This is a genomic window from Agrobacterium sp. rho-13.3 (assembly GCF_033957765.2).
In the GTDB taxonomy this organism is placed as follows: Bacteria; Pseudomonadota; Alphaproteobacteria; order Rhizobiales; family Rhizobiaceae; genus Agrobacterium.
In genome coordinates, this window is the sequence record NZ_CP192774.1 from 1,127,325 (window position 1) to 1,184,213 (window position 56,889).

General features: G+C 55.5%; 58 protein-coding genes and 1 tRNA gene (2 of these 59 running past the window's edge). 19 read left to right on the top strand and 40 right to left on the bottom strand.

What is annotated here, in order from left to right; all coding sequences use genetic code 11:
- Window positions 1-16, bottom strand: the 5' end (the start) of a protein-coding gene (locus tag RMR16_RS05615; protein WP_320199967.1) for a YaiI/YqxD family protein. Its footprint begins 431 nt before the window's first position; the window shows 16 of its 447 coding nt (coding positions 1-16); its start codon is at window positions 14-16; its stop codon lies off the left edge, out of view.
- Window positions 17-156: 140 nt separating this feature from the next.
- Here RMR16_RS05615 and RMR16_RS05620 point away from each other — a divergent pair, with 140 nt between their 5' ends.
- Window positions 157-684: a ribonuclease H family protein gene (locus RMR16_RS05620; protein ID WP_320199966.1), complete on the top strand. Its 528-nt coding sequence runs from the start codon at window positions 157-159 to the stop codon at window positions 682-684.
- A gap of 23 nt (window positions 685-707) precedes the next feature.
- Here the strand turns inward: RMR16_RS05620 and RMR16_RS05625 are convergent, their stop codons facing one another.
- From RMR16_RS05625 to RMR16_RS05685, 13 genes are all read right to left on the bottom strand, one after another.
- Window positions 708-1,790: an LLM class flavin-dependent oxidoreductase gene (locus RMR16_RS05625; RefSeq protein WP_320199965.1), complete on the bottom strand. Its 1,083-nt coding sequence runs from the start codon at window positions 1,788-1,790 to the stop codon at window positions 708-710.
- Entirely contained in the window at window positions 1,787-3,517 is a 1,731-nt protein-coding gene (locus tag RMR16_RS05630) for an ABC transporter ATP-binding protein (RefSeq protein ID WP_320199964.1), read from the bottom strand. The genes RMR16_RS05625 and RMR16_RS05630 overlap by 4 nt, the downstream gene beginning before the upstream one ends.
- On the bottom strand, window positions 3,496-4,344 hold the full coding sequence (locus tag RMR16_RS05635; RefSeq protein WP_320199963.1) for an ABC transporter permease: 849 nt from the start codon (window positions 4,342-4,344) through the stop codon (window positions 3,496-3,498). Before RMR16_RS05635 ends, RMR16_RS05630 begins: the two co-directional genes overlap by 22 nt.
- Window positions 4,341-5,351: an ABC transporter permease gene (locus tag RMR16_RS05640; protein ID WP_320199962.1), complete on the bottom strand. Its 1,011-nt coding sequence runs from the start codon at window positions 5,349-5,351 to the stop codon at window positions 4,341-4,343. The genes RMR16_RS05635 and RMR16_RS05640 overlap by 4 nt, the downstream gene beginning before the upstream one ends.
- A gap of 35 nt (window positions 5,352-5,386) precedes the next feature.
- Entirely contained in the window at window positions 5,387-7,039 is a 1,653-nt protein-coding gene (locus RMR16_RS05645) for an ABC transporter substrate-binding protein (RefSeq protein ID WP_320199961.1), read from the bottom strand.
- Between the two features lie 280 nt (window positions 7,040-7,319).
- On the bottom strand, window positions 7,320-7,511 hold the full coding sequence (locus RMR16_RS05650) for a hypothetical protein (protein ID WP_320199960.1): 192 nt from the start codon (window positions 7,509-7,511) through the stop codon (window positions 7,320-7,322).
- A 209-nt stretch (window positions 7,512-7,720) separates the two neighbouring features.
- Complete coding sequence (locus RMR16_RS05655) at window positions 7,721-8,536, bottom strand: MBL fold metallo-hydrolase (protein WP_320199959.1); 816 nt, start codon at window positions 8,534-8,536, stop codon at window positions 7,721-7,723.
- Window positions 8,537-8,539: 3 nt separating this feature from the next.
- Entirely contained in the window at window positions 8,540-9,322 is a 783-nt protein-coding gene (locus RMR16_RS05660) for a TatD family hydrolase (RefSeq protein ID WP_320199958.1), read from the bottom strand.
- A 5-nt stretch (window positions 9,323-9,327) separates the two neighbouring features.
- The gene (metG, locus tag RMR16_RS05665; protein WP_320199957.1) at window positions 9,328-10,881 is read right to left on the bottom strand and encodes a methionine--tRNA ligase; all 1,554 of its coding nucleotides are present in this window, start codon (window positions 10,879-10,881) and stop codon (window positions 9,328-9,330) included.
- Between the two features lie 96 nt (window positions 10,882-10,977).
- Window positions 10,978-12,003, bottom strand: a complete 1,026-nt coding sequence (locus RMR16_RS05670; RefSeq protein WP_320199956.1) for a DNA polymerase III subunit delta' — start codon at window positions 12,001-12,003, stop codon at window positions 10,978-10,980.
- Window positions 12,000-12,686: a dTMP kinase gene (gene tmk, locus RMR16_RS05675; protein ID WP_320199955.1), complete on the bottom strand. Its 687-nt coding sequence runs from the start codon at window positions 12,684-12,686 to the stop codon at window positions 12,000-12,002. The genes RMR16_RS05670 and tmk overlap by 4 nt, the downstream gene beginning before the upstream one ends.
- 72 nt (window positions 12,687-12,758) lie before the next feature.
- Window positions 12,759-13,931 carry a D-alanyl-D-alanine carboxypeptidase family protein gene (locus RMR16_RS05680; RefSeq protein WP_320199954.1) on the bottom strand — a complete coding sequence of 391 codons (1,173 nt, stop codon included), beginning with the start codon at window positions 13,929-13,931 and terminating at the stop codon, window positions 12,759-12,761.
- Window positions 13,932-14,071: 140 nt separating this feature from the next.
- On the bottom strand, window positions 14,072-15,121 hold the full coding sequence (locus tag RMR16_RS05685) for a septal ring lytic transglycosylase RlpA family protein (RefSeq protein WP_320199953.1): 1,050 nt from the start codon (window positions 15,119-15,121) through the stop codon (window positions 14,072-14,074).
- Between the two features lie 264 nt (window positions 15,122-15,385).
- Between RMR16_RS05685 and RMR16_RS05690 the strand changes: the two genes are divergently transcribed.
- A tRNA-Ser gene (locus RMR16_RS05690) sits at window positions 15,386-15,475 on the top strand.
- Window positions 15,476-15,568: 93 nt separating this feature from the next.
- Here the strand turns inward: RMR16_RS05690 and RMR16_RS05695 are convergent.
- Window positions 15,569-15,790, bottom strand: a complete 222-nt coding sequence (locus tag RMR16_RS05695; protein WP_320199952.1) for a hypothetical protein — start codon at window positions 15,788-15,790, stop codon at window positions 15,569-15,571.
- 233 nt (window positions 15,791-16,023) lie between these two features.
- Between RMR16_RS05695 and RMR16_RS05700 the strand changes: the two genes are divergently transcribed.
- A complete protein-coding gene (locus RMR16_RS05700) occupies window positions 16,024-16,206 on the top strand; it encodes a hypothetical protein (RefSeq protein ID WP_320199951.1) in 183 nt (60 codons plus the stop codon).
- Between the two features lies 1 nt (window position 16,207).
- Here RMR16_RS05700 and RMR16_RS05705 read toward each other — a convergent pair whose 3' ends face one another.
- The 5 genes from RMR16_RS05705 to RMR16_RS05725 all read right to left on the bottom strand — a co-directional run bounded on the left by RMR16_RS05705 (window position 16,208) and on the right by RMR16_RS05725 (window position 19,231).
- Window positions 16,208-16,561 carry a DUF1304 domain-containing protein gene (locus tag RMR16_RS05705; RefSeq protein ID WP_320199950.1) on the bottom strand — a complete coding sequence of 118 codons (354 nt, stop codon included), beginning with the start codon at window positions 16,559-16,561 and terminating at the stop codon, window positions 16,208-16,210.
- A 110-nt stretch (window positions 16,562-16,671) separates the two neighbouring features.
- Window positions 16,672-17,652 (bottom strand): zinc-binding dehydrogenase, encoded by a 981-nt coding sequence (locus RMR16_RS05710; protein ID WP_320199949.1) that lies wholly within the window; start codon window positions 17,650-17,652, stop codon window positions 16,672-16,674.
- 125 nt (window positions 17,653-17,777) lie between these two features.
- Window positions 17,778-18,146: a hypothetical protein gene (locus tag RMR16_RS05715; protein WP_320199948.1), complete on the bottom strand. Its 369-nt coding sequence runs from the start codon at window positions 18,144-18,146 to the stop codon at window positions 17,778-17,780.
- A gap of 539 nt (window positions 18,147-18,685) precedes the next feature.
- Window positions 18,686-18,940, bottom strand: a complete 255-nt coding sequence (locus RMR16_RS05720) for a hypothetical protein (protein ID WP_320199947.1) — start codon at window positions 18,938-18,940, stop codon at window positions 18,686-18,688.
- A gap of 24 nt (window positions 18,941-18,964) precedes the next feature.
- A complete protein-coding gene (locus RMR16_RS05725) occupies window positions 18,965-19,231 on the bottom strand; it encodes a hypothetical protein (protein ID WP_320199946.1) in 267 nt (88 codons plus the stop codon).
- Between the two features lie 74 nt (window positions 19,232-19,305).
- On the opposite strand from RMR16_RS05725, the gene RMR16_RS05730 reads away from it, so the two are divergent.
- From RMR16_RS05730 to RMR16_RS05740, 3 genes are all read left to right on the top strand, one after another.
- Window positions 19,306-19,545 carry a hypothetical protein gene (locus RMR16_RS05730; protein WP_432354706.1) on the top strand — a complete coding sequence of 80 codons (240 nt, stop codon included), beginning with the start codon at window positions 19,306-19,308 and terminating at the stop codon, window positions 19,543-19,545.
- Window positions 19,517-20,968, top strand: coding sequence for a D-alanyl-D-alanine carboxypeptidase (locus tag RMR16_RS05735; RefSeq protein WP_320199945.1), 1,452 nt, complete (start codon window positions 19,517-19,519; stop codon window positions 20,966-20,968). Before RMR16_RS05730 ends, RMR16_RS05735 begins: the two co-directional genes overlap by 29 nt.
- A gap of 91 nt (window positions 20,969-21,059) precedes the next feature.
- Window positions 21,060-21,323, top strand: a complete 264-nt coding sequence (locus RMR16_RS05740) for a hypothetical protein (protein ID WP_320200113.1) — start codon at window positions 21,060-21,062, stop codon at window positions 21,321-21,323.
- Between the two features lie 149 nt (window positions 21,324-21,472).
- On the opposite strand, the gene gyrA is transcribed toward RMR16_RS05740, so the two are convergent.
- Complete coding sequence (gyrA, locus tag RMR16_RS05745) at window positions 21,473-24,265, bottom strand: DNA gyrase subunit A (protein ID WP_320199944.1); 2,793 nt, start codon at window positions 24,263-24,265, stop codon at window positions 21,473-21,475.
- 264 nt (window positions 24,266-24,529) lie between these two features.
- Between gyrA and RMR16_RS05750 the strand changes: the two genes are divergently transcribed.
- Both RMR16_RS05750 and RMR16_RS05755 read left to right on the top strand, forming a co-directional pair.
- Entirely contained in the window at window positions 24,530-25,159 is a 630-nt protein-coding gene (locus RMR16_RS05750; protein ID WP_320199943.1) for a MarC family protein, read from the top strand.
- A gap of 21 nt (window positions 25,160-25,180) precedes the next feature.
- Window positions 25,181-26,329 (top strand): HPP family protein, encoded by a 1,149-nt coding sequence (locus tag RMR16_RS05755; RefSeq protein WP_320199942.1) that lies wholly within the window; start codon window positions 25,181-25,183, stop codon window positions 26,327-26,329.
- Between the two features lie 38 nt (window positions 26,330-26,367).
- Here RMR16_RS05755 and RMR16_RS05760 read toward each other — a convergent pair whose 3' ends face one another.
- Together RMR16_RS05760 and RMR16_RS05765 are read right to left on the bottom strand one after the other, a co-directional pair.
- A complete protein-coding gene (locus RMR16_RS05760; protein ID WP_320199941.1) occupies window positions 26,368-26,625 on the bottom strand; it encodes a hypothetical protein in 258 nt (85 codons plus the stop codon).
- 27 nt (window positions 26,626-26,652) lie between these two features.
- Window positions 26,653-27,195, bottom strand: coding sequence for a single-stranded DNA-binding protein (locus RMR16_RS05765; RefSeq protein ID WP_320200112.1), 543 nt, complete (start codon window positions 27,193-27,195; stop codon window positions 26,653-26,655).
- 288 nt (window positions 27,196-27,483) lie between these two features.
- Here RMR16_RS05765 and uvrA point away from each other — a divergent pair, with 288 nt between their 5' ends.
- Window positions 27,484-30,405, top strand: coding sequence for an excinuclease ABC subunit UvrA (gene uvrA / locus RMR16_RS05770; protein ID WP_320199940.1), 2,922 nt, complete (start codon window positions 27,484-27,486; stop codon window positions 30,403-30,405).
- Between the two features lie 42 nt (window positions 30,406-30,447).
- On the top strand, window positions 30,448-31,251 hold the full coding sequence (locus RMR16_RS05775) for a DUF72 domain-containing protein (protein WP_320199939.1): 804 nt from the start codon (window positions 30,448-30,450) through the stop codon (window positions 31,249-31,251).
- Between the two features lie 41 nt (window positions 31,252-31,292).
- Here the strand turns inward: RMR16_RS05775 and dusA are convergent, their stop codons facing one another.
- A complete protein-coding gene (gene dusA / locus RMR16_RS05780) occupies window positions 31,293-32,306 on the bottom strand; it encodes a tRNA dihydrouridine(20/20a) synthase DusA (protein WP_320199938.1) in 1,014 nt (337 codons plus the stop codon).
- Between the two features lie 137 nt (window positions 32,307-32,443).
- Between dusA and RMR16_RS05785 the strand changes: the two genes are divergently transcribed.
- Together RMR16_RS05785 and RMR16_RS05790 are read left to right on the top strand one after the other, a co-directional pair.
- On the top strand, window positions 32,444-33,133 hold the full coding sequence (locus tag RMR16_RS05785; protein WP_320199937.1) for a fumarylacetoacetate hydrolase family protein: 690 nt from the start codon (window positions 32,444-32,446) through the stop codon (window positions 33,131-33,133).
- A gap of 17 nt (window positions 33,134-33,150) precedes the next feature.
- Entirely contained in the window at window positions 33,151-33,678 is a 528-nt protein-coding gene (locus tag RMR16_RS05790) for a gamma carbonic anhydrase family protein (RefSeq protein WP_320199936.1), read from the top strand.
- A gap of 4 nt (window positions 33,679-33,682) precedes the next feature.
- On the opposite strand, the gene RMR16_RS05795 is transcribed toward RMR16_RS05790, so the two are convergent.
- The 3 genes from RMR16_RS05795 to znuC are packed head-to-tail and all read right to left on the bottom strand — an operon-like array spanning window position 33,683 to window position 35,806.
- Entirely contained in the window at window positions 33,683-34,087 is a 405-nt protein-coding gene (locus tag RMR16_RS05795; protein WP_320199935.1) for a Fur family transcriptional regulator, read from the bottom strand.
- Window positions 34,084-34,902, bottom strand: a complete 819-nt coding sequence (znuB, locus tag RMR16_RS05800; protein ID WP_320200111.1) for a zinc ABC transporter permease subunit ZnuB — start codon at window positions 34,900-34,902, stop codon at window positions 34,084-34,086. Before znuB ends, RMR16_RS05795 begins: the two co-directional genes overlap by 4 nt.
- A complete protein-coding gene (gene znuC, locus RMR16_RS05805; RefSeq protein WP_320199934.1) occupies window positions 34,895-35,806 on the bottom strand; it encodes a zinc ABC transporter ATP-binding protein ZnuC in 912 nt (303 codons plus the stop codon). The genes znuB and znuC overlap by 8 nt, the downstream gene beginning before the upstream one ends.
- A 104-nt stretch (window positions 35,807-35,910) precedes the next feature.
- Between znuC and znuA the strand changes: the two genes are divergently transcribed.
- Together znuA and RMR16_RS05815 are read left to right on the top strand one after the other, a co-directional pair.
- Window positions 35,911-36,915, top strand: coding sequence for a zinc ABC transporter substrate-binding protein ZnuA (gene znuA, locus RMR16_RS05810; RefSeq protein WP_320199933.1), 1,005 nt, complete (start codon window positions 35,911-35,913; stop codon window positions 36,913-36,915).
- A gap of 84 nt (window positions 36,916-36,999) precedes the next feature.
- Window positions 37,000-38,205, top strand: a complete 1,206-nt coding sequence (locus RMR16_RS05815) for a GTP-binding protein (RefSeq protein WP_320199932.1) — start codon at window positions 37,000-37,002, stop codon at window positions 38,203-38,205.
- A 119-nt stretch (window positions 38,206-38,324) separates the two neighbouring features.
- Here the strand turns inward: RMR16_RS05815 and RMR16_RS05820 are convergent, their stop codons facing one another.
- The 3 genes from RMR16_RS05820 to RMR16_RS05830 form a co-directional block, all read right to left on the bottom strand.
- On the bottom strand, window positions 38,325-38,657 hold the full coding sequence (locus RMR16_RS05820) for an RcnB family protein (protein ID WP_320199931.1): 333 nt from the start codon (window positions 38,655-38,657) through the stop codon (window positions 38,325-38,327).
- Window positions 38,658-38,834: 177 nt separating this feature from the next.
- Window positions 38,835-39,869: an L-glyceraldehyde 3-phosphate reductase gene (mgrA, locus tag RMR16_RS05825; RefSeq protein ID WP_320199930.1), complete on the bottom strand. Its 1,035-nt coding sequence runs from the start codon at window positions 39,867-39,869 to the stop codon at window positions 38,835-38,837.
- Between the two features lie 94 nt (window positions 39,870-39,963).
- Window positions 39,964-42,420, bottom strand: coding sequence for a beta-mannosidase (locus RMR16_RS05830; protein WP_320199929.1), 2,457 nt, complete (start codon window positions 42,418-42,420; stop codon window positions 39,964-39,966).
- A gap of 505 nt (window positions 42,421-42,925) precedes the next feature.
- Between RMR16_RS05830 and RMR16_RS05835 the strand changes: the two genes are divergently transcribed.
- On the top strand, window positions 42,926-43,984 hold the full coding sequence (locus RMR16_RS05835; protein WP_320199928.1) for a LacI family transcriptional regulator: 1,059 nt from the start codon (window positions 42,926-42,928) through the stop codon (window positions 43,982-43,984).
- A gap of 57 nt (window positions 43,985-44,041) precedes the next feature.
- Here RMR16_RS05835 and gndA read toward each other — a convergent pair whose 3' ends face one another.
- The 5 genes from gndA to ccoG all read right to left on the bottom strand — a co-directional run bounded on the left by gndA (window position 44,042) and on the right by ccoG (window position 50,113).
- A complete protein-coding gene (gndA, locus tag RMR16_RS05840) occupies window positions 44,042-45,472 on the bottom strand; it encodes an NADP-dependent phosphogluconate dehydrogenase (RefSeq protein WP_320199927.1) in 1,431 nt (476 codons plus the stop codon).
- A gap of 135 nt (window positions 45,473-45,607) precedes the next feature.
- Window positions 45,608-45,763 (bottom strand): cbb3-type cytochrome oxidase assembly protein CcoS, encoded by a 156-nt coding sequence (gene ccoS, locus RMR16_RS05845; RefSeq protein WP_320199926.1) that lies wholly within the window; start codon window positions 45,761-45,763, stop codon window positions 45,608-45,610.
- On the bottom strand, window positions 45,760-48,033 hold the full coding sequence (locus tag RMR16_RS05850) for a cation-translocating P-type ATPase (protein WP_320199925.1): 2,274 nt from the start codon (window positions 48,031-48,033) through the stop codon (window positions 45,760-45,762). Before RMR16_RS05850 ends, ccoS begins: the two co-directional genes overlap by 4 nt.
- Complete coding sequence (locus RMR16_RS05855; protein ID WP_320199924.1) at window positions 48,030-48,530, bottom strand: FixH family protein; 501 nt, start codon at window positions 48,528-48,530, stop codon at window positions 48,030-48,032. The genes RMR16_RS05850 and RMR16_RS05855 overlap by 4 nt, the downstream gene beginning before the upstream one ends.
- Window positions 48,527-50,113: a cytochrome c oxidase accessory protein CcoG gene (ccoG, locus tag RMR16_RS05860; protein WP_320199923.1), complete on the bottom strand. Its 1,587-nt coding sequence runs from the start codon at window positions 50,111-50,113 to the stop codon at window positions 48,527-48,529. Before ccoG ends, RMR16_RS05855 begins: the two co-directional genes overlap by 4 nt.
- Before the next feature lie 119 nt (window positions 50,114-50,232).
- On the opposite strand from ccoG, the gene RMR16_RS05865 reads away from it, so the two are divergent.
- Window positions 50,233-50,631, top strand: coding sequence for an SRPBCC family protein (locus tag RMR16_RS05865; RefSeq protein ID WP_320199922.1), 399 nt, complete (start codon window positions 50,233-50,235; stop codon window positions 50,629-50,631).
- Between the two features lie 11 nt (window positions 50,632-50,642).
- Window positions 50,643-50,993, top strand: coding sequence for a VOC family protein (locus tag RMR16_RS05870; RefSeq protein ID WP_320199921.1), 351 nt, complete (start codon window positions 50,643-50,645; stop codon window positions 50,991-50,993).
- Between the two features lie 54 nt (window positions 50,994-51,047).
- On the opposite strand, the gene ccoP is transcribed toward RMR16_RS05870, so the two are convergent.
- From ccoP to cobU, 5 genes are all read right to left on the bottom strand, one after another.
- A complete protein-coding gene (ccoP, locus tag RMR16_RS05875) occupies window positions 51,048-51,911 on the bottom strand; it encodes a cytochrome-c oxidase, cbb3-type subunit III (protein ID WP_320199920.1) in 864 nt (287 codons plus the stop codon).
- A gap of 2 nt (window positions 51,912-51,913) precedes the next feature.
- Window positions 51,914-52,066: a cbb3-type cytochrome c oxidase subunit 3 gene (locus RMR16_RS05880; RefSeq protein WP_320199919.1), complete on the bottom strand. Its 153-nt coding sequence runs from the start codon at window positions 52,064-52,066 to the stop codon at window positions 51,914-51,916.
- A gap of 12 nt (window positions 52,067-52,078) precedes the next feature.
- Window positions 52,079-52,810, bottom strand: a complete 732-nt coding sequence (gene ccoO, locus RMR16_RS05885; RefSeq protein WP_320199918.1) for a cytochrome-c oxidase, cbb3-type subunit II — start codon at window positions 52,808-52,810, stop codon at window positions 52,079-52,081.
- Between the two features lie 12 nt (window positions 52,811-52,822).
- On the bottom strand, window positions 52,823-54,445 hold the full coding sequence (gene ccoN / locus RMR16_RS05890; RefSeq protein ID WP_320199917.1) for a cytochrome-c oxidase, cbb3-type subunit I: 1,623 nt from the start codon (window positions 54,443-54,445) through the stop codon (window positions 52,823-52,825).
- Between the two features lie 165 nt (window positions 54,446-54,610).
- On the bottom strand, window positions 54,611-55,135 hold the full coding sequence (cobU, locus tag RMR16_RS05895) for a bifunctional adenosylcobinamide kinase/adenosylcobinamide-phosphate guanylyltransferase (protein WP_320199916.1): 525 nt from the start codon (window positions 55,133-55,135) through the stop codon (window positions 54,611-54,613).
- A gap of 523 nt (window positions 55,136-55,658) precedes the next feature.
- Between cobU and RMR16_RS05900 the strand changes: the two genes are divergently transcribed.
- Both RMR16_RS05900 and RMR16_RS05905 read left to right on the top strand, forming a co-directional pair.
- The gene (locus tag RMR16_RS05900; RefSeq protein WP_320200110.1) at window positions 55,659-56,345 is read left to right on the top strand and encodes a DUF599 domain-containing protein; all 687 of its coding nucleotides are present in this window, start codon (window positions 55,659-55,661) and stop codon (window positions 56,343-56,345) included.
- Between the two features lie 80 nt (window positions 56,346-56,425).
- Window positions 56,426-56,889 carry the start of a heparan-alpha-glucosaminide N-acetyltransferase gene (locus tag RMR16_RS05905; protein ID WP_320199915.1) on the top strand. It continues 505 nt past the right edge of the window, so only the first 464 of its 969 coding nucleotides appear in the window; its start codon is at window positions 56,426-56,428; its stop codon lies off the right edge, out of view.

Consider the following 56,889-nt stretch of genomic DNA (forward strand, 5'->3'; position numbering starts at 1 on the left):
CATAAATCTGCGGCATCAGCTCTTCTTGAGATGGTAGGACGTTGTTTGCTCAGTGACATACGATAAAACTGAAGCCTTGTCGCTACTCTAACTCTGCCGCACACAAGTGACAGATGCGGCGTGAGTGGCGGAATTTATTGGATAGGGATACGGTCATTGGAAAATATCAGGGCGTGTTATGATCTTGAAAGTCACCCGATCGACCCTGATCAATTCCGCTTTCAGATATTCACGGATGCCTCATTCGATCCGGAGCGTAATCTTTCCGGTTGGGCATTCGTCGTCACGGACGGAACACAAGAGCTGGCCTCGGAGTGGGGGCAAGCCATCACAAAATCCAACAATGCCGCAGAGGCTTTGGCATTTCTGCACGCACTGAGATGGTGTGGGTCGCATGGTCACAATGATGCGACGATCTGGACGGATTCTGCTTATGTCGTGGAAGCCTGTGAAACGTGGATTGCAATCTGGAGAACCAATGGATGGCGAAAGATCGATCCTAATCCCAAAAACAGAAAGCGACGGATAGCCGATCAAGAGCTTTGGCAGACGATTGATCGGGAATTATCCAGTCATCCGCTGATTCAGGTTGTTTGGTGCAAGGGGCATGTTGGAAACATCTACAATGAACAAGCGGACCGACTGGCGACGATGGCAAGAGTGAGGCCGCAACAACGATCGTAAGCGCAGGTGCCATCCTGAATTTTTTACCAGGTGCGCGACCAGCCAAAGCCCGGAGCCACGGTCTCGGACAGATCTGTCAGCAGCCGCACATTTTCGGACAGATCGAAGGCAGGTGGAAGGAAGAGGACGATTTCGTCCGCGGCGGCAAGACCGGGATCGTTGAACACGGCCTCAACCACCTGATCGGGCGTCCCTTGAAAGACCGGTGAAATCTGAGCGCCGACGGGTTGTTTGGCGGGCGCCAAAGCCCCCTTGGGCCGGGATGCGGCGATGCCCAAAGTGCGCCGTTCCAGATCGTAGGCTGCGTATTTTTCCCGCAGCTCTGCGGTGGTGCCGACCAGAATAGAGGCGGCCACGGCGACAGATGGCGGTTCAGTGTTCCATGTCTTGCGCCATGTGCTGCGGTAAGCCTCTATGATGCGGGCCTGATACGCACCGAAACTTTCGCCTTTCTCGTGGTCGTGCTGCACCGTTCCAGCGATCAAACCTATGCCCAGCTCGGCGGCCTGTATTGCGGAGCTGATGCTGGCGGAACCTTGCCGAATTCTGGAGCGCAAGGTTGGGCTGTGCGGCGTGACCCGCAGTTCGGCTCCCGCTGGGGCACCTGGACCGGACCCTTCGACGGTATGGAGGACTTCACCGGAAATCGCTGCCAGAAAACGGGCCTGACGGCGCTTAGCCTCGGTTCGCGCATCTGTATCCACCGCACCGAAAACAGCATCGAAGGCACCATTGGCGCCCGTGGAAATCGCCAGCTCCAACCGTCCGTCTATCAGCAAATCCGTCGTCCCGGCTGCTTCCGCAAGAAGGATCGGATCCTGATAGCGCATCGGAATGACTGCCGAGCCAAGAGTGATGTGCTGCGTATGCTGGCCAGTGGCCGCGAAGAAGGGAAGGGGCGAGGAAAGATAGTGGTCAAAGTGGCGCTGATAGGCCCAGCCGGATTGAAAGCCCAGTCGCTCTGCCGTCTTGTATAGTTCTATACCTTCGCGCAGACCCTGTGCTGGTCCCGTATTGTCATTGAAGGAGACGCGGGTGTTAAAACCCAACCGCTTTTTGGGGCGAAACAATGCGGGCAGGGTGGCGCCGGTAGCAGCAATGGTCATGCGGTCAACTCTTTCCTGAAAATGCGCTGTGGTTGCGGCTGCGGTTCAACTTCCGGAATACCGCCAGCGATGCCGGACGGAATCGAATCCAGCAGCGATCTGGTATAGGGGGCCTTCGGATTGTCGAATATGTCGCTGACGGTCCCATGCTCAACGATGCGGCCGCGCTGCATGACCGAGACGGTGTGGGCGAGTTGGCGCACGAGTGCCAGATCATGCGAAACGAACACATAGGTCAGGCCAAGTTTAGTCTGTAGCGATAGCAACACCTCGATGATATCAGCCTGAACACTGACGTCGAGCGCGGACGTAGGCTCATCCAGCACGATCACGTCTGGCTTGAGGACCAGAGCCCGTGCAATGGCCACACGCTGCCGCTGCCCGCCAGACAAGGCTTCCGGTTTGCGCGATAGCAGATGGTCGCCAAGTCCGACATTGACCAAAGCTTCACGAACGCGTTCAGCCCTTTCCTCGCGGGTGCCGATCTTGAAACGGTCGAGGGGTTCACGAACCAGTTGCTCGACCTTCCATGTCGGGTCTAGCGATGTGAAGGGGTTTTGATAGACGAGTTGCAGGTGTCGCCACGCTGCACGCAGCGATTCCTGCGAGCGACCGTTCAGCGTCTCACCAGCGACAGAAATAGTGCCGGTATCCGGTTCATCCAAACCGAGCAGCAAACGGATCGTCGTTGTCTTGCCTGAACCCGATTCGCCGACCAGAGCGTGTGTGGTGCCCGCCGGAACGCTGAAGGAGACGTCGTTGACGGCGGTTAAAACCTTGCCATCGACAACGAAGGTCTTCGTCACTCCATCGACTTCGATTTTCGGTGCCCTGCCAGAATTGGCATTCAGGAGGCGAAATCCGGGGTCTCGCAATGCGGCATAGCGATCAGGGTTGAGGGCAGGGACATCGGCGTGCAGTTTTCGGGCATATGCCGAGGTGGGCGAGGCAAAGACTGCCGCCGTATGTCCAGCCTCCTGAATAATACCATCCTTGAGGACGATTAGCGTGTCTGCCCGCTCAGCGGCGATCGCAAGATCGTGGGTAATGAGCAGGAGGCTGATGTTCAGATCGCTTTGCAAACGCGACAACAGATCCAGAATACGCTTCTGGATCGTCACATCGAGCGCGGATGTCGGTTCGTCCGCCACAAGCAGTTTTGGCCGCGGGAGAACCGCAAGGCCGATCAACACACGCTGCAACATGCCGCCGGAAAGCTGGTGCGGATAGGAATCATAGACACGCTGCGGATTGTCTAACCCGACCTGAGCGAATGTATCCAGAATAAGCGCTGTACGAATTGCTTTGTTTGGCTCATCCAGCAACGCTGCTGCTTCCTGCGCCTGACTTCCGATTGTGCGAACCGGATTGAGCGAGTTGCCGGGATCTTGCGGAACAAACCCGAGGGCGCGTCCGCGCAATGGCCGGAAACGACGCTCCGAAAGGCCAAGCACGTCCTGATCATCGAATTCGACGTGGCCGGCGGCTCGCCCGGCGCCAGGCAGAAGCCGCAGCAAGGCACGTGCAATGGTCGATTTGCCGGAACCTGACTCTCCGATGAGGGCCAGACTTTTACCGTGCCCAAGTTCGAAACCAACGTCGCTGACGACCTGTTGCGGACCATAGCACACAGACAGGCCTTCTACCCGAAGCAATGGCGATGGAGCCGCCTGATGTTGGGTTGCGATGCGGAGGGACGTTGCGGTCAGTCTGTTTTGCGTAGCCATCGGCTGATCCTGTTGACAGAGAGGACGGTTGCAATCGTGACGAAAGCGGGCGCGTATACGAGCCACGGCCATTTTGGGTAATCCTTGCCGATTGATATCAGCAGGCCCCAATCCGATGCCGGTGGCGGATCGCCGTAGCCGAGGAAGGCAAGGCTGGCGATGACAAGGATGGAATCTCCGAAGTGCAGCACGGCAAGCGGCAGTACAGAGCGCGATGCGTTTGGCAGCACATGCCGCCAAAGAATGTGCCATCGCGTGCCGCCCAGCAGGAAGGAAGCCTCGACGAATGTTGCCAGCCGGGTTTTGATGACCTCTGAACGCATGACCCGGGCGAACACTGCCACGGCCGAAACACCGGTGGCGATGGCGGCATTGGTGGTGTCAAAGCCAATGGCGGTGACGACGATGACGGCCAACAGGAATTTCGGGATGGCAAGCAGCACGTCCACCAGACGGGCAAGGACAATGTCCACCCAGCCACCGAGAAAACCAGCCAGAAGACCAATGACGCCGCCCGCAACGACACCGATAACGACCGCAATCAGCGCGCTCGACACGGAGGAGGCCGTTCCGTAGACGACACGGGTGTAGAGATCGCGGCCCAGATGGTCCGTGCCGAACCAATATTCTGCGCTTGGGGCTAACAGTTTGTGGGCCGGAACACCATTGACCGGGCTATGGCCTGTGAACAGACCCGGCACCAGCGACCACGCCAGCACAAGCGCGACAACTGCGAATGCAAGAGCCACGGTCAAGGGCATACGAAAGGCTGCCAACTGACGAGTTGCTGTGACGCGGGAAGGGGAGGAAAAGGATGCAAGGGTCACGATGCTGCCTCAGGGGAAATATCAGCCGGGCCGTCGTCAGCGGTTGTCGTGCGGGATTTCGCACCACCGATAAGTTTAACGCGCGGGTCGAGCAGTGGGTAAAGAAGGTCTGCAATCAGGTTGACGAGTACGAACACCACTGCCGCCAGCGAAACGACTGCCTGTAGGACAGGCAAATCCTGAGTGCTGACCGAACGCTGCACGAGACTGCCAATCCCTGTGCGACCAAACACCGTTTCGGTAATGAGCGAGCCACCGAGCAGCTCACCGACAGTCAGCGCGATAACGGTAACAACCGGAAGAGCCGATGGCTTGAGCAGGTGCTTGGCGAAAAGGCGGGCTTGCCCCAGACCACGTCCACGCGCGACTGTCGCATATTCCTGCCTCGCTTCGCTATCGAGGTTCGCAATGAGCACCTCCGCAATCTGGGCGGAGATCGGAATACCCAAGGCAACCGCGGCAAAAAAAGTGGCCCAGAAACTGTCTGGTTGGATAACGCGGAAGACGCCGAGTTGAAAACCAAAGACGTTGATCAGCACGAGGCCGATCACGAAATTTGGCACTGACAGAAAGAGTGATGGAAAGTCCCGCAGCAGATTTTGGCCGTAGCGTACCGGCACGAACTGCGTACCGTAAGCCACCACAATGGCCAACAGAAGCGCAACACCGAGGCCTGTCGACGCCAAAATCAGCGTTGATGGAAGCACTTCAGCAATCAGGGTCACCACGGGTCTGCTGGAACGCATTGACAACCCCAGATCACCCGTCACGAAACCGGTGAACGAATCGACAAGTTGGACCAGAACAGGTCGGTCCAGACCCTGCGCTGCGATGATCTCCTTGATCTCGGTTTCGGTGAACCCGTTCTGAGGATTATTCAGAACGTTGCTGATCGGATCACCCGGCAAAATGCTGACGACAACAAAGGTCAGCACGTAAGCCAGAACTATGACGATGACGGCCTGAACAAGGCGCTTGGCGGCGTAGGTCAAGTAGGCATTGCTCATGCCGGCACCTCACATAACTGCATTTGAATTGCGGGTTATTCACTTTTCGTGGCGGTGTAGTAACTTGCGTATGCAACGCCGTTGTACACTTCGCCCTTGAGCTTTGGTGACTGCACGTAGATGCGCTGAACGATCTGGGTGCGCGGGATAAAATAACCCTGGCCAAGAACGTATTTCTGCAATTCATCCAGCAGAGGCGTGCGAGCATCGGTTGAACCAGCGCTGGCGATTTTGTCACGCAACGCGTTGAGTTCTTTATCGCTGTCGCCAAGGGCAAACCAGTTTTCACCATTGTTGGCGTTGGTGAGAATTCCAGCGACTGTGCCAGCATCGATAAAGCTACGAGTTACCTCGTATGTCGGGATGGCCGGACCACCAAACTTTACTTTTTCGCCAAACGTTACAACGTCATAGGCTTTGATATCGACCTTCCAGCCGATTTTACCCAGTTGCTGTGCAATGAGTTCGTCAACCGATTTTGAGGTCGCAAGATAGGGGTTGGAGTGCAGCGTCAATGACAGTGGCTTGCCATCTTTTGCACGAACGCCGTTTGCGCCCTTGATCCAACCGGCCTCATCGAGAAGCTTTTCTGCCTTTTCGGGATTATAGGCGAGCAGGGCGCTATTGTCCGTCGCACCTGGTACGTTGCTTTGAATGAACGACGTCGCAAGTTTCCAATCGGGCGTGTAAACGGTGTCGATGATCTCTTGACGATTGATACCGGCTTGCAAAGCCTGACGCACTTTTACGTCATCATAAGGTGCAAGCTTGGTGTTAACCGCCCAACCGTTCACAAAGCCAAGATAACGGGGTGTCGCAACCGTAAAGCCTTCGTCCTTGAGGGACTTCAGTTCCTGAGGCGAGGCATTGTAGGCCACGTCAGCCTGACCTGACTGAACAGAAGCAACGCGAAGCGAAGGTTCGGAGACAAGCTTGTAGGTAATCGTATCAAGGAATGCCGGACCGGTATGGCCAACTGCCGCAGGACCCCAATTGTAGTCCTTCCGCTTTACCAGCTTGACGAAATCGCCTTCTTTCCAGGAATCGACCACATATGGGCCGCTACCGGACGTTTTGCTGAGGTCAGCCTGCTGTGTGGCTGGCTGTGCAATGGTCTTTGGGGAGATGAGAATAGAGCCGTGGTATCCGAGCGTCGGGATAAAGCCCAGCGTCGGCTTTTTGAAGACGACCTTCACCGTGGTCACGTCAACGGCCTCGGCGTGATCATAGGTTTTCGGGAAGAGGCCAATTGGGTTGATACCCTCGTTCTTGCGACCCGAATACCAGATATCGAGATTGGCAACCACAGCCGCCGCATCCAGTGGCGTACCATCGGAGAAAGTCACGCCGTTTTTGAGATGAAGGGTAAATTCGGTGGCTGTCTCGTTCTGCTCCCAGCGCTCGGCAATCCAGGGGCTGACCTTACCTTCTGCGTCGACATAAAGGAGTTTATCGGCCACATGGCCCCAGATATGACCCTGAAAACTCGAAATCGCGCTGTTGTTCGGGATCCAGCTATCGCCCAGCGAGTCGATAAGGAAGGTGACATCACCGCCTTCGGGCTTGCTGTCTGCACTCAGAGCCGGAACTGGCCCCGTCGTCGCGACCAGGGCTGCAAATGCCATCGCAGATGTGGCGGTTAGCAAACGACGCCGGGAAACGGAGAACGGGAAAAGGCCTTTTATCATGAATGCGGTCCTATGTGTTGTCGAGCAAATCAAGACCCGTAGCGTAAGCGGGGCCACAACAAGGAGAAAGACCAGTTGTTCTTTTTCTAGTAAAACTATGGATTAATTTGTTCGCTTTCCACTCCGTGTGTGGATCAGCTTTTCAGACACCTCGCTATTGACTGGTGAAAGCCTCAACCCCGAGCGAAAGCCATAGCGACGAAAAGCCCGGCGATTGAAATCCATCGGGCAGGGTGGCGCAGTACGTTGTCGATGATGGATGAGGCCCGTTCACGACACCTTAGAAATGCTTGCCTCGCGCATGGCGCGGGATGTTGCAGGCAGTGGCGCCATAGCGTGATAGCTCGACCATCAGATAATGGGCAATGATCGTCGTCTCAGGACTGAGGTACTTTAGGCTGGTAAAACCTGCGATCGGTTCCGAGGGCTGGTCCTTGGCGTCACGCACATGCACGCCTACAGCAGTGCGCAATCACGTGGTGTTTGTCCATTAGATATGGGAGTGTGACATTCCAACTTTGCAGAATCAGGACACTTTAACTTTGCGGCTACAAACAAAGATCGCATAAGATAGATTATGGAACTTTTGTAGATCGTATCGGCGTTGGATACTTCAGATCAAAGGCATGTCAAGATCGAAATAATATCGATAAAACAGAATGATATCGCAGAAAGATAATCCTATGCGGTCACTTCGATGCGCATCTGGTCGTATCCCGGCTCAATATGGGCCGGTGTTTCAGCCATGACGATATTGTAATCCAGTGGCGTGTGCATGTGGGTTAAGATCGCACGTTTGGGTCCGAACTTTTCAATCCAGCCCAGTGATTGCTCCATCGACAGATGGCTGGGATGATAGCGGTATTGCAGCGTGTCGATAATCAGGACGTCGAGTCCGGTGAGTTTGGCTATGGTTTCGGTCGGAAAATCGCTGACGTCTGTGCAGTAAGCCACGTTGCCGATCCGGAAGCCGAGTGAGTGGCTGTCACCATGCTGCTGCATATGCGGCTGGAAATGGATTGTGCCACCAGCGCCGTTGATCGCTATGTCGGCGCTGAGGTCGTCGATCATATGAGGCTCTACGATGGGTGGATAATTGCTGCCCGGCGGCGTTTCGAGGCAATAAGGAAAACCATCGCGAATGCGTTGCATCGTCATCGGGTCGGCATAAATCGGAATGCGTTCTCTGCGTGAAATGAAGAAGCCGCGCAGATCATCGATACCGTGGAGGTGATCGGCATGGGCGTGGGTGTAGAGGACGGCGTCGATGTGCTCGACTTTTGCCGCGATCATCTGCGCGCGAAGGTCTGGTCCGGTGTCGATGACGACCGTTGTTACACCGCCGTCCGGTGCGAACTGCTGCACCATGAAGGCAGCGCGTGTGCGGATGTTCTTTGGGTTGTTGGGATCGCAGGCACCCCAATCGCCATTGATGCGCGGCACGCCGGGCGATGAACCACAACCGAGTATCGTGAACCGACGCCGGTGGCCTGTCACAGCTTACACCTTCGTCATTTTCGAGAAGCAGCGGAACGCATTTTCATTCGTGATCTCTGCCATCCGCTCCAAGGCAATACCGTGAACCTCGGCCAAGACCTCGGCCGTGTTGACGACGTAAGACGGTTCGTTGCGTTTACCGCGCCAGCGTTTGGGCGCGAGATAAGGTGCATCCGTTTCCACCAGCAGACGCTCCAGCGGTACGGTTGCGGCGATATCGCGGATATCCTGCGATTTCGGGAAGGTCAGAATGCCGGAGAACGATACGTAGCCACCAAGTTCAACACCCACTTTTGCCAATTCCGGACCCGCTGAAAAGCAGTGCAAAATGAAGGGGAAAGGCCCCTTCCCGCTTTCTTCACGCAGCAACGCAATCATGTCATCATCGGCGCTGCGGCTGTGAATGACCAGCGGAAGTTTGGTAATCCGCGCTGCTTCGATGTGGCGTCGCAGGCCGGTTTTCTGGTCTTGCGGCTTTTGCGTGTCGTAGAAATAATCCAGACCCGCTTCGCCGATTGCGACGATCTTGTCATGGCTGTTTGCCAGCCGCACCAGCTCGTCTGCCGTGATATCGAGTTCTTCATCCGCGTTGTTGGGATGCGTGCCGACAGAACAGAAAACCGACGGATATTTTTCCGTGATTTTCAGAAGTTCCGGCAGGCGTCGCACGCGGGTCGAGATCGTCACCATCTGCGTGATGCCCGACGCGTGAGCGCGCGCGATGATGTCGTCGCGTTCGGTGTCGAAATCAGCAAAATCCAGATGGCAATGGGTATCGATCAGCATCGGTCTTATGCCTCTGGAGCCACATAACGCGGAAAGACGGGCTTTGGTGCTTCCAACGGTGTGCCGGGAACCAAGCGGCCGGCTTCACCAAGGGCCGCAAAATCTCGCTTGTCTGCTGGAGCCGCAACCAGATCCAACAGTTTTTCGCAGGAACCCGGCATGAATGGCTGAAGCAGAATGCCGATTTGACGGACGACTTCCGCCGTCACATAAAGCACCGTTCCCATACGTTCCGGGTCGGTCTTTTTCAGTGCCCATGGCTCCTGGCCCGCGAAATAGCGGTCGGTCTCGGAAACAACCGCGATGATCGCCGTCACCGCGCGGTGAACAAGCTGCTTACCCACTTCATCGCGGCACGTCGCAAGCAGGGAATCGGCAGCCGCGAGCATTGCCTTGTCCTGATCGGTGAAGACGCCGGGCGTCGGAATCTGACCATCGCAGTTCTTCACGATCATCGAAAGTGAGCGGCTTGCAAGGTTGCCGATACCGTTTGCCAGATCGGCGTTGATGCGGATGCCAATCGCTTCTTCACTGCAATTTCCGTCCTGACCGAAGGAAATTTCGCGCATCAGGAAATAGCGGATAGGATCAAGGCCGAAATGGTTGATCAGCTCGAACGGATCAAGCACGTTGCCGAGCGACTTCGACATTTTCTCGCCGCCCTTGGCAAGCACGAAGCCGTGGGCATACACGCGCTTCGGCAGCGGCAAGCCAGCGCTCATCAAGAATGCCGGCCAGTACACCGCATGGAACCGGATGATGTCCTTGCCGATGATGTGAACATCGGCTGGCCAATATTTCGCGCGCGGACCGTTTTTGTCTTCGATATAGCCCGTCGCGGTGATGTAGTTGGTCAGTGCATCCACCCACACATACATGACGTGCTTTGGATCATCCGGAACCTTGATGCCCCAATCAAACGTCGTGCGGGACACAGACAGGTCTCTGAGACCGGATTTTACGAAGGAAATGATTTCATTACGGCGTTCAGCCGGGCCGATGAAATCCGGGTTCTCTTCGTAGAGTTTCAGCAGCTTGTCCTGATATTCGGACAGCTTGAAGAAATAGCTTTCCTCTTCAACCCATTCAACCGGCGTACCCTGTGGACCGTAACGAACGTTATCAGCGCGCACTTCGGTTTCGTCCTCGGCGTAATAAGCCTCGTCGCGTACCGAATACCAACCCGCATAGCTGTCTTTATAGATGTCGCCGCTTGCGGCCATCAGCTTCCAGATGTTGCGCGATGTCTCGTGGTGACGCTCTTCCGTGGTGCGGATGAAATCGTCATTTGACGCGTTGAGCAGCTTGCCCATCTCGCGGAACTGGTCAGAGTTGCGCTGCGCAAGTTCTTCCGGCGTAATGCCTTCGGCACGCGCGGTCTGCTGCATCTTCTGGCCGTGTTCGTCCGTACCCGTCAGAAAGAACACATCCTTTCCATCCAGACGCTGAAATCGCGCCATGGCATCCGTCGCGATCAGCTCATAGGCGTGGCCGATATGCGGCTTGCCGTTTGGATAAGAAATCGCGGTGGTGATGTAGAAAGGTGTCTTGTCTGTCATGACGCTCGATCAGCTTTACGGTATGTTTTTGAGATAAACCGCTCTTAGCCTATTGTTCGCAATAGCGAAAGCAAAAGCCGTACAATTTGTACGACGTTAAACCGAGCGCATGTCTTCCAGAATGGACAGCACCATCTGTTTCTTGTCCAGATTATAGGCCTGCGCGATGGTGATGCGTTCCGACAGCGACGAGGAAAGGCGGGCGTGACGCTCGGCGGCGTTTATGTCTCCCGCCATGGCCGCCGCCCTCGCCCGGTCCATTAACGTCTCGGTCGCATGTTCCATGAAGAAACCGAGGATGATATCGCCATCCTTTTGCGCCAGAACATCTGCCAGCTTGTGCATCTGCTTGCGCACCGAAGGCCCGGTCGCTGTCATGACTTCGCCGAACACATCGACGATATCCGAACCACCGTAATTGAGAAGTTTCAACGCCTGCGAAACACTGCCTTTGGAAGCATCCAGCAGCGCATCACGCTTGTCACCGGCCATGCTCAGGCCAAGATTTTCGAGCGCTTGCTCCATATCGCGGTTTTGCAATGGCAGCAGCCGAAGCGGCATACACCGCGATCGGATGGTGGGCAGAAGTTTGCCGGGCGCATGAGACAGCACCAGAAACATCGCCCGTTTCGGCGGCTCTTCGAGAATTTTAAGGATCGCATTGGCGGCATTGCGGTTGAGGTCATCTGCCGGATCGATAATGACGATACGCCAGTTGCCTGTGCCAGATGTTTGCGAAAAGAAATGCCCTGCCCTTCGCACCTCATCCACCGTGATGGCCGATTTGACCTTGCCGGTCTTTTCATCCGTCGGACGCGTCAGGTGCAGCAGGTTATGGGATGCGCCGGATGAAATCTGTCGGCTGACCATAGATACCGGGTCTGGATCGGCAATCGTGTCTGGCGCAAGCATCGGCTCAGGATTGGAAAGAACGTGATTGGCAAAGCGGAAGGCCAGCGTTGCTTTACCTATGCCCTCCGGCCCTTCGATGAGAATGGCGTGGTGTCCCTTCCCGGATCGATAGGATTGCGCCAGAAACTGCTCAGCCTCATCGTGGCCGAACAATTTCGTGTTTTCCTGCGGCGGAATTGCACCGTCCAGAACGCCCTGAACCTCGCTCATTCCGCAACTTCCGAAATTCTGTTCAGTTTGGCCAGCAGCGGCTCGACGAACGACAAAACGTCCTCCGTCACCCTGTCTTGTGGTTGGTCTGCATTGACGATCCTGCAACGACGCGGCTCGTTGAGCGCAATGTCGAGATAGGCCTCGCGCCGCTTTTCGTGAGTCTCTATTTCTTCCTTCTCGAAGCGATCAGGCGTCGCGCCCTCATCCGCTCTCTTTCGCGCACGGGCAAGACCTGTGGCGGCCGGAATATCGAAGATCAGCGTCATATCCGGCATCGTGCCATCAATGGCGATGCGCTGGAGTGTTTCGATGAAATCAGGCTCCAGATTGCCTGTTGTGCCTTGATACACACGAGACGAATCCAGAAAACGGTCGCACAGCACCACGGCACCTTTTTCCAGGGCCGGGCGAATAACTTCCTCAACGTGATCGTTGCGCGCAGCGGCAAAAAGCATCGCCTCCATCCGCACACCAAAAGGCTCAGCCGCACCGGAAAGAAGCACATGCCGCACCGCTTCCGCACCCGGCGATCCACCTGGCTCACGCGTCACGATCACTTCAAGCCCGCGAGCCCGCAAGGTTTCGGCAAGAAGGCGAATTTGTGTGGACTTGCCAGCACCTTCGCCACCTTCAAAGCTGATGAACAATCCAGTGTTTTGGACCCCAGTATTTTCCGGCAATATCTCTTCCTGACCTCAGCACTTACGCTGTTTGTGTTTAGCCCATATTAGCCGATTGCGAAACCGTGGATGCTACAACCAAAAAAACAGAAGTTCTTTCAGCGCGCCGGTTGCGTTCTGCGTCAGCGTACCCTTTTCCACCGGCGCGGTGGTATAAAGCGGCACCTCGCGAAGAAGCTTCTCACCGGAAAAAATCTTCAGCGTTGCAGCGTTGTGGTCTGCTTCAAGCGGTGCGTTCAAAGGCCAGTTATAAACAATACGACCTGATAGTCGGTCGGGATTGTTGATGGGAACCAGCACATTGACCGGCTCATGCACGGCAAGGTCAATAGACGAAACGGCGCCACCATAAACACTGACATTACCGACAGTTTCGTTCTTCTGGAAAAGGCTGCGCTTCTCAAAAGACGTCAGCCCCCATTCGACCACACGCTTTGCTTCTTCTTGCCGTGCCTTGTCATCTTCCATGCCGGCAAGGGTGAGATAAATGCGGCGACCATCACGCTCTGCGGAAACAACTGCCGAAAACCCGTGGCCCTCTGCGAAACCGAGGCCTAGACCATCCACACCGTTGCCCAGCGCCAGAAGCGAGTTCTTGTTACGCTGAAAAATGCGGTTCCACTCGAAATCCGGCTTGGAAAAAAGGCTGTAGCGATCGCCAAAGTTTTCATGAATGTGCTTGGCTAAAAACACCATATCCCTTGCGGTTGTCTTGCTTGGCAAGTCTGGCAGGCCGGTGGAGTTTGCAAAGGAACTGCCGGTCAGTCCCAATTCTTTGGCGCGATCCGTCATACGTTTGGCAAATGCAGGGTCTGATCCCGCCATGCCTTCCGCGATCACGATGCAGCCGTCATTGGCGTTTTGAACGATAATACCGGTCAGCAAATCATTGATGCTGACGGAGGATTTCAGTGCCGCAAACATCGTGGATGTGCGAGACGGTGCGCCACCTGTACGCCAGGCATATTCGGAAACGGGATAGCTGGTGTCAGCACTCACCTGCCCCTTGGATAAAGCAGTCATCACAACTTCCACCGTCATCAACTTGGCCAGCGAGGCGGGTGGAAACTGCGTATTTTCGTTGATCGCCAAAAGGACGGTGCCTGTTTCAGCGTCGATCATATAGGCCTGCTGGGCTTTCACAGCCAGTGCGGCAGATTGCGCGTAAACGCCATCCGCGCCCAAGCCGAAGCAGGATGCGGCGATAACGAGAGCCCGGAGATGTCCGTAAATTGTTGTGCGCATCAAAACGCCAGCCCGCCGTTCTGTGATGTTCTGCCCGTGTCCGACGATTCTGGAAACGCAATAACCACTTACGGCAGGCGCTTGGGGAATCGTCGCACAACTCTAGGGATTATGCGCGATATCGCCTCGAAGGGCAAAGGTCAGCGACCCTTACCCTGCTTGTTTTTCACGAAATTGAGGATTGATTGTTCCGTCAACTCACCGCGCTTAACTAGAACGCTATCAAAGGCCTGTTCAGCCTTGGAAACAGGAGCTGCTTCGGAATAGGCAGAAGCATATTTGGATGATGGCTTCGGCACACGCAGGAAATTACCTTCCGGGCGTTCATTGATAAACGGGCCAATTTCCGGCAGCACCACAAACTGCTCAGCGCCCTGCCCTCTGGCGGGTGCTGGACCGTTGACGAGCGGCATCGCCTGAAGCGCCTGATTGGTTTTTCCGCCAACAAGCGCCGTCTGTGCGGAGCCGCTATAGGAAGGGCTGGCTGGAACCGGAATGTAGGATGGAGATGCGGACGCAACCATTACGCCGGTTGCAATCTGCCCTTGAGGATTAACAGCAGGTCCACGCGAACCCTTGGGAATATAGGATGCCATCAAATAAGGCATATCATGCCCATCCAAAGGTGCCCGACCGACATATTGAACGCGCACATTGCCTGTGCCAGTCCCTTTTATATCCAGCAGATCGGCAGCCTTGCTGGACACATCGATCAACCTGCCCTCATGAAACGGACCGCGATCATTCACGCGAACGATGACGGAAGAACCGGTGTTGGTGTTGGTGACGCGAGCATAGCTTGGAAGTGGGAATGTCGGGTGAGCCGCGGAAAGATGCTCTTTATCGTAGGCCTCTCCATTCGCAGTCAGACGACCGTGAAATGCAGAGCCGTACCAGGAGGCGAGACCCGACTTGTCGTAATTCTGCTCTTCCTTGGGAAAATAGCGGCGGCCTTTTACGGTGTAGGCATTGCCGACAAGAAAACGCCCGCCACCCTTGGGAATGTTTTCCCCATCAGCAACACGCGGACTTGCCTTCACGCCATATTCGGACTCGGAAAAATATTCCTTGCTGCGTTTCGGCTTTGTTTTTGTTTCCGACGTCGTCGAACAGGATGCGGTTGCTGCGCAAAGAACGGCCATGCCAAGCCATTTTACGCTCACGCCAAGTTTCGTAACGGTAGAGTTCAAATCCTATGCCCCGCGCTGCTTGGGCCGGTTTTCCCGCAACCCCTCTCAACCTCGATAATCATTCCCCTGACATCGAAGCACCTAACAGACGCCTAATCTTGCTCGCAACATGGCGAAAATGCGAACGAGATATCCGAATTAGATAAAATTGTAATAAACAGGGTTAATGAATGGCTAATTTTAGAAGCGTTGCGGACGTGCCAAAATGACGGCGCAGGCGGATTGACGGCCCAGCGTAAACAGTTATAAAGCCACGCGTAAGACGGAAGAGTGTCCGAGTGGTTTAAGGAACCGGTCTTGAAAACCGGCGTGCGGGAGACCGTACCGTGGGTTCGAATCCCACCTCTTCCGCCATTTCCGTCTCAAGCTGTGCCGCCGATTTCCTTTCAGAAACGGTCGTCTGTATGCGAATCAGCCCTCTCTTCGATCCCATGATGTGGCCGATGGTCAGCCGTTCGACGGTGCGAGCGCCACCAGAGGAATGATGTCCGTCCCTCGACTGGCGACCCACGCGATGGCTGCCTGAGCCGCGGTGATGCCTTCGCTCTGTGCAACTATTGCCAGCGCCTTTGCCAACCGTTGATTTTGGATGAGGTTCTCGCCTTGAAAACGCGGATAAAGGATATTGCGGAAATCGCCTTCACCGCTTCCCTTGCTGCCGGTCAGCAAGCCTCTACCCAATCTAAGCTTATTTTACAGCTCCGTAGCGATCGAAGAACTTTTGTTGGTCGATGGTTGAGGCAGGCGCCCTGCATTTAAAGCGACAACCGTAAAATGAGAAAGTTTTGCTGCTCGATTTCGGTTGAGGGATTTTTTGTGATTTCGTTTCATCCAACGCTAACGATTTACGGGCAAAAAGGCAGCCGTTAGGATTTTAAACGTTTCCAAGAGGCAAGAGATTAATGTGGATTGAAGTGACAACAGCGGGCGGCAATCAGAAGTTCGCAATCAATTTTGATCATGTGATACAGATTTCGCCGTTGGCTCAGGGCACATTGATTATACGTGGAGCAAATGAGCGTGTGCAGGTCATGGAAAGCTACGATTACATCGTCGCCCGCCTTCACGCCGCCGCAGCCAAATAAGTCAGATACGGGCAAAAACCGCAGCAAGCGCGATGACTGCTGGCACAGACTGAATAAACATTATTTTCCTGTGTGCAGTGATCGCGCCGAAAATACCAGCAACCAGAATACAGACCAGAAAGAATATGGCGAAGGCTCTTCCTGCTTCGCCTTGCGTCAGGCTGAACAACAGGCCCGCGGCCAGAAAGCCGTTATAAAGCCCTTGATTGGCCGCGAGAACTTTACTCGCCTCGGCGAATTCGGGCGAAAGTTTAAACGCTTTACGTCCGGTTGGCTTTGTCCAAAGTGCCATTTGCAGAACAAGAATATAAAGATGCAACAAGGCAATGAGCAGTATCAGCGTATTAGCAATCATGTTTCACCCTCCCCAGAGCGTTTGCTTTCATTTTGAACGCAAACGGGCACCCTTATTTCTCAGCATACACTTTAAAGCCATGCATGATTTTAATGCCTGAGCCAATTGCTCTATGGTTTCAGCAGTACTTTTCCCGCCTTGCCCGAACTCAACGAGGCCGTCACCGCATCGGAAATGTCGGCGAGCTCGTAAATCCCTTCCACTGGAAGGATAATCGTTTCATTCGCTACATATGTCAGAAGCTCACCAATGAGGCGGCGTCGGTCATCTGCGGACATGGAGCCTATGACCCTGCTGCCCCAGAAACCCTTTATGGTCAGGTGTTTGAAGATGACAGTGCCGGACGAGATCTGCATCGGCTCTCCCGTCATCGTACCGAACGATACCAGAAGGCCATCCTCTCCCAAAAGCTCGGCAATGTCGTTGCTCGCGGAACCACCAATAGAATCAACGCCTGCACGGATCGATGCTCCCTTTGTCAGTTCGCGGACCTTGTCTTTCCAGTTCTCGTCTGCGGTGGAAACGCCGTTGTCGATGCCCAAAGAAGCCAATTCTTCAACACCGGCATCCCGTCGAACAATATTGATGACATGAACACCCCGCGCTTTCGCAAGCATGGCAACGGCTTTGCCCACTGCGCCATTGGCGGTGTTTTGAATGATCCAATCGCCCACCTTGACGCTTAGAAACTCCAGCAATGAAATGGCACTGAACGGCATGGCAATCAGTTGTGCGGCGGCCTCGTCCGATATCGCATCTGGCACGGGAACGACGCCGGATGCAGGTGCCAGAAAATACTCTGCCCATGTGCCATGCACGCCGGCTGCGGTAACGCGCTTGCCGAGAAGTTCTGCGTCAACGCCCTCGCCCAACGCATCCACAATTCCCACCGCCTCGCTGCCGCCGATGGCCCCTGGCAAGGGTGGCTTGTAACCATAGCTTCCGCGCACCGTCCAAATATCATGATTGTGGATAGGCGACAGAAGGGTGCGAATACGCAATTGCCCCTTCCCCGGCTGCGGAACGGGTGCATCCTTCATGTGAAGCACGTCTTGCGGTTCGCCGAAAACATCGTGGATTGCGCTACGCATCGTATTTCCTTTGAATATCAATGGTGATCTGCCCTAACCTTTCGAACCATTAAGGCAATGCTATGGGCTGAAAACAAAAAGCCGGCCAATAGGCCGGCTCTCAAGTCTGAAATTTCAGGTCGGCGTTATTGGCAAACGCGCATGCTTTCCATGTGCCATCCGCCATCATATGAGTTGCGAACCTGACGATCCTCGAACCAGCAACGTGGTGGTGGTGGCGGAGGTGGCTCCACGTAACGTGGTCCGCTGTCGTTGGCCAAAGCCCCTGCAATAACACCACCCAAAATGCCCGCAGCGATGCCGCCTGCGATGACGGAGCCATTGCCGTGATGGCGTTGTTTGCGCGGTGGATCCCGATACGGCGGTGGTGGTGGGCCGCGGCGATCATAACGGTATGGTCCGTCATAATACTGCGCTGACGCTGTCTGCACGCTGGTCAAAACCGCACCACTTGCGATAACGGCTGCGAGTGTTGCGAGAAGAATTTTTTTCATTGCGGGCTTCTCCATGTGAGCCGAACTTGCATCAGCTAGCAGCTCAATATGCCCGTAAAATGGCATGATAGTCATGAACAAGTGCTGAACGTCATACTGCCCTGGCGCTGCCGATAGCGTCGCTCAGGCATATTTGTTTGCGGGCGTACCAATAGCCAGCACAGTGACCTTTCGCAAATTCGCTCTGGAAGTTATGCAAAACATGCTTCCTCCATGGGAGGGGCTCCCAAGTCCTGAAAGCCAATCGGGCAAAACCTTGGCCCCGCCTTCTGGTGGGGCTTTTTTTATTGCAGCGTCACCAGATGAGATGCCGTCTTTTTATTTGCCCCTGAACAATGCAAAAAATATGTCGCGTATGCTGACGTATTTATTTGTTCAAGCGTACCGATTACGGCGTATCTGCACTATCTGCTCATCGGAATTTTCAGGTAAAAGACAGTCATCGCTCAAGGGCTTTGCCCAACTTTTCCCCGAGCGAACAACCTGCCCCGCCTATGTTGCGGGGCTTTTTTGTTTTTGTAGCCTTGAAGGCTGCGATATTATTTTACAGAAAACAGGACAGGAACCATAACGTCCAGCTTTGGCCCTGCACGCTCATCGCGGCGGTGTTCATTCAGCAGGCCATTAAACAACTCTATAATGGCTGTCGGCATATTTCTGGAAAAATCGTCCCAAAGTTCTGTGGCGCGGTTCCACGAGTAAATCGCCAGAAGGGTTAGGATGAGAAGCAGAAGCCAAGGCCAAAGCGACTTGCGGCGCGGCAGTTGGTGTTTACGGTCACTCTCAAGACTCATGATGCGGTCCTTCTTCTTTCGAAGTTATTTCCGTCCGTAACGCGGCTCTCCGCCGGGCGCGTAAGCCGCTTTTTGCAAAAACCTGAAAATATTGCCGCATTGCGCACAGCGTATCATAAATTCTGCCGGGTTGCCCGAAGGGCGCTCTGCTCGAAAACCTCTGGGCATTTCATCGATTCGAAAGTCGACATCAGGGCCACGCTTCTCGTCTTGTTCGGATGCTTCCGCAAAGCCGCTGTGGCCACACTTGGAGCATTCGAGTTTGCGGGAATATCGGTCGCGTGAAGCCATGGTTTGTCCTTCGTTTCGGCTGAGGTAGCAACGACCGCGCGGCAGTTCAATACATTTTGCCCGCAAAAGCCTGTATGTCCGCACTTCTTACCGTGCCGACCCAGAACAATAGAGTGGAGAAATCGGCGCGGCCCAAAAAGAATGCAAAGAGAGAGCCTGTCGCGAATTCGATCAAATGCAGCATTTTATCGGCTTCAGATACCATTCATAAACCACTTGGTAACGCCATCACTCTAAAGTTGGCGGGTGAAAAGTCTGGCGGGGCGTGCCGGACAAAACTGTGGCATGCGATTAAAGAGTTCAGCCGTGTTTAAAAAACTATCTGAGGCACTAGGACGCGCGGCAATTGCGACGTCTTTTGTGAAGGTCTTTGTGTTTGCAATTGCAGTGGCAACGACAAGTGTCGCGACCACGCAAGTCGCGAAAGCCGACCCCAAATATGCGGGCATCGTTCTGGATGCGAAGACGGGCAAGGTTCTTTATAGTGAGGATCCGGATGGCTTGCGCTATCCTGCATCCCTCACAAAGATGATGACGCTTTATCTGACCTTCGAAGCGTTGAGTTCTGGTCGTATATCCTTGAACTCCAATGTTCCAATTTCGGCCAATGCCGCAAAGGAACCGCCTTCCAAGCTTGGTGTGCGCGCAGGTGGTAGTGTGACGGTGGAGCAGGCCATTTTGGCGCTCGTTACCCGTTCTGCAAACGACGTTGCGACGGCTCTCGGCGAATATCTGGGCGGCAATGAAGAACGTTTCGGTCGTATCATGACGGCGAAAGCCCGTGCACTCGGCATGACACGCACGACATATCGCAACGCTCACGGCCTGCCAAACACGGCGCAGATGACCACAGCTCGCGATCAGGCCCGCCTCAGCGCCGCATTGCGCCAGCATTTCCCGCAATATTACGGCTACTTCAACACGCGCACGTTCAATTTCGGTAAGCAGGTCATCGGCAATCACAACCGTCTCGTCGGAACTGTTCGTGGCGTTGATGGTATCAAGACTGGCTATACCCGTGCAGCAGGCAGCAACTTGGCAACCTCGGCGCAGCTTGATGGCCGTTCCATCGTGGCTGTTGTTCTTGGCGGTCGTTCCAGCGCTGCACGTGATGCAACAATGCGCAAACTGGTCGCGGAATATCTTCCGCAGGCTTCGCGCAGCGGCAATGGCAACCTCATCGCTGCAACACCGTCGGCACCAATCGAAGAGCCGGTCACCGTCGCATCCACAGCACGTTCAACAGCTGGATTGCCGAATGCCGGTCCTGTTCCACAGGCACGTTACGCTGATGAAACACCGGTTTCCGCCTTTGCACCAGCTCCGGCAAACGCGGCAGTTGCGGCAATGGACGTGGCGACACGGCCAAAAACACCAAAGCTGGTGCCTCCTGTGGACATGAAGCCGGACCGTTCGCTCGTTACGAATTCCACAAAGGTGGACAACATTGTGACAGCGTCCACGGCCCCTGCCCCCGCGACTTCAGGCAATGCCGGTTGGGTCATCCAGATCGGCGCGTCTCCGGATGAAGGCTCTGCCAATAATCTGCTCAAGGCTGCACAAGACAAGGGCGGCGTTCTGTTGGGCAAGGCCAAGCCGTTCACCGTCGCCTTCAGCAAGGACGGTTCGCAGATGTACCGCGCTCGTTTCGGCGGATTTGGCGGACAGAATGAAGCAGTCAACGCATGTAATGCTTTGAAGAAGAAGGGCATCAGCTGCTGGGCGTCGCTCCAGTAAGCGGAAGATAGTTTCGGGAGCCGGTATGAGCATGAAAATACAGATTACCGGTTCTTCTCCTCGAATTGTATTGTGTAACGAGGCTTTCCAGATGGCGATCAACGAAAACTATTCGGACATTGCAGCAGGCAAAGGCAGGCAACAAAGTCTTTCCGTGCTCCATCCGATCCATGAAGCGGCGATGAGAATTGCCGATCTCGGCCTAAACAAATCGCGACATAAGACCCGCGATCTTGTCAATCTCCTGCTTTGCCACGGCGCTCGCGCCTGGCGCAGCAACCAGCCGGAAGCGAAGATTCATCTTCATATTGCGTCCCGCTCCGGTCGTGGCGCTATTCACATGCGGCTGCGCTGAACCATCCATCAATCATCAAAAAAAGCCCCGCGGAACATGTGTTCAGCGGGGCTTTTTGTTGTGCAGAAAATTAGGCAGATAAGCAGATTTCTAAAATCTCTTATCAAGAACGGCGGATGTTTGAAATCCGCCGCACTCTATGGATAGTCTCAGTCTTCGCTGTCAGGCGCAGAACCGGCATCAGGCTCGATGCCTTCTGCTTCAACACCCTCGATCACTTCGCCCTCATCTTCGCCTTCCGGCTCGTTGATGCGCTCGACCGAAACGACCTTTTCATCCTTGGCGGTGGAGAAGATCGTCACGCCCTTTGTGGCGCGGCTGGCGATGCGGATGCCGTTGACCGGCACGCGGATCAACTGGCCACCGTCCGAAACGAGCATGATCTGATCGTTATCTTCAACCGGGAAGGCTGCGACGAGTTCGCCGATTTCCGTCGTCTTGGACGTATCGGTGGCACGAATGCCCTTGCCGCCACGGCCAGAGGTGCGGAAGTCGTAGGATGATGAGCGTTTGCCAAAGCCCTTCTGGGAAACCGTGAGCACGAACTGTTCGCGTGCCTTGAGTTCCTGATAGCGCTCTTCCTTCAGTTCACCCTCTTCGGTGACCTCTTCACCCACCAGCGTGATGTCTTCTTCATCGACACCAGCCGCACGACGCTCTGCGGCAGAACGCTTCAGATAGGCCGCCCGCTCCCAAGGCTGGGCATCGCTGCTGCCAACGATAGTCATGGAGATGATGCGGTCGCCGTCACCCATATTGATGCCGCGCACGCCGACCGAGTTACGGCCTGCAAAGACGCGCACATCATCTACGGAGAAGCGAATGCACTGGCCGAGAGCAGTCGTCAGCAACACATCGTCATGTTCTGTGCAGGTTTCGACAGAGAGGATTTCATCCCCCTCTTCGTCCAGCTTCATGGCGATCTTGCCATTGCGGTTGACCTGAACGAAGTCTGAAAGCTTGTTGCGACGCACTGTTCCACGCGTGGTGGAGAACATCACGTCCAGCGTTTCCCACGTTGCCTCATCTTCCGGCAGTGGCATGATGGTGGTGATGCGTTCACCTGCTGCCAGAGGCAACATATTGATGAGCGCCTTGCCCTTAGACTGCGGCGTGCCGATTGGCAGACGCCAGACCTTTTCCTTGTAAACGATGCCACGCGAGGAGAAGAACAGAACAGGCGTATGCGTGTTGGCCACGAACAGGCGGTTGACGAAATCCGCATCGCGGGTCGCCATGCCGGAACGGCCCTTGCCGCCACGGCGCTGCGCCTTATAGGTCGTCAACGGTACACGTTTGATGTAACCCAGGTGCGAAACGGTCACGACCATGTCTTCGCGGGCGATGAGGTCTTCATCGTCCATATCAGGGCCGCCTTCGACGATCTGACTGCGGCGCGGTGTGCCGAATTCATCACGAACTGCGGCCAGTTCATCCTTGACGATCTGCTGGATGCGAATGCGCGACGACAGAATTTCAAGATATTCGCTGATTTCAGCGCCGATCTTGTTCAATTCATCGCCGATTTCATCGCGGCCAAGAGCGGTCAGGCGAGCAAGACGCAGTTCGAGAATGGCGCGTGCCTGTTCTTCGGACAGATTATAAGTCTTATCTTCGTTGATGCGGTGACGCGGATCGTCGATCAGAAGGATCAGGCTTTCCACATCCGACGCTGGCCAGCGGCGCGTCATCAGCTGCTCGCGTGCGGTTGCCGGATCTGGCGCCTGACGAATAACGCGAATGACCTCGTCGATATTGGCAACCGCAATCGCCAGACCAACCAACACATGCGCGCGGTCACGCGCCTTGCGCAGCAGGTACTTTGTGCGGCGGCTGACGACGTCTTCGCGGAACGACACGAAGGCGCGCAGCATATCCAGCAGCGTCATCTGCTCCGGCTTGCCGCTGTTCAGCGCCACCATGTTGCAGCCGAACGATGTCTGCAAAGGTGTGTAACGGTAAAGCTGGTTCAAAATGACTTCGGCATTGGCGTCGCGCTTCAGCTCGACCACCACGCGGTAACCCTGGCGGTCGGACTCGTCGCGAAGGTCAGAGATGCCCTCGACGCGCTTTTCCTTGACCAGTTCCGCCATCTTTTCAATCATCGACGACTTGTTCACCTGGAAGGGAACCTCGGTGATGATGATCTGTTCACGGTCGCCGCGCATCGGCTCGATGGTGGCGCGGCCACGCATGATGACAGAACCACGACCCGTCTCGTAAGCGGAGCGAATGCCGGAGCGGCCAAGAATAAAGGCGCCCGTCGGGAAGTCGGGACCGGGAATGATCTGCATCAGTTCCGGCAATTCGATTTCCGGATTGTCGATCAGCGCGATACAGCCATCAACGACTTCGGTAAGGTTATGCGGCGGAATGTTGGTCGCCATGCCCACGGCAATACCACCCGCGCCGTTGACCAGCAGGTTCGGGAACTTCGCCGGCACCACGACAGGCTCAGACAGAGTGCCGTCGTAGTTATCGCGGAAATCAACCGTTTCCTTGTCCAGATCGTCCAGCAGCGAATGCGCGGCCTTTTCCAGTCGGCACTCGGTGTAACGTTCAGCCGCTGGCGGATCGCCATCGATAGAGCCGAAGTTACCCTGACCATCGATCAGCGGCAGTCGCAAAGACCAATCCTGCGCCATACGCGCCAGCGCGTCGTAGATCGCGGAGTTGCCGTGCGGGTGGAATTTACCCATCACGTCCCCGGTCACGCGGGCGCATTTTACGTATTTTTTGTTCCAGTCAATGCCGAGCTCCGACATGCCGTAAAGAATACGGCGATGAACGGGTTTCAATCCATCACGAACGTCGGGAAGTGCGCGGCTGACGATAACGCTCATCGCGTAATCGAGATACGACCGCTGCATTTCCTCCATGATGGAAATCGGCTCAATGCCTGGCGGAAGTTTTCCGCCGCCTGGGGGGCTCTGGTCAGTCAAATCGGATCACATTCTATGTTAAGAATCGGATGGATTTTTATAGCGGAAACAGCGGTCAAGCGCCAATTTCCAGCGCAGTTTTGAACAGTCTTTTACGTCATTTGCAAGACGATGCACAGTTTTATGCCCGGCTTGAGGAAAAAGACCCGGATCAGGGTTTCCATGGCGACAAGACTTGCCTACCATTGTGCAAAAATCACCCTTAAAAACGAAGGCAAGACAAATCTTTAGCCTCGATCTCTGGGTTAAAATAACGGGGAAGACATGGCAAGCACCGAACTTCTCATCAATGCCCTGACGACGATGCTCGTTACACTCGATCCACCCGGCCTTGCGCCAGTGTTTCTGGCTCTAACAGCAGGCATGACCCGCGCCCAGCGTGGTCAGGTCGCCATGCGCGGCTCCATTATCGGATTTGGCATTCTGGCGGCGTTCGCACTGTTTGGCTCTTCCATCCTTGAATTGCTGGGCATTTCTCTCGGCGCATTTCGCATTTCAGGCGGCCTGCTGTTGTTCTGGATTTCCTTCGAAATGATTTTCGAAAAACGGCAGGAGCGTAAGGAAAAGACCTCGGAAATGGCGATCACGCTGGATCATATCCAGAATATTGCGGTGTTTCCTTTGGCGCTTCCGCTGATCGCTGGGCCGGGTGCAATATCGGCGACCGTGCTGATTTCCGGCTCGATGCAAAACACCTTCGAGAAGATCATCTTCATTCTTCTTCTGGCTTTCAGCATGGCAATCGTTTTTCTGGCACTGTTGGCCGCAGACAGGCTGGACCGTTTTCTGGGCAATACCGGACGCGCTATTCTTACTCGCCTCCTCGGCGTGCTACTGGCAGCGCTCTCCGTTCAATTCGTGGTGGATGGCGTAAAGTCCGTAATGACACCGTGACGAAAATCGAAAGTTTGCAGAATGCGAAATCTGTTGCGCCTTATCGTACCAGAGGCCATGCCGGTCAGTTATAAGGAGCGGTTTCGTGCCGCGACGGGTGCACTAATCGGGATTTTCGTTACCGGCGTCATCGGGCATTTGGCCGTCGGCAGCAATGCCGCGCTGCCTGCACTCATTGCGCCCATGGGTGCATCTGCGGTCTTGCTGTTTGCGGTTCCATCCAGCCCGCTTGCGCAGCCGTGGTCTATTCTTTGTGGCAACATCCTTTCCGCTTTCGTCGGCGTCACCGTGGCGATGCTGATAGCCGATCCCTTCATCGCGGCGGCCTTGGCAATAAGCCTCGCAATAGCAGCCATGATGGCGCTGCGTTGCCTGCACCCGCCAAGTGGTGCGGTTGCGCTGACAGCGGTGCTCGGTGGCGCTGCCATTCACGATCTCGGATATGGCTTCGTCTTATGGCCGGTCGCGAGCAACTCCATTGTGCTTCTCACGCTCGCCGTGCTCTTCAACAATCTCTCAGGCCGCCGATATCCGCATTCGATCCGGTCTCAACCGGCAAGCCATGGGACAAAAGACCCTGCCCCCATTCAGCGGATCGGATTCTCATCTGCCGATCTTGATGATGTGTTGAAAGAGTACGATCAGGTTCTCGACATTGAACGCGATGATCTGGAAACCATTCTGCGCCGCACAGAATTGCGGTCCTACAGACGGCGCGCCACGCATCTGGATTGCGCCAGCATCATGTCGCGCGACGTGGTGGGTGTAGCGCCTGACGATCCGCTGAAAACCGCTCACGAACTGATGCGGAGCCATCATTTCAAGGCATTGCCTGTCACGAACGACAATGCAGAAGTCGTCGGCATCGTCACCCAGACCGACTTTCTTGACAAAGCAAGCTGGACAAACGGGCGCCCAAGCATTGGCCTGATTCAACGTGTACGGCTCATCTTTTCAGGAAAAAGCGCGCCAAACGGTACAGTCAAAGACATCATGACATCACCGGTCAAAACCGTCTCGCCGGAAACACCGATCGAAGACGTCATCATCATGCTGGCCGAGCAGGGCTTGCACTATCTGCCGGTGGTCGATGCAAACAACAAGCTCGCCGGCATCATTTCACAATCGGATGTGATGGTGGGGATGTTGGCGGACAAGGCCGCAACATAATGTGCAGCCTCGCCTCCAGATCTGAGAAATAGCTGCTCTTATCTCTTAGCTCTCAAAATCCGTTTCCAGATCGTACCGCCAAGAAACCGATTGAAGATCACGAAGTAGGCAATAACCAGAGCGAAAAACACGACCGCCGGAAGGCCGTTGAGTTCGAACCCGTTTTCTGTGCGCCCGCCAAGTACGGACGCGACAAGAAAACCAAACACCCAAAATGCCGTGAATAAATCCAGCAAAAAGGCGAGCACAATGCGCCATGTCGCTGGCTGGCTGCGTGTCGTGACAGCTTCAGTCATATTTCACCCCCCGGTGTGTTTTAAGGATCAGAACGGAATGTCGTCATCCATGTCGTTGGAGAAGTTGCCAGCTGGCTGACCACCACGGGAAGAACCACCGCGTGCAGGCTGCTGATCGTTTCCGCCACCGTAGTTGCCGCGGCCACCGCCGTAAGATCCGCCAGCATCATCATTGCCGCCGAAGTCACCGCCACGGCTCGCGCCACCGCCACCTTCACCACGGCCATCCAGCATGGTCAGCGTCGAGTTGAAGCCTTGCAGCACGATTTCAGTCGAGTAACGATCGTTGCCGGTCTGGTCCTGCCATTTGCGGGTCTGAAGCGAGCCTTCGATATAAAGCTTGGCACCCTTCTTCACATACTGCTCGATGACCTTGCAAAGACCTTCGTTGAACACCACGACAGAGTGCCATTCGGTCTTTTCCTTTCGCTCGCCAGAGGCGCGGTCGCGCCAGCTTTCAGACGTCGCGATACGAAGGTTTGCTATAGGGCGACCGTCTTGCGTGCGGCGAATTTCCGGATCAGCGCCGACGTTCCCGAGCAAAATTACCTTATTTACGCTGCCAGCCATCTTCTCATCCTGTCTGCCAACCGTCATGGCCAGCATTTTCATATCCAAAATCTTGACACACCATAGACCATCGCAGAGCGCCATGGGCACCAGATGGAACGACAATCCACAAGGAATGTTCTTTCAATGCACGCGCACTTGCAATATGTTCCGTTTTTGTTCTATTAAAGCTGCATCAGTGAGTCAAGTACACCGAAAAGCATCCATGAAAAGCTTAATATACCTCGACACGCCGTTCATGGACATTACATAAGAGCCAACGCCTCCCAACGAGTAGCCCGAGCTGTCATGAGTGAATTGAAGACGATTTCCATCCGCGGTGCCCGTGAGCATAATCTCAAGGGTATCGATCTGGATTTGCCACGCAACAAGTTGATCGTCATGACCGGGCTTTCAGGCTCCGGCAAGTCGTCGCTCGCCTTCGATACGATCTACGCGGAAGGCCAGCGGCGATATGTCGAGAGCCTTTCGGCTTATGCGCGCCAGTTTCTGGAAATGATGCAGAAGCCGGATGTGGACCAGATCGAAGGTCTGTCTCCAGCCATCTCCATCGAGCAGAAAACGACGTCGCGCAACCCGCGCTCGACGGTTGGAACGGTCACAGAAATCTACGACTATATGCGCCTGCTGTTTGCGCGCGTCGGTGTGCCCTATTCGCCAGCAACCGGCCTGCCGATTGAAAGCCAGACGATCAGCCAGATGGTTGACCGTATCCTCGCTTTCGAGGAAGGCACGCGTCTTTATATTCTCGCACCGATGGTGCGCGGCCGTAAGGGTGAGTATAAAAAAGAGCTGGCCGAGCTGATGAAAAAAGGCTTCCAGCGCGTGAAGGTGGATGGGCAGTTTTACGAGATTGCCGACGTTCCCGCCCTCGACAAAAAATACAAGCACGACATCGACGTAGTGGTGGATCGCGCCGTGGTGCGACCGGACATGGCGGCGCGCTTGGCGGACAGCCTTGAAACCTGTTTGAAGCTGGCAGACGGCCTCGCGGTGGCGGAATTCGCCGACAAACCTCTGCCGCCAGAAGACACTGCCGCTGGCGGCTCCGCCAACAAATCGCTCAACGAAACCCATGAGCGCGTTCTGTTTTCCGAGAAATTCGCCTGCCCCGTGTCTGGCTTCACGATTTCGGAGATCGAGCCGCGCCTGTTCTCGTTCAACAACCCGTTCGGTGCCTGCCCCACGTGCGATGGTCTAGGGTCGCAGCAGAAGGTGGATGTGGCGTTGATCGTGCCGGAGCCCGCCCGCACGTTGAAGGACGGCGCTGTTGCACCGTGGGCAAAATCATCCTCTCCTTATTATAACCAGACGCTGGAAGCCTTGGGCAAAGCCTTCGGATTCAAGCTCTCCAGCCGCTGGAACGATCTGACGGAAGCCGCAAAAAATGCGATCCTGAAAGGCACGGACGAGAAGATCGAGTTCGAATATCAGGACGGCGCACGCTCTTATAAAACCGTCAAGAATTTCGAAGGCATCGTTCCCAATCTCGAACGTCGCTGGAAGGAAACCGACAGCGCATGGGCGCGTGAGGAAATCGAGCGCTATATGTCCGCCGCCCCCTGCCCGGCCTGCGCCGGCTATCGCCTGAAGCCTGAGGCGCTGGCGGTGAAGATCAACAAGATGCACATCGGCGAAGTCACGCAGATGTCGATTAAGATCGCGCGGGACTGGTTCGAGGTTCTGCCGCAATCATTGACCGCAAAACAAAACGAAATCGCCGTCCGTATTCTGAAGGAAATCCGCGAACGGCTGCGGTTCCTGAACGATGTCGGGCTGGATTATCTCAGCCTGTCGCGCAACTCCGGCACTCTATCCGGTGGCGAAAGCCAGCGTATTCGCCTCGCCTCGCAGATCGGCTCCGGTCTCACCGGCGTTCTCTACGTTCTTGATGAGCCATCCATCGGCCTTCACCAACGCGATAACGCCCGGCTGCTGGATACGCTGAAACATCTGCGCGATATCGGCAATACGGTCATCGTGGTTGAACATGACGAAGACGCGATCCTTACGGCGGATTACGTGGTCGATATCGGCCCCGCCGCAGGTATTCATGGTGGGCAGGTGATTGCCGAAGGCACACCGCAAGAGGTGATGGCTAACCCGAACTCACTCACGGGCAAGTATCTGTCCGGTGAACTGGGCGTTGAGGTTCCCGCAGAGCGCCGAAAGCCCAAAAAGGGCAAAGAGATCAAGGTCGTCGGCGCACGCGGCAACAACCTCAAGAACGTCACAGCCTCTGTGCCACTCGGTGTCTTCACCGCCGTGACCGGCGTTTCAGGCGGCGGTAAGTCCACATTCCTGATTGAGACGCTATATAAATCTGCGGCGCGTCGCGTCATGGGCGCACGCGAAATTCCGGCTGACCACGACCGTATCGATGGCTTCGAATTTATCGATAAGGTCATCGATATCGACCAGTCCCCTATCGGTCGCACCCCACGCTCCAACCCTGCTACCTATACAGGTGCTTTCACGCCAATCCGTGACTGGTTCGCAGGCCTGCCGGAAGCAAAAGCCCGTGGTTATGCGCCCGGCCGCTTCTCCTTCAACGTCAAGGGTGGACGTTGCGAAGCCTGTCAGGGCGATGGCGTTATCAAGATCGAAATGCACTTCCTGCCTGATGTTTACGTCACCTGCGATGTCTGTCACGGCAAGCGCTACAATCGCGAAACATTGGACGTCACCTTCAAAACCAAGTCGATTGCCGATGTGCTGGATATGACTGTGGAGGAAGGCGTCGAGTTCTTCGCAGCCGTTCCTGCCGTGCGTGACAAGCTGCAATCGCTGTTCGACGTCGGCCTTGGTTATATCAAGGTCGGTCAGCAGGCCAATACGCTATCGGGTGGTGAAGCGCAGCGTGTGAAGCTTGCCAAGGAACTTTCGAAACGCTCGACGGGCCGCACGCTCTATATTCTCGATGAGCCAACAACCGGCCTGCATTTCCACGACGTCAACAAGTTGCTGGAAATGCTGCATGAATTGGTCAATCAGGGCAATTCCGTTGTGGTCATCGAGCACAATCTCGAAGTCATCAAAACCGCAGACTGGGTGATCGATATCGGCCCAGAAGGCGGCACGGGCGGCGGTGAAATCGTCGCGACGGGAACGCCAGAGCAGATCGTCAAGGAACCACGGTCCTACACGGGTCATTTCCTGAAAGAACTGCTGGAGCGCCGTCTGGACAAGAAAATACAAGCGGCGGAGTGATCCGTCGCTTCTACACACAGTGAGCTGGAATGGGAGGCAAGAATGAGCAAATCGGGCACGATCCGCACGGGTATCGGCGGCTGGACCTTCGAGCCATGGGAAGGCACATTCTATCCTGACAAGCTGACGAAAAAGCGTCAGCTTGAACACGCCAGCCGTCAACTGACAGCCATCGAAGTCAACGGCACGTATTACGGTAGCCAAAAGCCGGAGACCTTCGCCAAATGGGCATCGGAAGTGCCGGATGGTTTTATCTTTTCGCTCAAAGCCAGCCGCTTCGTGACCAATCGCAAGGTGCTGGCCGAAGCCGGTGAATCGATCACCAAATTCTTGACGCAGGGACTAACGGAATTGGCTGATCATCTCGGCCCGATCCTCTGGCAGTTTGCGCCAACCAAAAAGTTCGAACCGGACGATTTTGCTGCTTTTCTGGCACTTCTGCCGGAGAAACAGGACGGCCTAACGCTTCAGCATGTGGTGGAAGTCCGCAATCCGAGCTTTCAAGTGCCGGAATTCATCGAACTCTTGGCGAAGCACAATGTTGCGGTGGTCTGCGCCGATCATCATGATTATCCCATGCTGCCCGATGTCACGGCTGATTTCGTCTATTGTCGCCTGCAAAAAGGCGAAGACGATATCGCAACCTGTTACCCAGAGAAGGACGTCAAGGCATGGGGCGAGCGCGCCAAGACCTATGCTGACGGTGGCGTGCCGGATGATCTGCCGTTGATTGCGCCGGATCGAAAAGCGGACAAAAAAGCGCGCGACGTTTTTGCGTTTTTCATCACCGGCGGCAAGGTCAATGCGCCGAATGGCGCGCGTTTGTTGCAGACGCTGGTGGCGTGACTATCACGCCGTTGAGGTCAGAGTAACCTATCCCCAGGTTCTTAAACCGCGATATCCGCAGATGTCTTATCGAAATTGATTGCCGCGAATGCAGCGGCAATGACCTCCGACCCAGCACCGGGACGCGTCGCGTCACTGGATAATATCTGCCTAAATCGGCGCGCTCCCGGCATGCCTTGGAATAGGCCGACCATGTGGCGGGTCACATGATTGAGGCGTCCACCCTTGGCGATATAGTCTTCGGCGTAGGCCATCATCTTATCGCGAAGCGCCAACCAATCCGTCTCGGTCGCTGGCTCGCCATAAATGCGGTGATCGACATCGGCCAGTATGGATGTGTTGTGGTAAGCCGCACGGCCCAGCATCACACCATCCATATGTTTGAGATGTTCCTGCGCCTGATCAAGATCGGTAATTCCGCCATTGATGCCGATAAAGACGCCGGGATTTTCTTGCTTCATCCGGTAGACAAGCTCGTAATCCAGTGGCGGCACATCGCGGTTTTCCTTTGGCGACAGACCTTGCAGCCAGGCCTTGCGGGCGTGAACCCAAATGGCATCCGCTCCAGCCGCGACAACACGTGCGATGAAATCAGGCAAAACCGTTTCAGGGTCCTGATCGTCCACGCCAATCCGGCATTTTACGGTGACGGGCACAGTCGCCACCGCTTTCATGGCAGCAACACAGCGGGCGACGGTTTCCGGCTCGCGCATCAAACATGCGCCAAAGGTGCCGGATTGCACACGGTCGGACGGGCAGCCGACATTGAGGTTGATTTCGTCATATCCGAAATCCGCAGAAATTTTCACCGCTTCCGTCAGCTTCACAGGATCGGAACCGCCAAGCTGTAGCGCGACCGGATGCTCTTGGCTGTGATAACCGAGCAGCTTTTCACGCTGACCGTGGATAATGGCGTCGGCCACAATCATCTCTGTATACAGCAGCGCATGGCTGGAAAGCTGGCGATGCAAAAAACGACAGCGCGTATCCGTCCAGTCGATCATCGGGGCAACGGCAAAAATCTTGCCACCGGACGCGAGAGCTTTTTCGTACATGGATTATCCAACCTTTTTCTGCGGCGCTTCTAACGCAAAGCGCTCGATAAAGCCAGTTTTCCGCCAACACTGATTTTACGCTGGAAATCCAACCAGAATCGCGGGAAAACCGTGACCAGAAATCAGGAGTAGAGACCATGTCCGCCACCGTCATCCCCGTTCCGCCATCCGTTCTTTTGCCCGTGGAAGGCACGGACGAGACATTTCCGGTGCGCCGGGTCTATTGTGTCGGGCGCAATTATGCGGACCACGCGATTGAGATGGGACACGATCCTTCCCGCGAACCGCCCTTCTTCTTTCAGAAAAACCCGGACAATCTCCTGCCTGCTGGCAAGGATTTTCCTTATCCTGCGCTGTCTTCCAATGTCCACTACGAGGTCGAATGCGTGGTTGCGCTCAAAAGTGGCGGCGCGGATATTGCGGTCGAGGACGCACTGGAGCATGTCTGGGGTTATGGCGTCGGCATCGACATGACGCGCCGCGACATGCAGGACACATTGAAAAAGATGGGCCGCTCCTGGGAAAGCGCCAAGGCGTTCGAGGATTCCGCACCCGTTTCCCCGTTTATTCCCGCATCAATAATCGGTCATCCTTCAACGGGTGCCGTGTGGCTTGAGGTAAATGGCGAGCGCAAGCAGTCTGGCGATCTCGGTCAGATGATCTGGAAAACGGCGGAAATCATCGCGGAACTGTCGAAGCTTTTCACGCTGGCGGCAGGCGATGTTATCATGACAGGCACACCGGCAGGTGTTGGCCCCATCGTTCGCGGCGACCGTATCGATTGCGGCGTGGACGGCGTCGGCACGCTTTCGGTAAAGGTCGTCTAACGACACGGGAGAAATACATGCCGCTTTACCGTCTGGGCGAAAGAGTACCGCAGCCCCCTGCCCCGGATCGTTATTGGGTGGCGCCCGATGCCAATGTCATCGGGTCTGTCACGCTTGGCGAGGATGTCGGAATCTGGTTCGGCGCCACACTTCGCGGTGATAACGAGCCGATTACAGTCGGTCGCGGCAGCAATATTCAGGAAGGCGTGATGGTGCATAGCGATCCCGGCTTCCCCGCCACCATTGGCGAAGGCTGCACCATCGGCCACCATGCCATCATCCACGGTTGCGAGATTGGCGATAATTCGCTGATCGGCATGGGAGCCACGGTGCTGAACGGCGCAAAAATCGGCAAGAATTGCCTTGTCGGTGCCAATGCATTGGTGACGGAAGGCAAAGAGTTTCCTGACAACTCTCTGATTGTCGGTTCTCCGGCGCGGGCCATCCGTACATTGGATGATACGGCAGTAGAATCCCTGAAAAAGTCCGCAGAGAATTATGTGCGCAATTGGCAGCGCTTCGCCAAGGATTTACAGCCGCTCTGAGAGATCAGGCGGCGCAGGCTTCGCAAAGGCCACGAATTTCTATCGTGGTCTTTTCTGCCTTGAATTTCTGGTTCTTCACCCAATCGCCCAAGCGATGATCGATCTGGTGATCGTGGAATTCCGTAACCTGTCCGCAGGCGTTGCAAATGGCGAAAGCCACCGTTCCATGATGATGCGTGCAGCAATCCGACTTGGTATGGGAGCACGCCACGAAAGCATTGAGGCTTTCCAGCCGGTGCACCAGGCCGAATTCAATCAGCTTTTCCAACGCGCGATAGACCTGCAACGGTGCGCGAAAACCGGCGTCGCGCAGCTTGTCGAGAATGACATAGGCGCTGAGCGGCGCTTGCGAGCGCGTAAGCGCATCATAAACGAGCGACTGGTTGCGTGTTAGATTTTGTGTGGTCATGAACGGCCTCCTTGCTCTGCCCTACGCGACAGTTTTGGCGCAGGCAAGAGACTGAGAATAAAAAGCATAACGGCAGCAACGACGATGGATGGGCCTGATGGCGTGTCGTAATGCAACGACCCCATCAGCCCACCAACAACCGCGACAGCACCTATCAACGATGCCAGCACCGCCATGATTTCTGGTGTGGATGAAAAACGGCGCGCAGTTGCCGCCGGAATGATCAGCAGTGACGTGATCAACATGATGCCCACGATTTTCATGGCAATGGCGATGACCAGTGCCATCAGCAGCATGAAAAGCAGTTTGGAGCGTTCCGGGCGCATACCCTCGGACTCGGCCAGTTCTGCATTGACGGTGGAGGCCAGCAACGGCTTCCACAAATAGATGATGGCGACGAGAACGATCAGCCCACCGCCCCAGATCAGCTGGATATCGGAAACGGACACCGCCAGGATATCGCCGAACAGGAACGCGACGAGATCGATACGCACCCATGTCATGAAGGCAACGATGACAAGGCCGAAGGCAAGCGCGGAGTGCGAGAGAATGCCGAGCAGGGCATCCGCAGACAGCGCCTGACGCTTCTGTAGAAACAGCAAAATCAGCGACACCACGGATGCCACAATGAAAACGCTGACGATGAGGTTCAGCTGAAACAGCAGCGAGAGTGCCACGCCCAGCAGTGCGGAATGTGCCATCGTATCCCCGAAATAGGCCATGCGCCGCCAGACGACGAAACAGCCCAGCGGCCCGGCCATCAGCGCCACCCCAACACCGGCAAACATGGCTCGCACGAAGAAATCGTCAAACATGCTTGGCTCCGTGGGCATGGTGTTCATGGTCGTGGTGTTCATGGTCGTGGTGATCGTTTCCGCAGCCACAATCGCCATCATCATCATGATCGTGCGTATCATGATGGTGGCCGTCATCCGGGTGGCAGTGGTCTGTCACCGATCCATCGGCGTGCTGCACACGGCCATCCGGCAGATGCGTGTGATCGTGTTGATGGCTGTAAACCGCGAGACTGCGCGCCGCGCCGCCGAACAGGCGCATATATTCCGGGCTTTGGCTAACCGCCTGCGGCGTGCCCCGGCAGCAGATGTGGCCGTTCAGGCAGATCACGGTGTCGGTCTCCGCCATCACCACATGCAGGTCATGCGATATCAGCAGAATGCCGCAGCCGGTGGAATTGCGGATGTTTTTGATGAGATCATAAAGCGCAATCTCGCCGGTGAAATCCACGCCCTGGACTGGTTCGTCCAGAACCAGCAAATCCGGTTTACGGGCAATGGCACGGGCCAGAAGAGCGCGTTGGAATTCACCACCGGAAAGGTGCTGGACCTCGGCCTTGGCGAGATGAATGATGCCTGTGGCATGAAGCGCAGCGTCGATTTCGCGCGGGGGTAACTGCCCCGTGAGCGTCATCAACCGGCGCACGGTTAGCGGCATGGTCCAATCGACAGACAGCTTCTGCGGCACATAGCCGACTTTGAGGCCGGAGATCCGCGCGACGCTTCCCTCATCCGGTTTCAGCACGCCCGTCGCCATTTTGGCGCTGGTGGATTTGCCGGATCCGTTCGGCCCAATCAGCGTCACAATCTCGCCGCGCCGAACAGAAAACTCCACGCCACGCACCAGCCAGCGGCCATTGCGTTTTACGCCCGCGTTGGAAAGGGAGACGAGATTTTCGTCATTCTTGGCCGGAGAATGAAGCATGTGTTTTTCCAATTGTCGCTGTTGCACTAGGCTATCGCATACGTTATAGCGTTACGCAACTTATGTAATAACATAACATACACTATACAAGTGGAGCATACCGTATGAAAACTATCGCCACGCTTCTTCTCGCCTCGGTGGCCATGATCGCATCATCCAACGCCATGGCAGCACCAAATGTGGTGGTTTCGATCAAGCCGATCCATTCCCTTGTTGCCGCAATCATGCAAGGTGTCGCGGAACCGCAGTTGATCGTGGACGGTGGTGCATCTCCCCACACATATAGCCTCAAGCCCTCCAATGCGAAGGCGATAGAGAGTGCGGATGTGGTGTTCTGGGTGGGTGATGGCTTGGAAAAATTCCTTGAAAAGCCGCTCGAGACGCTGGCAAGCAAGGCGACCGTCGTTGAGCTGGACGACGCAAAGGGTCTTGAGAAACTGAAGTTCCGCGAAGGTGGTCCGTTCGAAGCACACGACCATGGCGAACATGAAGGCCACGACCACGCGGAAGAAGCGGGCCACGATCACAAAAACGAAGGCGAGCACAAGCATGAACATGCCCATGAAGAAGGTCATGATCACGACCACGAGGATGGCGAATACGACATGCACCTCTGGCTCGACCCAGCCAATGCCAAGGTCATGGCTGTCGAAATCGAAAAGACGCTTCTGACGGCTGATCCGGCCAATGCAAAAACCTATCAGGGCAACACCAAAAAGCTGCTCGACAATCTTGACGCGCTGGATAAGGACATCGTGGCGACAGTGGCTCCCATCAAGGACAAGCCCTTCATCGTCTTTCACGATGCCTACCAGTATTTCGAACATCGCTACGGCGTGAAAACTGCGGGTTCGATTACCGTTAGCCCGGAAAACACGCCAGGCGCGGATCGCATCAAGCAGATACAAGCGAAGGTGAAAGAGCTGAATGCGACTTGCGTGTTTGCCGAACCGCAGTTTGAACCCAAGCTGGTCAATGTCGTCATCGAAGGCACGAAGGCGAAGTCCGGCACGCTCGACCCCGAGGCCGGCACGCTGGAAGCTGGTCCTGATCTCTACTTCAAGCTGATGCGCGGTATTGCGACCTCCTTGAAAGACTGCCTCTCCTAAGCGGCTATGCACACAATGAAGGGTGGCTTCTGCCACCTTTTATTTTCGATATGAATGTAATGTTATTACAAAATGGAGTTTGCAATGGCTCGAAAACTACCAGTCACTGTCTTGTCAGGTTTTCTGGGTGCGGGAAAAACAACCCTCCTCAATCACATCCTCGGCAATCGCGAAGGTTTGCGTGTTGCGGTTATCGTCAATGACATGAGTGAGGTGAATATCGACGCGGCACTGGTACGTGATGGTGGTGCAAACCTTTCCCGCACGCAGGAACAGTTGGTGGAAATGACCAATGGCTGCATCTGTTGCACGTTGCGCGATGACCTCTTGAACGAGGTTCGCCAGCTGGCTGAACAGGATAAGTTCGATTACCTGCTGATCGAATCCACCGGCATTGCAGAACCCCTGCCCGTTGCCACCACCTTCGATTTTCGTGATGAAAACGGTCAAAGCCTATCGGATGTCTCTCATCTGGATACGATGGTGACGGTGGTGGATTGCGCCAATCTACTGAAGGATTACGGCTCGGCAGATTTTCTGGCCGATCGCGGCGAAACGGCTGGCGATGGTGACAACCGCACGCTGGTGGACCTGCTGGTCGAACAGATCGAGTTCGCCAATGTGGTCATTCTGAACAAGGTCTCCACCGCAACCGACGCACAAATAGATGCCGCTCGGAAGATCATTGTCGGCTTGAACCCGGATGCGAAGCTGATCGAAGCGGACTTTGGCAGGGTGGCGCTGAAAAGCGTGCTTGGCACCGGCCTGTTCAACTTTGCCGAGGCGGAAACACATCCGCTGTGGTTCAAGGAATTGCACGGTTTCAAGGACCATATTCCTGAAACGGATGAATATGGCATTCGCTCTTTCGTTTACCGCGCCAAGCGACCGTTTGATCCGGCGCGTTTCCACGCTTTCATCAACAGGGATTGGCCGGGCGTCATCCGTGCAAAAGGCTTTTTCTGGCTGGCGACACGGCCTGATCATGTCGGGGAGATCAGTCAGGCGGGCGCTTTGGTCAAGACAGGCAAGATGGGTCTTTGGTGGTCATCCGTGCCGAAAAAGCATTGGCCGGACGATCCGGGTTTCGAGCGAATGCTGGCGCCCTATATGGACAATGTCTGGGGGGACAGGCGGCAGGAAATCGTCTTCATCGGCGCCGATCCGATGAGCGAGGCGGCACTTCGCGCGGAGCTGGATGCGTGCCTGATCGAAGCAAAAGCTTTTACGCCCACAGCGTGGCGCAATTTCGCAGATCCATTTCCAGACTGGAACAGGCAGGCGGCATGAGGAAAACACAAAGAATGTCGAACTTCCGTTGCATCGCCGTAACGGCAGAAGATGCACCCTTTGGAGAAACCTGCGGCCATGGAGGAACTCCACGGCCGCAGGGATTAGCTGATCAGAATTTAACGAGCGCCGGACAGGCCGATGATGAGGCCGCTGACAGCGTTGATCAGCAGATACTGGTTGTCGACGCGAACCCAACGTTCACCACGACCAGGCTCTCTCAGATTATGGCGGCGGTAGTCGCGACGGTCGATAAAGTTACGACGTTCCTTCGTCGATAGACGCTGTCCACGATCCCAGCGATGCTTTTTGACAATGACCTTTTGTTTGGTGATCGTCTTTTCCATCGTAACATGGCGGTTGGGACGATCATCGTAACGGCTCTGGGCCTGCGCAGCCAAAGGAGCGGCGAGAACGGTCGCGGCCAGAAGAACGGAGAAAAGCTTTTTCATTGACGTTTCCTTTCCTGAAGTGATGGATAGACCCTATCGTCACAAGGATGAACGGAAACTGAAAGTCAAAATTACAATTCTGTAATGGTTGTTAATGCTTAGGCTGCTCAGTTAAGGTTTATGTACAGCTCGACAGGTGAAAAAGCCGCCCTGAAATGCATCAGGGCGGCTCGTCTCTTACTTCTTCAATTCAGCGGATTTTGCCCACAGATTGATATCTGCTTCCTTGGCGTGGCGGTCGATTTCCATCAGCTCTTCGGCTGTGAAATCAGGGTTGTTGAGGGCTTTCACGCAATCCTCCACCTGCTCTGGACGGCTGGCGCCAATTAATGCCGTGGTGATGTGACCGCCCCGCAGCACCCACGCAATGGCCATCTGTGCCAGCGTCTGCCCACGGCGTTCGGCAATGGAATTCAGTGCGCGGATATTCTCAATGTTGCTTTCATTGAGGAAAGCCGGGTTGAGCGACTTGCCTTGGCTGGCGCGGCTCGTATCCGGCACGCCGCCAAGATATTTCGTCGTCAACATGCCCTGTGCAAGCGGGGAGAACACGATGGAGCCGATGCCAAGCTCTTCCAGCGTATCGACAAGACCGTCTTCTTCAATCCAGCGATTGATCATCGAATAGCTGGGCTGGTGAATGATGCAGGGCGTTCCAAGCTCTTTCAGAATTGCCGCCGCCTCTCGGGTGCGCTGCGAATTATAGGAGGAAATGCCGACATACAGCGCCCTGCCCGACCGCACGATATGGTCCAGCGCGCCGCAGGTTTCTTCCAGTGGCGTATCGGGATCGAAGCGGTGCGAATAGAAGATATCCACATAATCCAGGCCCAGACGTTTCAGGCTCTGGTCGCAGGACGAGATCATATATTTGCGGCTGCCCCATTCGCCGTAAGGGCCGGGCCACATGTGGTAACCGGCCTTCGACGAGATGATCAGCTCATCGCGATATCCGGCAAAATCGGTTCTCAGGATTTCACCAAACGCCGTTTCGGCACTGCCGGCTGGTGGTCCGTAATTGTTGGCGAGATCGAAATGGGTGATGCCAAGATCAAATGCCTTGCGGCAGATATCCTGCTTGGTCTTGTGCGAAAAATCATCGCCGAAATTGTGCCAAAGACCCAGCGATATCGCCGGAAGCTTCAGCCCCGATTTTCCGCAATGATTGTACTTCATGGACGCATAACGGTCTTCAGCCGGTCGCCAAGCCATGGATATTCCTCTCTGAATGGATTGATGCCCGACGAAGAATCTCGCGGGCTGTTTTTTTGGGTAAGAGCGAACTTAAATAGATGTCTCTGTCGTTTCAACCTGCCGATTGAGAAGAAAAGAGGTCAAAAATCCTGAATGAAGGACGTGAATGGTTCTCTTTGTCTTTCGGTGAAAACACGATACGGCGAGTTTCCCCCGCGGCCAGATCGAACAGATTGTCCGAATACCGCCCGGGAACATCGGCCTCGACCATGACGAACAGCGCGAGCCCTGTGGAACTGACCTCCACCTCGAATTGCCCATCATCCAACGGCTTGACTGTGTGACTAAGTCCCGAAGGGTGCAGGTCCAGCGCCTTGTAGGTTTCCCGCACATGGTGCCCCTCGCCCGTCATGCCGTTGGAGGCGATGAAATTCCATGAGAGCAGCGCGCCGTCTGGAAGTTGACTGATATCGATTTCTGTCATGGTCACAGCCGCATCCGGTCCGCAAACACCGCTCGCTGATTTTAGCGGGGTGCGCGTGCCGTCTGTCGAAAGCGCGAAAATGTTCATGTCGATTTCGACATCTTCCGCCGTGTCATTGACCACGGAAAAACGTACCGGCCCATCATCGTCTGAGAGAATGGCAGACACTGCAACAGGTTGAAAAAAGCGCCGCGCCGCGTAATGCAAGGCTTTCCAGCTTCCGCCGTAATCCAGGCTGGACCACGAGGCGACCGGCCATGTGTCGTTCAATTGCCAGTACAGCGTGCCCATGCAATGCGGCTTCAAAGACCGCCAATACTCCACCGCCGTCTTGATCGCCAGGGCCTGTTGCACCTGACTGATGTAAACGAAATTCGGAAAGTCCTTCGGGAAGCGGAAATAGCGGAACATGGTGCCCGCAATCCGCTCATTGCCGCCGGCATTCTTCTGGTGAAGCTCGATGACAGGCGACGAGATATTCATGTCCTTTTCATCCGCATAGGTCTGGATGACTGGCATAGAGGTATAAGACTGAAAGCCGAATTCCGAGCAGAAACGCGGTTTCACGGCGCGGTAATTGTCGAAGGATTTGTTCTCGTGCCAGACGGACCAGTAATGCATATCGCCGGAGCCATCCGCATGCCATGCATCGCCATAATCCAGATAACCGGAGGCCGGGCTGGACGGCCACCAGATGGCCGAAGGTGATGCCTTCTTCAAGGCTTTTTCGATGGTCCGGTTGAGACGGTCATACGCCACCAGATAACGGTCGCGATTGTTACGGGACTCATCAAACCAGTTCAACGCACCGACAAGTTCATTATCACCACACCACAGGGCAATGGACGGATGCGAGGATAGTCGCTTCACCTGATAGGTGACTTCATGCTCGACATTGTCGAGGAAATCATCAGTGCAGGGATAGAGATTGCAGGCAAACATAAAGTCCTGCCACACCATCAGGCCGAGCCGGTCGCAAAGATCATAGAACCAGTCCTGCTCGTAAAAGCCACCGCCCCAGACGCGGATCATGTTCATATTGGCTTCGATGGCAGACGAGAGCAGGTCTTCGGTCTTTTCCTGACTGCTCAAGGAATAGAGCGCATCCGCCGGAATCCAGTTCGCGCCCCTGCAGAAGATTTCTCGTCCGTTGACACGAAACGCAAAACGGCTGCCCGCCTCGTCCTTGTCCGTCAGCAGCTCAACGGTGCGGAAACCAATCTGCTTCGTCACCGTCTCATCCGGCAGTTCCACCGTCAGCGTATAAAGCGATTGTTCACCACTGCCAGCCGGCCACCAGAGCTTCGGTTTTTCAACGAAGAAAACATGCCGCAGCACGGTTTCCCCGGCATCGACTCCACAATCCAGCCGCAGCCTCTCATCGCCAAGCGAAAGGTGGATGGGCACAATTGCCGGTTGGGCAGCATGAAGCGTTATCTCGACATGCAGTTCCACGCCGCCATCGACATGGTGTTGCGAGGTGCTGACATGTTCAATACGCGCCGTCTCCAGACGCCGCAAAGCGATGGTGCCATAAAGACCGAGCGGCGCGATTGCGATGTTCCAGTCCCAACCGAAATGGCTCTGAGGTTTGCGCAGCATATTGCCGTGCGGGATGGGTGAATTGCCGGGATGGTATGGCACATAAAACGGCTGCGCCGCCTGCCGCTCCGCACCCGCCTTGATGCTGGAATGGAAGTGAATGCGAATGACATTCTCACCCGGCTGCAAGGCGGCCGATACATCGGGTCTGTATCGACGAAAGCAATTATCGGCGGTCAGCACCGGAGCGTCGTTGATAAAAACCACCGCGACCGTGTCCAGATAATCCACATCCAGATACCAGTCAGCAGCGATGTCATCGACATGAAAGCGACGCTCGATAATCCAGTCGCGATGCGCCACCCACTGCACGTCATTTTCGTTCCGCCCGAAATAGGGATCGGGAATGATATCAGCCTCACGCAAGGCCGTGTGGACGTCGCCGGGAATTGTGATGCTGGCGAGATGATCGCCTTCCGATGACGCGAGTTTCCACTCGCCAGAAAGATCGATGGCAATGTCGCTTGCGTAGGATGATGTCATGTCAATGCCTTGTCATTTTATTGATGCAGCGCCGGAAGGAAATGGATGGTCAGAATCGAGCGATAGATCGCAGCCACCACGCGTGTTTTGAGACAGGCAAATGAGCAGCGAATATCAGCAGAATTGTGAGTAGTCCTCCCGGCGGCAACGTTACTGTAAAAAATATCGCGCGTCACCGGGGATTGCAAAGAAGTCGAAGTTCGCAAAATCTAATGATGAAAAGCAGACGGATTTTTTGTATTTAAGTACGAATTATAATTATAAAAATCATAGCATTAAATAAAAATACTCATGCAAAATATTATGACGTTAATGTCGAATGTCAGCGATAAGATATCACAGTCGCCTCTCAAAATCTGGCGCCACCTTCAAGAACCTGCCTTAATGATAAAACTGCATCGTTACAGTTTGATGTTTCAAGGCAATCCGCATAATGTAAGCCAAGCTTTGCAATGGCTAAAAAGCAATCTACCATGATCACCGGCAAGATATGGCGAGTGGCGACATGAATGACAGCATAAAAACCGAACCGGGCGGCCAACTTCTGTCTGGCAACGAACGACCCACTCTCAAGACGATCGCCTACATGACGGGCCTTGGCATAACCACCGTTTCTCGCGCTTTGAAGGATGCACCGGATATTGGTGCTGACACCAAGGAGCGCGTGCGTCAGGTGGCGCAGCAGATCGGCTATCAGCCAAACCGCGCAGGTGTGCGTCTTCGCACAGGCAAGACCAATGTGATCGCACTGGTTTTGAGTGTCGATGAAGAGTTGATGGGCTTCACCACTCAGTTGGTGTTTGGTATTACGGAAGTGCTGTCGAGCACGCAGTACCACCTGGTGGTCACGCCCCATACACATGCCAAAGACCCGATGATCCCTATCCGTTACATTCTGGATACGGGGTCGGCAGATGGCGTCATCATTTCAAAAATGCAGCCGGATGATGCACGCGTTCGCTTTATGACGGAACGCAATATGCCCTTCGCCACCCATGGGCGAACCGAGATGGACATCGTCCATCCCTACCATGATTTCGACAATGAGACCTACGCATACGAAGCCGTGAAGCGGCTGTCGCAATGTGGGCGAAAGAGGATTGCCGTTCTTCTGCCTCCATCCCGCTTTTCTTATTATGACCACACGCGACGCGGGTTCGATCGCGGCCTGCGTGATTTCGGGCTGAGCGAGTTTCCAATCAGCACGGTGAGCAATGAAACGCCTCTGGACCAGGTCAAAGATGCGAGCCGGGCGCTGATGCAGGGCAAGGAGTTTCCAGATGGGCTTGTGTCGATCAGTGGCAGCTCTACCATTGCCTTCGTTGCTGGGATTGAAGAGACCGGCAAAAAGATCGGCATAGACATCGACGTTGTTTCAAAACAGTCGGCGGATTTTCTCAACTGGCTGCGACCGGAAATTCACACGATGAATGAAGACATCAAGCTCGCTGGCCGCGAATTGGCCAAGGCCCTGCTGGCACGCATTGATGGCAAACCGGCCGCGGGACTGCAAAGCGTCAGCAAGCCCGTTTGGTCGAACCGAGCGCCCAAATTCGAGGCCTAAAACCTATTGCATAAATGCATAAAAAAAGGCCCGCGTTTCGCGGGCCTTTTGTCATTCTCAGAAGCTGTCGAGACCGCTGCCCCATGGGCCGTGTGGCTTGTCCACACCGTCGGTGCGTTCAAAACCATGCGCGCCAAAGAAGTCACGCTGTGCCTGAATGAGATTTGCACTGCCACGGGCGCGGCGGTAGGCGTCGAAATAGCCGAGTGCCGATGCGAGTGCCGGAACCGGAAGGCCAGAGAGAACGGCGTGCGATACAACGCGGCGAAGTGGCGCGTCTGTGTCTTTCACCATCTGCGCGAAAGCAGGCGTGACGAGCAGGTTTGCAACATGCGGGTCTTTGGTGAAAGCGGATGTGATTTCATCCAGGAACTGCGAACGAATGATGCAGCCTTCGCGCCAGATACGGGCGATGGTCGGCATCGGCAGGTTCCAGCCGAACTCTTTCGACGCGGCAGACATGACTGCAAAGCCCTGCGCATAAGCGCCGATCTTTGCTGCCAGCAGCGCGTTTTCCAAATCGGCGATGAATGCCTTCTTGTCAGCGGGAGCAGGCAGCGCCTGAGGCAGACCAAGGATTTTCTCGGCAGCTTCCCGTTCGTCTTTCTGCGACGACAGAATGCGTGCGGCAACGGCGGCTTCGATGGCAGTGGCGGCAACGCCCATGTTCTGCGCTTCGATAACCGACCACTTGCCGGTGCCCTTCTGGCCAGCCTTGTCCAGAATAAGATCGACCATCGGCTTGCCGGTGATCGGGTCTGCGGCGCGCAGTACCTTCTCGGTGATTTCAATGAGGTAAGAGTTCAAACGACCCTTGTTCCACTCTCCGAACACATCGGCAATTTCCGCAGCGCTGAGCTTCAAGCCATCGCGCAGGATGCCGTAGATTTCTGCAATCATCTGCATGTCGGCATATTCAATGCCGTTGTGGATGGTCTTGACGAAGTGGCCAGCGCCATCATTGCCAAGCCAAGCCACGCATGGATCATCATTGTACTTGGCAGAGATCGAGGTCAGAACCTTCTCGACACGCTTCCAGCTGTCTTCCGTACCGCCAACCATGATGGATGGGCCATGGCGCGCACCTTCTTCACCGCCGGAAACGCCCATGCCGATAAAGGTCAGGCCGCTGTCCTTGAGGTTGTCGAAACGGCGGATCGTATCGCGGAAGTTTGCATTGCCCGCGTCGATCATGATGTCGGCATTCTGAAGATGTGGCTTCAGGATTTCCATCTGCTGATCAACAGGGTCGCCAGCTTTGATCATGATGATGATCGGGCGCGGCGGGCGGATGGCGGCGACGAATTCCTCAATGGTGTAGCAAGGAATAATCTGGGCCTGCAACGCGCCTGCCTCGGCGTAGAATTTCTTTGTCGCTTCCGGGGTTCGGTTGAAAACGGCAATCTTGTTGCCTTTTTCCGCGATGTTGAGCGCGAGGTTAGACCCCATAACGCCAAGACCGATCAAACCGATTTCTGCCTGTTCCACAGATGTGCCTCCAATTGCTTATAACGGCGGATGTTGTGGCACTCTAATGTGCAAACGGCAAGGCTAGAGCCATATGAAACGATTAAATTTTGATGACGCAATTCAGCTTTGCGGTGGGCGCATAGTTGGACGAAATTATTGAGCAGGTCTGTCGTCTCCATCGTCGAGCGCCCGCCATGCAGAACCGTCCATGTCATCATATTGACCACTGTTCAGCGACCACATGAATGCGAACAAACCAATGACGCCTAGAAATAGGGCAACAGGAATGAGGAATATCAGCATATTCATGCGAAACTCACCTTTCCCGTCTCTGTCGTCGCTTTAGCCCTATCGAAACCATTCAGCCGCAGGGCATTCGCAACCACGATGATCGATGACGTCGACATGGCAATGGCTGCAATCATCGGCGTGGCATATCCGGCCAGCGCAATCGGCACGGCGATGATGTTGTAGCCAACCGCCAGCGCGAAATTCTGGCGGATCAGGCGACCGGCTTGCCTGGAGGTTTCGACAGCGAATGACACGGCGCGCAGGTCATCACGCATAAACACAAAATCCGCAGCCTGCCGACCGATATCCGCCGCCGTTGCAGGTGCCATTGAAACATGCGCGGATGCAAGGGCCGGTGCATCATTGATGCCATCTCCCACCATCAGAACCTTGCGTCCCGCGTCTGCCAGTGCGGCGCAACGGCTTGCCTTTTCAGAGGGTGCCAAAGTGCCCTGCCAGATGGCAATACCGACACGCTGCGCCAGCGTGGCCACAGCAGCCGGCCGATCTCCAGACACGATCTCGGCAGAAAATCCATTGTGGGCAAGTTGAGCAACAGCCACAGCGGCACCGGGCCGAACGCTGTCTTCAAACTGGAATTGCGCCATTTCCTGTCCGTCCAGTGAGAGTACGACTTCAGAAGTTGCGGCCTGATTGTCGCATTCCGTTGAGATATCCGGGCAAGCAAAACGCCTGTTGCCCAACCGATAAATGCCAGACGACGTTTTGGCCTCGACACCCGAACCTGGAATTTCCACCACGTTATCGAAAACAGGCAGTGGACCGCTCACGGCGCGATAAAGCGCCTGCGAAAGTGGATGTCTTGAATTCACAGCGATACCAGCGGCAAGTCGTATCGTCTCCGTCGATATGTCTTTGTTCACCAGCCGCGGCTCACCCATCGTCAGTGTTCCGGTCTTGTCGAACAAAACCGTATTGGCTTCCGCTAGCCGCTCCATGGCAGACCCATCCTTCACCATGATGCCGTTTTTGAACAACCGCCCTGCAGCAACCACCTGCACCACCGGCACGGCAATGCCGAGCGCGCATGGGCAGGTGATGATCAGCACCGCAATCGCAATCAGCATGGCCTGTTTCCAGTCACCGCCAACGACACCCCATGCGATGAAGGAGATCAGCGCCAACACATGCACGACCGGTGAGTAATATTGCGCGGCCCGGTCCGCCAGACGGCGATAACGTGCCCTGCCCCCTTCGGCCGCTTCCATCAGACCGATGATTTCGGAGAGGAAAGAATCACGCGCCAGCGCCGTGGCTTGCACCACCAGCGGCCCGGTCAGATTAAGCGTCCCGGCCTGAACGAGATCGCCTGCCCGCACCACACGCGGTGCGCTTTCGCCATTGGCAATGGAGACATCCAGATCGCTGTTGCCACTGAGGATTTTTCCGTCCACCGGCACGCGGTCGCCAGCGGCAATCACCACACGGTCATCGGGGATGATGTCTGTCACGGAACGATATTCGCGCTGACCATCCTCCAACAGAACCGTCGCACCACGCGGTGAAAGCCGCGCCAGTCCGGCAATGGCTGAACGTGCTCTGTCACGCATCACATGATCCAGCGTACGGCCAATCAGCAGAAAAAACAGCAACGACACCGTGGCATCAAACCATGCATGTTCGCCGCTATGCATCGTTTCCCAAATCGAAACGCTATAGGAAAGCGTGATGGCCAGCGCGATCGGCACATCCATATTGGTGCGTCCATGTTTCAGCGCATTATAGGCGGATTGATAAAAGAAACGCCCACCATAGATCAGCGCGGGTGCGGCAATCAGCGCCGAGATCCAGTGGAACATATCGCGAGTGGACGCATCCGCCCCCGACCATACCGAAATCGACAGCAGCATGATATTGACCGCCGCAAAGCCGGTAAGCCCGACAGCCCGGATCAACTGATTGCGCAACGCGTCGGACGTGTCCTCCCCCGAACCAAACAGATGTGCCTCATATCCGCTCGAAGCCACCACCTTCGCGATGTCCACGGGGTTCGTCGCAACGCCGTCGATTTCATGTTTCCACACAATGGAAACCCGTTTGGAAGACAGGTTCACACGGGCGCGCTCCACCTCCGGCATTTTGGTCAGCGCGTTTTCGATGGTGGAGATGCAGGCACCGCAATAAACACCGGGTACGGAAAGATCAGTCTGCCGCAACCCCTGCCCCAGATCGCGGCTGGCCAGCATCAGTTCTTCTGAAGACGGCAGCGCTCTTTTCAACCCGGCCTGTTCCAGAGCACCTTCCGCTCCCGGCGCGCAACAGCTCATCTCACACCTCCGGCAATGTCGATGCGGGTGCCTTCATGAACGATGATCTTGCCATCCTTCACGGCGATAGCTTCGACGATCCAGTCACCCGCCGCCAGATCATGCCGCGCGGCAAACCTGTTGGCAGACTGCTTTTCCAGCACCAGCGAAAAGTCTTGTTTTTCACCCACCGGACGGCGGAAGTTCAGTGTCACCGTGTCGGTTTCAACGGCACCACGCTCTGGGTGCGACACCTCGTAGGCAATGACATCCCCGTCGATATGAAGCTTACCGACAATGCCACTCGCCGCCCGCGCCTTCGCGGCCTCCGCCTTGCCGTTGAACTGCTGGCTGGCGACATAGGTGTTCTGCACCACCAGCCCGCTCCAGCTCGTTACGGCATTCCAAGCCATCGTCACGTTGACCGAAATAATGGTGCCGAAGAACAGCAGCATGATGGTCAGCATGTGCCAGCCGGTGAAAGTAAAGCTTGGCTTTTCGCGTGGTTCAGCGCTCATTTCTTGGCTCCCGGCCCGTTGAACACGGCCCTGTAATGCGCAGTTTCGGAATATTCGCCGTCCACCGCTTTGAAATCGAAATCTTCCGATGTGTCGCCAATGGCGCCGCTCGGCAGCGTTACGAATACCCGTAGAGTGGTGACTTCGTCAGGCTTCACATCGATGCTGAAGGAACGGGCGGGCGCATCCGCAACGCCGTTGATCTTCATCACCGCATCGGGAAGTCCTTCCAGAGACAGCGTAATCGTGCGCGGCTGGGCGATCATGTTCAGCAACCGGACGGTATAACCGTTGCGGATCGAGCCATCCGATTCCAGCACATATTGCGGATTGCGATCATGCAGAACGTTGACCGATAGCCGCTCCCGCGTCGCCAACGATACGAGCATCACGACGCCCACGAGGCACCAGACCGTCATGTAAAACACGGTGCGCGGACGAAAGATGATGTGCCAGTCAAAGTGCCTGATCGCATCGACAAAGCTTCCATCGACTTTACGAACATTCGAAGGGCGGATTTCATGTGCGCCGTTGCCGGTCGCCAGCGCCATATTCGACTCGTATTCGCTCAGCGTCGCATAGGCGATTAACCCGCGTGGCTTGGAAAGCTTGTCCATTACGTTATCGCAGGCATCGATACAAAGCGCGCAGGTGATACACTCCATCTGCTGCCCATCACGAATATCGATGCCCATGGGACAGACCGCCACGCAGGCGTTGCAATCCACGCAATCGCCAATCGGCTCGCCCGCAGCGATGGCTTTCTTCGCGTGGCGTGAACGCTGCTCGCCGCGCCAGTCATTATAGGTCACGACCAGAGAATGCTCATCAAGCATCGCGCCCTGAATGCGCGGCCACGGGCACATATAGGTGCACACTTGCTCACGCATCAGCCCGCCAAGAACATAGGTCGTGGCCGTCAGAGTGGCGACCGTGTAATAGGCGATCATCGCGGCATCGCCGGTCAGAAACTGCATCGCCAGCGTCGGCGCATCGGAAAAATAAAAAATCCACGCGCCGCCCGTCAGCACGCCGATGACCAGCCATACCGAATGTTTCAGCACACGCTTGCGAATTTTGGTGAAGGTCCACGGACCGGTATCCAGTTTCATCCGCGCATTTCTGTCACCCTCAATCGCCCGCTCCACCACCAGAAACAGATCGACCCAGACAGTCTGTGGACATGTATAACCACACCACGCCCGACCGACCGCCGAGGTGAGAAGAAACAGCCCGAACCCGGCCATAACCAGCAATCCGGCAACATAGAAAAATTCCTGCGGCCAGATTTCGATGAAGAAAAAATAGAAACGGCGATGGGCGATATCGATGAGTACCGCCTGATCCGGCGCATAAGGCCCGCGATCCCAGCGTATCCAGGGCGTCAGATAATAAATGCCGAGCGTCATCAGCATCACGATCCACTTGAACCGCCTGAAACGTCCTTCAGCGCGCTTGGGAAATATCTTCTTGCGCGCCTCATAAAGCGGCTGTCTTATCTTGGCGGAATTGACCGGCTCCGCATTCAGTCTTTCAACCGTATCAAAGCCTTCGCCATTGTTGCCAGCGCTGTAAATGTTCATGGTCGCAGGGTCCGGTTTCTACCCTTGCCTTTTGACATCTCACCGGGCAACCATCCTTGATTTAGGTCAAGTGAGGACAAAGTGGCGCAGACCAGATGGTGTTGCGACTGGAGGAAAAAATGAGCGTGATGACAGCCCGCATCGTCCATCTTTCCATAGAGCGGCCTTGGAAGGACGTGTACGCATTCGCATCCGATCCGGCAAAAATGGCTCTGTGGGCTGCGGGTCTGGCCAGCGGATTGAGCCAGAATGGAGATGACTGGATCGCCTCCGGACCGCTGGGCGATGTGCGGGTGAGATTCCCCAGATCGAATGATCACGGCGTCATCGACCACGTTGTGACCCTGCCGGACGGGCTGGAAGTCTATAACGCCCTGCGCGTCACGCCCAACGGAGATGGTGCGGAAATCGCGTTTACAGTGCTAAAACTTCCGGGCATGACGGATGAGGATTTTGAGCGCGATGCGGGCTTGGTTCTCGGCGATCTCAAGACACTTAAAAAACTGCTGGAAGAATAAGGGAGTTTCCAATGAGCGACCGCAACCGCAAAATCGATTACATCGAATTCAACGTCAGCAATATTGAGAAGACCAAGGCGTTTTACAGCGCTGCATTTGGCTGGACGTTCAAGGATTACGGTCCGCAATATTGCGAATTTTCAGACGGCAGGTTGACGGGCGGCTTCACGACGACAGGCCCGGTCAATTCTAAGGGCGGCGCACTCGTCATCCTGTTTGCAGATGACATTTCCGCAGCTCAGACCAGCGTGGAAAATGCCGGTGGCAAGATTACCGCACGGATTTTCGAATTTCCCGGCGGACGGCGTTTTCACTTCACCGATCTGGATGGCTACGAACTCGCCGTTTGGTCGGATAATTAAACGAGAAAGGGCCGCAACACGCGGCCCTCTCCTTTTCCGGGTGGCACTCGCTCCCTATTCCCCGCCGCCCAGAGAATGCACGAACAGCGTCAGCTGCTTGACCGTGGTATCGCCAAGACGTTCCCCCCACGAAGGCATCACTCCGTGTTTTGGTGTTCTGATCTGCGCGACGATGCCGTCTTCACCGTGTGATTTCAGCCAGATGGCATCGGCAAGGTTCGGCGCGCCCATATCGCGATTGCCCTTGGCATCCTCACCGTGGCACGACGCGCAATTGTCCGCGAAGATTTGGGCACCCCGCTCCACCATGGAGGCATCCCGCGGCGTTCCTGTGAGGCTGACGACATAAGCCGCGACCTGACGGATTTCGTCGCTTTTCAGCATTTCCCCGAAAGCTGGCATTTCCGAAATGCGGGTATCGCCGTCTTCCGCAAAACGAATACCGTGGGTGATGGTGGTGTGGATGGCGTTCACATCGCCGCCCCAAAGCCAGTCGTCATCATTGAGGTTGGGATAGCCGTTGCCGCCTTCCGCACCAGACCCATGGCACTGCACGCAGTTGATCTTGAAAGCGGCAGCGCCGCCCGCCACGGCAAACTGCATGAGTTCGCTGTCGGCCTGAATGTCCTCCAGCGAAGACGACGCGATCTTCTCTAGATAAATATTCTGCGCCGCCTTGGCGTCGGTGACATCAGCCGTAAAATCCGCGCGGCTGTGCCAGCCTAAAAGACCTTGCGTGCTGCCGCTGATCAACGGCCATGCCGGAAACGCAATCGTGTAGCCGATGGCCCATACAATTGTGACGTAGAACGTCCAGACCCACCAGCGTGGCATGGGGTTATTCAGTTCGCGGATGCCATCCCACTCGTGGCCGGTGGTTTCCACGCCGCTAATGTCGTCAATGTGTTTTTCGGACATGATCAGTCCTCCTTGAGCGGAATGCTGGCGGCATCGTCAGCTTGTTTTTTCGAACCCGGACGAAGCGTGAAAACAACGACACCGGCGAAAAACAGGGCCATGCCAAGCAGACCCCAGCTATCGGCAAAGTGGCGCATGGCTGTGTACGTTTCCATCACACGGCTCCCTTATCGATAACCGGCAGCATCGTCATAGGTCGAAAAATTGACCAGCGTGCCGAGCATTTGCAGGTAAGCGACCAGCGCATCCATTTCCGTCACCTTGACCGGATCACCGTCAAAATCACCGATCTTGGCCTTGGGGTAACGCGCCTCAAGAGCAGAAGTATCGGCATTGGGATCAGCCTGCGCCTTCAGGTCGGCATTGGCGTTTTCAATCATCTCGTCACTATAAGGAACGCCGACCGCACGGTTGGCCTTCAGCTCCATCGACGCATCGGTGATCTTGAGCGGTGTGGTCTTCAGGAAGGCATAACTTGGCATCACCGATTCCGGCACCACGGCGCGCGGTTCGGTCAGATGCTGCACATGCCATTCATTGGAGTAACGACCGCCCACGCGGGCAAGGTCGGGACCTGTGCGCTTGGAGCCCCACTGGAACGGGTGGTCGTACATGCTTTCCGCCGCGAGGCTGTAATGGCCGTAACGCTCCACTTCGTCCCGGAACGGTCGGATCATCTGGCTGTGGCAGACGTAACAGCCCTCCCGGATATAGATGTTGCGCCCGGCTAGCTCCAGCGGCGAATAAGGCCGCATCCCCTCCACTTTCTCGATTGTGTTTTCGAGATAGAACAGCGGCGCGATTTCCACGATACCGCCGATGGACACCACCAACAGAGAACCAACGAGCAGCAAGGTCGCGTTTCGTTCGATGACGCCATGTTTGTCGAGAATAGACATCGTTGAAACTCCTTATTCTGCTGGTTGCAGCTTAGGCGCCGCAGTCTTGAAGCCCGCTTCATCGCGTTGATGACCGAGGATGGTCATCGTCACGTTGTAGGCCATGATCAGTGCGCCACCGAGGAACAGCATCCCGCCGATCGCACGCAGCAAGTAGTAGGGGAACAGCGCTGCCACGGTTTCAGCGAAGGAATAAACGAGGAAGCCCTGTGCATCATACTCACGCCACATCAGGCCCTGTTGGATACCGGCAACCCACATGACGGCGGCATAAACGACGATGCCAAGTGTTGCGAGCCAGAAGTGCCAGTTGACCATAACCAAGCTGTAAAGCCGCTCCCGCCCCCAGAGTTTTGGCGTCAGATAATAGATCGCGCCAAAGGTAATCATGCCGTTCCAGCCGAGTGCGCCAGAGTGCACGTGGCCGATTGTCCAGTCCGTATAGTGGCTGAGCGAATTGACGGCCTTGATCGACATCATTGGACCTTCAAAGGTCGCCATGCCGTAGAAAGCCACCGCCATCACCATCATGCGAACGATGGGGTCCGTGCGGATCTTGTCCCATGCGCCGGACAGCGTCATCAGACCGTTGATCATTCCACCCCACGAAGGCATCCACAGCATGATGGAAAACACCATGCCCAGCGTCTGCGCCCAATCCGGCAACGCGGTATAATGAAGGTGGTGCGGACCAGCCCAGATATACATGAAGATCAGCGCCCAGAAGTGGATGATCGACAGGCGATAGGAATAGACCGGGCGGTTCACCTGCTTGGGAATGAAGTAATACATCATGCCAAGGAAGCCAGCCGTCAGGAAGAAGCCAACGGCGTTGTGTCCATACCACCACTGCGTCAGCGCATCCTGCACGCCGGCGAAAGCCGAGTAGCTTTTGACGCCAAGGAATGAGACCGGCACGGCCAGATTGTTGACGATGTGCAGCATGGCGATGGTGACGATGAAGCCGAGGTAGAACCAGTTTGCCACATAGATATGCGGCTCTTTGCGTTTCAGGATGGTGCCGAGGAACACTGCGAGATAACAGACCCAGACGATGGTGAGCCAGATGTCGACATACCACTCCGGCTCGGCATATTCCTTGCCCTGCGTGATGCCGAGAAGATAACCCGTCGCCGCCATGACGATGAACAGATTGTATCCCCAGAACACGAACCAGGCGAGATCGCCGCCGAAAAGCAGCGCGCGGGATGTGCGCTGCACGACGTAAAACGACGTCGCGATCAGCGCATTGCCGCCAAAGGCAAAAATGACCGCAGAGGTGTGCAGCGGGCGAACACGGCCGAAGTTGAACCAAGGCTCGATGTTGAGATCGGGATAGGCCAGTTGCAGGGCGATAATCACGCCGACCAGAAAACCGACAACGCCCCAGAAAACCGTGGCAATCACCCCGTAGCGAATGACCTCATCGAAATATTCTGATTCCAGCCGCTCTTTCGAGACTGGATGGGCCGGTGCGAAGGACACACGGCGCAACATGATAACCGTGCCGACCAGCAGCACGAAAAACAGCACCCACATATGGGCGGCAAAAAGATCATCGTGGGCGAAGGCCGCCCCCAGCAACGCGAGAAAGGCCCCCGCGGCCACCATCGCAGTTCCAAAAATAGAGTTCATTGTTGGTTTCCCCCAACGTCATCGCAGATATGACGCGGGCCAACGAACCACCGATAAAAGGCGGCAAACGTGCTTTCGCGTCGTTTGCAGCTTTGCCACCGCTGGGGGAAAACAGCCTTGATCCAAATCAAGTTGATGCCCGCGAAGAGACGCGACGGGAGCGCGCTACCCCTTCATTTTCAGGGGTAGTCCTGCGGCTATGAAATAAACGTCCGTGGCGACGGCAGCGATCTGCTGATGCAGGCGGCCTGCATGGTCGCGAAATTCCCGCGCCATACGGTTTTCCGGCACGATCCCAAGACCAACCTCGTTGGAAACGAAAACGATTTGTGCCTGTGCGTTCGCGGCGTGCTTCACGAGAGGTTCGAAAGCATCCTCCACCGAAAGCGCTTCCTCCAGCATCAGGTTCGTAACCCAAAGCGTCAGGCAATCAACGAGTATCATGTTGCCGGGCTGGTCCAGTCGTTTCAGCGTCTCCGTCAGCGCAAAAGGTTCTTCGTGGATCGTCCAGAGATCGCCACGCCGTTCTTGATGGTGGGCGATGCGATCCCGCATCTCATCATCCCAGGCACGACCCGTCGCGATGTAATGCGCAGCACCGCCGGAAGAAAGAACCATCTGCTCGGCAAAGGCGGATTTTCCCGACCGGGCGCCGCCCAGAACCAGAATCGCGCGAGACGCCTCAGCCATGAAAATTACCATTTGAACAAGGGGAGATGGACGATCCGGCAGCCAAGGCAACATATGTCGCACGTCGTGAAGCGGAGAGCATGAAAAGAGAACGATTCGTAGATATGGAGGCGTTCTCCCGGTCGATCATGCCAGGCTGACACGATAATGTAAAAGGGCTTCTTTACCCGCCCGTACCATACGGACATGTCGGCAAAGGTCCAACCACAAAAGCGCCGGATCGTGCAAGAGAGGGTAAGGCCAGCGTTTGGTTTTGTCAATTTTGGCAAGCAAAAACCGCGCCGCAAATCAATGCAAACGCGGCTTTGAACCCTAAAAATACAAGGGTAAAGCAACACCGGTACGCAAAACCAAATCCGGTGTGCAGGCAAAGTCATAGCGGCACATCGTTACCGGATCGTTATCACAAGCCATTAAAAGCATTCCTGTAGGATGATTTTTTCAGCCAGATTGCCTTGCGTTGAAATCGCATCAATATTGCGCAAAAGATTCGGGGCAACCAGCCAGGGGATAAGCAACTATGATGATGACCATGGATTATGTCGCGCTCATCGTTTTTGTGGTGCTTTGGTCATTTTACACCTACGTCACCACCGCAAAGACACCCTTTTCCCGCACCAGTCTCAATCAGGCCATGGGAGAGCGTCGTCGCCAGTGGATATACAATTCGCTGACCCGTGATCTTAAAATGATCGACACCCAGATCATGGCGGGCTTGCAAAACGGCACGGCATTTTTTGCGTCCACCTCCATCTTCGCCATCGGTGGCTGTTTTGCTTTGCTGGGCGCGACAGACCGGGTGGAATCGGTGTTTCGCGACATGCCATTCGTGCAATATGCCGGTCGCACGGCCTTCGAAATGAAGGTTATCGGGCTGACATGCCTGTTTGGCTACGCCTTTTTCAAGTTCGGCTGGTCTTATCGCCTGTTCAACTATTGCACCATTCTGTTTGGTGCGATGCCGATGCTGCATGAAACCAACGCAAACAGAAAGGCTGCCGAACATGCGGCGGAAAACGTCATCCGCATGAATGTCATCGCCGCGAAAAATTTCAACGATGGCCTCAGAACCATTTTCCTGTCCATCGGTTATCTCGGCTGGTTCATCAGTCCTTACGTCTTCATTGCAACGACGGTCATCATCACAGTCGCGCTGTTGCGCCGACAGTTCTTCTCAGAGGCGCGTCGCGCCATCATGGATGACCTTTAGCCGAACAACCGCCATGAAATCGCCGCAGTTCGCAGGCGAAGCGCTGGCAACAGATATAACCGTTGCAAAAGGACGGATGAATGAGTGACGCTCCGGCAATTGCAACGGAAACAAAGTCGAAGGGCCGCATTGGCGCGCTGGATACACTTCGTGGTGTCGCGCTCATTGCGATGGCAAGTTACCATTTTACCTGGGATCTGGAGATGTTCGGGTATCTCGATCCCGGTACGGCCACGCAGGGCTGGTGGCGCATTTACGCCCGCGCCATCGCAAGTTCATTCCTGTTTCTCGCCGGTTTCAGCCTCTACCTCGCACACCGCCGTGGCATAAACTGGCCATCCTTCGGCAAACGTTTCGCCATGGTGGCGGGTGCCGCGCTGTTGATTTCGGTCGCGACGTTCTTCGCGGTGCCCGATGGCTGGATTTTCTTCGGAATTCTGCACAACATCGCCGCTGCAAGCCTGATCGGCCTGCTCTTTCTACGGCTTCCAACGCTCATTACGCTGATTGTTGCCGCACTGGCTTTGATTGCGCCGCGCTACCT

Bases quoted from the DNA above. Each gene is read 5' to 3' on its own strand.
- RMR16_RS05880 (WP_320199919.1), bottom strand. From the start codon at position 52,066: ATGGAAACGTACACAGCCATGCGCCACTTTGCCGATAGCTGGGGTCTG.
- ccoS (WP_320199926.1), bottom strand. From the start codon at position 45,763: ATGAATATGCTGATATTCCTCATTCCTGTTGCCCTATTTCTAGGCGTC.
- RMR16_RS05855 (WP_320199924.1), bottom strand. From the start codon at position 48,530: ATGAGCGCTGAACCACGCGAAAAGCCAAGCTTTACTTTCACCGGCTGG.
- RMR16_RS05735 (WP_320199945.1), top strand. From the start codon at position 19,517: ATGCGATTAAAGAGTTCAGCCGTGTTTAAAAAACTATCTGAGGCACTA.
- RMR16_RS05795 (WP_320199935.1), bottom strand. From the start codon at position 34,087: ATGACCACACAAAATCTAACACGCAACCAGTCGCTCGTTTATGATGCG.
- znuB (WP_320200111.1), bottom strand. From the start codon at position 34,902: ATGTTTGACGATTTCTTCGTGCGAGCCATGTTTGCCGGTGTTGGGGTG.
- znuA (WP_320199933.1), top strand. From the start codon at position 35,911: ATGAAAACTATCGCCACGCTTCTTCTCGCCTCGGTGGCCATGATCGCA.
- RMR16_RS05630 (WP_320199964.1), bottom strand. From the start codon at position 3,517: ATGGCTACGCAAAACAGACTGACCGCAACGTCCCTCCGCATCGCAACC.
- RMR16_RS05820 (WP_320199931.1), bottom strand. From the start codon at position 38,657: ATGAAAAAGCTTTTCTCCGTTCTTCTGGCCGCGACCGTTCTCGCCGCT.
- RMR16_RS05660 (WP_320199958.1), bottom strand. From the start codon at position 9,322: ATGCTGATCGATACCCATTGCCATCTGGATTTTGCTGATTTCGACACC.
- RMR16_RS05870 (WP_320199921.1), top strand. From the start codon at position 50,643: ATGAGCGACCGCAACCGCAAAATCGATTACATCGAATTCAACGTCAGC.
- RMR16_RS05680 (WP_320199954.1), bottom strand. From the start codon at position 13,931: ATGCGCACAACAATTTACGGACATCTCCGGGCTCTCGTTATCGCCGCA.
- RMR16_RS05705 (WP_320199950.1), bottom strand. From the start codon at position 16,561: ATGATTGCTAATACGCTGATACTGCTCATTGCCTTGTTGCATCTTTAT.
- RMR16_RS05815 (WP_320199932.1), top strand. From the start codon at position 37,000: ATGGCTCGAAAACTACCAGTCACTGTCTTGTCAGGTTTTCTGGGTGCG.
- ccoN (WP_320199917.1), bottom strand. From the start codon at position 54,445: ATGAACTCTATTTTTGGAACTGCGATGGTGGCCGCGGGGGCCTTTCTC.
- ccoP (WP_320199920.1), bottom strand. From the start codon at position 51,911: ATGTCCGAAAAACACATTGACGACATTAGCGGCGTGGAAACCACCGGC.
- metG (WP_320199957.1), bottom strand. From the start codon at position 10,881: ATGACAGACAAGACACCTTTCTACATCACCACCGCGATTTCTTATCCA.
- RMR16_RS05720 (WP_320199947.1), bottom strand. From the start codon at position 18,940: ATGAGTCTTGAGAGTGACCGTAAACACCAACTGCCGCGCCGCAAGTCG.
- RMR16_RS05670 (WP_320199956.1), bottom strand. From the start codon at position 12,003: ATGAGCGAGGTTCAGGGCGTTCTGGACGGTGCAATTCCGCCGCAGGAA.
- RMR16_RS05760 (WP_320199941.1), bottom strand. From the start codon at position 26,625: ATGACTGAAGCTGTCACGACACGCAGCCAGCCAGCGACATGGCGCATT.
- RMR16_RS05740 (WP_320200113.1), top strand. From the start codon at position 21,060: ATGGCGATCAACGAAAACTATTCGGACATTGCAGCAGGCAAAGGCAGG.
- dusA (WP_320199938.1), bottom strand. From the start codon at position 32,306: ATGTACGAAAAAGCTCTCGCGTCCGGTGGCAAGATTTTTGCCGTTGCC.
- RMR16_RS05835 (WP_320199928.1), top strand. From the start codon at position 42,926: ATGAATGACAGCATAAAAACCGAACCGGGCGGCCAACTTCTGTCTGGC.
- uvrA (WP_320199940.1), top strand. From the start codon at position 27,484: ATGAGTGAATTGAAGACGATTTCCATCCGCGGTGCCCGTGAGCATAAT.
- RMR16_RS05850 (WP_320199925.1), bottom strand. From the start codon at position 48,033: ATGAGCTGTTGCGCGCCGGGAGCGGAAGGTGCTCTGGAACAGGCCGGG.
- mgrA (WP_320199930.1), bottom strand. From the start codon at position 39,869: ATGGCTTGGCGACCGGCTGAAGACCGTTATGCGTCCATGAAGTACAAT.
- RMR16_RS05755 (WP_320199942.1), top strand. From the start codon at position 25,181: ATGCGAAATCTGTTGCGCCTTATCGTACCAGAGGCCATGCCGGTCAGT.
- RMR16_RS05750 (WP_320199943.1), top strand. From the start codon at position 24,530: ATGGCAAGCACCGAACTTCTCATCAATGCCCTGACGACGATGCTCGTT.
- RMR16_RS05765 (WP_320200112.1), bottom strand. From the start codon at position 27,195: ATGGCTGGCAGCGTAAATAAGGTAATTTTGCTCGGGAACGTCGGCGCT.
- ccoO (WP_320199918.1), bottom strand. From the start codon at position 52,810: ATGTCTATTCTCGACAAACATGGCGTCATCGAACGAAACGCGACCTTG.
- RMR16_RS05865 (WP_320199922.1), top strand. From the start codon at position 50,233: ATGAGCGTGATGACAGCCCGCATCGTCCATCTTTCCATAGAGCGGCCT.
- RMR16_RS05775 (WP_320199939.1), top strand. From the start codon at position 30,448: ATGAGCAAATCGGGCACGATCCGCACGGGTATCGGCGGCTGGACCTTC.
- RMR16_RS05790 (WP_320199936.1), top strand. From the start codon at position 33,151: ATGCCGCTTTACCGTCTGGGCGAAAGAGTACCGCAGCCCCCTGCCCCG.
- RMR16_RS05715 (WP_320199948.1), bottom strand. From the start codon at position 18,146: ATGAAAAAAATTCTTCTCGCAACACTCGCAGCCGTTATCGCAAGTGGT.
- RMR16_RS05725 (WP_320199946.1), bottom strand. From the start codon at position 19,231: ATGGCTTCACGCGACCGATATTCCCGCAAACTCGAATGCTCCAAGTGT.
- znuC (WP_320199934.1), bottom strand. From the start codon at position 35,806: ATGCTTCATTCTCCGGCCAAGAATGACGAAAATCTCGTCTCCCTTTCC.
- RMR16_RS05785 (WP_320199937.1), top strand. From the start codon at position 32,444: ATGTCCGCCACCGTCATCCCCGTTCCGCCATCCGTTCTTTTGCCCGTG.
- RMR16_RS05900 (WP_320200110.1), top strand. From the start codon at position 55,659: ATGATGACCATGGATTATGTCGCGCTCATCGTTTTTGTGGTGCTTTGG.
- cobU (WP_320199916.1), bottom strand. From the start codon at position 55,135: ATGGCTGAGGCGTCTCGCGCGATTCTGGTTCTGGGCGGCGCCCGGTCG.
- ccoG (WP_320199923.1), bottom strand. From the start codon at position 50,113: ATGAACATTTACAGCGCTGGCAACAATGGCGAAGGCTTTGATACGGTT.
- RMR16_RS05645 (WP_320199961.1), bottom strand. From the start codon at position 7,039: ATGATAAAAGGCCTTTTCCCGTTCTCCGTTTCCCGGCGTCGTTTGCTA.
- RMR16_RS05730 (WP_432354706.1), top strand. From the start codon at position 19,306: ATGTCCGCACTTCTTACCGTGCCGACCCAGAACAATAGAGTGGAGAAA.
- RMR16_RS05710 (WP_320199949.1), bottom strand. From the start codon at position 17,652: ATGCGTAGCGCAATCCACGATGTTTTCGGCGAACCGCAAGACGTGCTT.
- RMR16_RS05700 (WP_320199951.1), top strand. From the start codon at position 16,024: ATGTGGATTGAAGTGACAACAGCGGGCGGCAATCAGAAGTTCGCAATC.
- RMR16_RS05640 (WP_320199962.1), bottom strand. From the start codon at position 5,351: ATGAGCAATGCCTACTTGACCTACGCCGCCAAGCGCCTTGTTCAGGCC.
- RMR16_RS05625 (WP_320199965.1), bottom strand. From the start codon at position 1,790: ATGACCATTGCTGCTACCGGCGCCACCCTGCCCGCATTGTTTCGCCCC.
- RMR16_RS05830 (WP_320199929.1), bottom strand. From the start codon at position 42,420: ATGACATCATCCTACGCAAGCGACATTGCCATCGATCTTTCTGGCGAG.